Here is a 57,065-nt window from a genome sequence, read left to right as displayed (position 1 = left end):
CTCAATCCGTGCCGCGGAAGGGTTGGACGTATTGCAGCGCCATGTCCCAGGGGAAGAAGATCCAGGTGTCCTGGCTGACCTCGGTCACATAGGTATCGACCTGCGGCTTGCCATGGGGTTTGGCATAGACGGTGGCGAAATGGGCCTTTGGGTAGAGGCGGCGGACCAGTTCCAGCGTTTTGCCGCTGTCGACGAGGTCGTCGACGATCAGGATGCCGGTGCCATCGCCCATCAGGTCTTCTTGCGGGGCCTTGGTGACGCGGGCCTCGGTCTGGGATTGGTGGTTGTAGGATTTGACGCTGATCGTATCGACGACGCGGATGTCCAGTTCGCGCGAGACGATCATCGCGGGGACGAGGCCGCCGCGTGTGATGCCGACCACGGCCTTCCAGGCACCGCCTTCGCCCGGACCTTTGCCATCCATCCGCCATGCGAGCGCGCGGGCGTCGCGGTGGATCTGGTCCCAGCTGACGTGGAAGCCTTTTTCATGCGGGAGGCGTTCGGCGGCCATGGGGCAACTCCTGTGTTCAGGTGGCGGCGATCTTGACCCCGAGAAGCGCGAGAAGGCCCCCGAAGCTGCGGTCGATGACGGTTTTCAGGCTGATGTAGCGGGCGCGGGTGCTGTCGAGCGAGAAGATGCGCGCGACGAGGGTATTCCAGAGGGTCTCAGACGTGAAAATAACGGCGAGAAGCGCGAGATAGACCCAAAGCGGCGTGCCCTGCGGCACGGTGCCGAGGAAGATGGCGGAAAACATGACTGCCGGTTTCGGGTTGGCCAGTTGCGTGAAGAGGCCAAGGCGGAAGGCCGACAGCGCCGAGCGCGGCACGGGGCGCGTGTCATCGGTGACGAGCGGGGTCTTGGCGTCGCGCCAGAGGTGGATGGCCATCCAGATGAGGTAAAGCCCGCCGCCGATCTTCAGCGCCCAGAGCAGGGCCGGGGCGGCGGCGAACAGGAGGTTGAGCCCGAACATCGCGGCAGAGGCCCAGACGACCGCGCCCGCGCCGATACCCATGGCAAGCATCAGTCCGGTGCGGAAGCCTTCGGTCAGGCCGGTGCGGGCCGACATCAGCACGGCGGGGCCGGGCGAGATGGCGGCGAAAATTACCAAACCGACAAAGGCCAGGAAGGCGGCGATGGTCATTCCTTGCCGTTCCGCCCGGTCACCGCGTCGATATCTGGGGCATCTACGGCCTTCATCCCCACGACATGATAGCCCGCATCGACATGCAGGTTTTCGCCCGTGGTGCCGGAGCCGAGATCGGAGAGCAGGTAAAGCGCGGCCTTGCCCACCTCTTCTTGCGTGACGTTGCGGCGGAGGGGGGAGTTCAGTTCGTTCCACTTCATGATGTAGCGGAAATCACCGATGCCGGAAGCGGCCAGCGTCTTGATCGGGCCAGCCGAGATGGCGTTGACGCGGATGCCGTCCTTGCCGAGGTCTTCGGCGATGTATTTCACCGATGCCTCCAGCGCGGCCTTGGCCAGACCCATCACGTTGTAATGCGGCATGACCTTTTCCGCACCGTAATAGGTGAGCGTCAGGAGCGACCCGCCGGGGGCCATGATGGCGGCCGCGCGCTGGCAGACGGCGGTGAAGGAATAGACGGAGATATCCATCGTCATCAGAAAGTTGGCGCGCGACGTGTCGACGTAGCGGCCGCGCAATTCGTTCTTGTCGGAGAATCCGATGGCATGAACGAGGAAATCGATCTGGCCCCATTCGGCCTTCAGGCCCGCGAAAAGCGCGTCCATCGACTCTTCTGACGCAACGTCACATTCGAAGAGAAGCGGGGTGCCAATCGAGGCGGCAAGCGGTTCGACGCGCTTTTTCAGCGCCTCTCCCTGATATGAGAAGGCCATTTCCGCGCCGTGATCGGCAAGGGTCTTTGCAATGCCCCAGGCGATGGATTTGTCATTTGCAAGACCCATGATGAGCCCGCGCTTTCCTGCCATAAGTCCGGTTGACATTGCCTGTCCCTCACCCACCCTAAGTAACGTCGTAGACGTGTAGGCGATCCGACAGGCTGCATCAAGGGTGGCCGGTCGACCTGCAACACAGGATGATCGGGCGGGAAAAGCATGGACAGAAGCGGAATTTTTGCGGGCGATGACCCCTTTGCCATCGCGCGGGCCTGGTTGGCCGAGGCGGAACCGGTGGAGCCGAACGACCCCAACGCCATTGCCCTGGCGACTGTGGACAGCGCGGGGATGCCCAATGTGCGCATGGTTTTGCTGAAGGAAATCGAGGCGGATGCCTTTGTGTTCTACACCAATTATACCTCGCGCAAGGGGCAGGAGATTGCGGCGAGCGGCACGGCGGCCTTTGTTTTGCATTGGAAATCCCTGCGCCGCCAGATCCGGGTGCGGGGGGTGACGGAACGTGAAGAGGGGCCGAAGGCGGATGAGTATTACGCCAGCCGCAGCCTGAAAAGCCGGTTGGGGGCCTGGGCTTCGGCGCAGTCGCAGCCGTTGGCATCGCGCACGGCGCTGATGGCCGAGGTGGCGAAGGTGACGATGGAGCAGGGGCCGATGCCTAAACGCCCGCCCTTCTGGGGCGGCATCCGCATCCGGCCGGTGGAAATCGAGTTCTGGGCGGATGGCCCGTTCCGCCTGCATGACCGGTTCCGCTGGACGCGGGCCGAGGGCGGAACAGCCGGGGGGATGCCGTGGGAGATTTCCCGGTTGAACCCGTGAAATTCGCGCTTCGCGAATGAATGCCTTCAAACAAGTTAACACTTTGCGCTTGAATCACCCTCAGCATTGGAGTCATGTCTTGCAGGAGCTTTGGCTGGGGAAATGGCCTCTGACATGATTGATGAAGATAAGGACGTGCACGTCGTGCATGGCCGGGTGAAGTGGTTCGATCCCGGCAAGGGATTTGGTTTCATTGTTGCAGATGAAGGGGGAGCTGATATCCTTCTTCACGCCAATGTCCTGCGCAACTACGGGCAGAACTCGGTGGCGGATGGTGCAGTGATTTCGGTGAAGGTTCAGATGACGCAGCGTGGCGTTCAGGCAGTTGAAGTGCTTGAGATCGAGCCTCCGCAAGGCGTCAGCTTTCCGCTGGGGGATGAAAGTGCCCCGGTCGATGCCGATGAGATCGCCCGACTGCCCCTGGAACCCGCACGTGTGAAGTGGTTCGACAAGGCGAAGGGATTCGGCTTTGCCAACGTCTTTGGCCGGTCCGAGGACGTGTTCATCCATATCGAGGTGCTGCGCGTTTCGGGCTTTGCCGATTTGCAGGCGGGCGAGGCGGTCTGTCTGCGGATCGTTGACGGCAAGCGCGGACGTATGGCGGTACAGGTGGTGTCATGGGAAGCAGCAACGCGGCAGTTTGGCTGATCGCGGGGCTGGCGGCCCTGATGCCAGTGGCATCCTGGGCGGCCTGTTCGGTGGAAACGGTCGATGTGCGTGGCCCGGCGGGGCAGCAGCGGTTCACGGTTGAGCTTGCCGATGACGGGGCCGAGCGGGCGCAGGGCCTGATGTTCCGCGAAAGCATGCCGATGTCGGCCGGGATGCTGTTCGTCTATGAGGAACCGCGCCGCGCGTCGTTCTGGATGAAGAACACACTGATTCCCTTGGATATGATCTTTGCCGATGCGCGGGGCGTGGTGACGCGCGTGCATGCCAATGCCGTGCCGGGGGATCTGACCCCGGTCGATGGCGGCGACGGGGTGCAATTCACGCTGGAAATCAACGGCGGGCTGGCCGCGCGTATGGGTATTGTGGAGGGGGCCGAACTGCGCCACCCGGCCATCGCGCAAGACACCGCCGCCTGGCCCTGCGAGTGACGCGGGCGCTGCGTTCGGTGCTTTGGAACCTACGCGCGATCGCGTGAAACATGCCGGATCGGGGCGCTGCGCTGGTTGATGGCGTGGCGGTTCCGGAAGGGGTGGATCGCGCAGCGAATACCAGTTTAATTCCTACTTTCATGGCCTTGCCTTTTGGATCGGTTGCCGGTTCGCAACTGAGGGCCTGAGTGCAATCGGCATTGCGGCGCTGCGCTAATTTGCCTATACGGCAGGCAGTCGGGGTGTAGCGCAGTCTGGTAGCGCGCCTGCTTTGGGTGCAGGATGTCAGGAGTTCGAATCCCCTCACCCCGACCACTTCCTGCGCGAATGCCAAACCAGAGGCGATGCAGGCCCGAATATGCCCGTTGCGGCGCGTGGAACCTACCTCCAAAGCATAGATGATTTTTTGGCGTTTATGGCATAAGGAAGAACAGCGGTTCATGGGGCAAGGGGTCTGATTGCAGATGCGTTGGTCGCTGGGAATTGCCTTTGTCGGTGCCGTGCTTGTGGGTACGGCGGCCGTGGCCGAACATTTGCCTGTGCCACAGGGGCCGGTCATCCTGACGGTGACGGGCGATATTTCCAACGCGAACAGCCCTGAAGGCGCGCAGTTCGATCTGGCCATGCTGGATGCGCTGGGAACGGTGGAGTTCGAGACGACGACGATCTGGACCGATGGGCCGCAGGTGTTTCGCGGCGTGTCGTTGCAGCGGCTGGTCGAGATTCTGGGCGCTGAGGGATCGGTGGTCGCGGCGTCGGCGCTGAACGATTACATGGTGGAAATTCCCCTGACCGACGCAGTCGAAGGCGGGCCTATGCTGGCCTTTGAGCAAAACGGGCAGGTCCTTGCGGTGCGCGACAAGGGGCCGCTGTGGTTGGTCTATCCCTATGATTCCGAGTCGGCCTATCAGTCCGAGGTGATCTATGCCCGGTCGATCTGGCAGGTGAAGCAGATGGAGTTCCGCTGACAGCGTGATGTGGTGCGGGTTGCTCCCGGCGCCGCTGCCGCCCATATTCCCTGGGCCAATCCGGCGCTTGAGGAAGCCATGACCTTTGCCTTTGACAATTCCTGGGTCCGCGATCTGCCCGGTACGTTTCTTTCTGCTAGTCCGGCCCCGGCGCCCGCGCCGCGGCTGTTGATGCTGAACCGAGAATTGGCGGCGTCGCTGGGGCTTGATGCAGACTGGCTGGAGGCGGGGGCGGCAGAGATGCTGTCGGGCAATCGCCTGCCTGCGGGTGCGGAGCCGGTGGCGCAGGCCTATGCCGGGCATCAGTTCGGGGGATTTTCGCCGCAGCTGGGTGACGGGCGGGCGCTGCTGTTGGGCGAGGTGCTGGATGGGGCCGGGCGGCGCTGGGACATCCAGTTGAAAGGGTCGGGGCGGACGCCGTTTTCGCGGGGCGGTGATGGCAAGGCGGCGGTGGGGCCGATGCTGCGCGAATATGTGATGGGCGAGGCGATGGCGGCGCTGGGCATCCCCACGACGCGGGCTTTGGCGGTGGTGGCAACGGGCGCGCCCGTGCTGCGCGAGGTGGAGTTGCCCGGTGCCGTGCTGGCGCGGGTGGCGGCGAGCCATATCCGGGTGGGGACGTTCCAGTTTTTCGCCGCGCGCGGGGATCAGGCGCAGGTGAAGGCCTTGGCCGATTACACCATTGCGCGGCATTTCCCCGAGGTGGCGGGGGCGGATAACCCCTATGTCGCGCTGTTCGATGCCGTGGTCGCGCGGCAGGCGCGGCTGATCGCGCAATGGATGGGGGTGGGGTTCATCCATGGGGTGATGAACACAGACAACATGGCGCTGTCGGGTGAGACCATCGATTACGGCCCTTGCGCCTTTATGGAAGGCTATGCGCCGGGGACGGTGTTTTCGTCGATCGACCATACCGGGCGGTATGCCTATGCCAACCAGCCGCTAATCCTGGGGTGGAATCTGGCGCGGCTGGCCGAGGCGTTGCTGCCGCTGTTCGATGCGGATCAGGACCGGGCCGTTGACAAGGCCAATGTCGCGCTGGAGGCGATCGCGGGGCGGTACCGCGCCGAATGGGTGGCGGTGATGCGGGCCAAGCTGGGGCTGGCCGGGGCTGAGGCAGGGGATGGCGATCTGGCCGATGCGCTGCTGGCGGCGATGGAGGGGCAGGATGCAGACTGGACGCTGACCTTTCGCCGCTTGGCGGGGGCGGTGGGGGGCGATGCCACGGGCATCGCGCCGTTGTTTGCCGATGCGACGGCGCTGCACGACTGGCTGCCGCGCTGGCAAGCACGGCTGGCCCCGGATGCGGCGGATCGGATCAGGGCGGCCAATCCGGCGGTGATCCCGCGCAATCACAAGGTGGAAGAGGCATTGGCGGCGGCGACGGGCGGCGACATGGCCCCGTTCGAGGCGCTGGTGGCGGCGGTGTCAGAGCCGTTCGTGGAGCGGGAGGCCTTTATGCTGCCCGCGCCGCAGGGCTTTGGCCGCCATGTCACCTTTTGCGGCACCTAAGGCGCGTTGACCTTCGCAGCCGCGCGGGCCACCATCGCGCGCATGAACATCCGATCCGACATCCATGACCGGTTGGCTGCCAGCTTGCGCGAGGCGCGCAAGGCGCGTGGCCTGTCGCTGGATGCGGTGGCGAAGCTGTCGGGCGTGTCCAGGTCGATGGTCAGCCAGATCGAGCGGGGGGAATCGAGCCCGACCGTCGCCACGCTGTGGAACCTGACGCAGGCCTTGCAGGTGGATTTCGCCGGGCTGCTGGAAGGCAAGCCCGCGCCGGGGATCGAGGTGACGCGGGCAAGTGCCGCCCCGGTGATCGCGCGCAGTTCCGGCGTGCGCATCCGCATCCTTTCCCCAGCCGAGACGGTGGGGGAGCATGAGGTTTATGATCTGGCCTTTGAGGCGGGGGCGGCGCTGGTATCAGACCCGCACAGTGCGGGCTGCCGGGAACATCTGACGGTGATCGAAGGGGACATGACCGTGACCTCGGGCGAGGATGTCGAAGACCTTGGCCCCGGCGATACGGCCCGCTACGCCGCCGACCGCCCGCATGCGATCCGCGCCAAGGGGAAGGCGCGGGCGATTCTGATCGTGCAGGGGAGCTGACGACCGTCGCCCTTTCGGTGCGGGCGGATGTGGGTATTTGGGCCAAGATGAAGCGGCATTCCGTTTTGACGGACGATATTCCGCGATATTGACGAAAGCCCAAAGCTGTGCCAGTTATCCACCAAAACGGAGGACATTCCGCCATGACGGATAAAGCTGCCTTTCTCGACCATCTTGGTACTGTGTTGGCGGGTATTGAACGCGACGGGCTGTTCAAACGGGAACGACTGATCGGCGGGGCGCAGGGCGCGCATGTGCAGATGGGCGGGCGCGGGATGCTGAACCTGTGCGCCAACAATTACCTTGGCCTTGCCGATGATCCGCGTCTGGTGGCAGCGGCCGAGGACGCGATGCGCGACCATGGGTATGGGATGGCCAGTGTCCGCTTTATCTGCGGGACGCAGGATATTCACCGCGCGCTGGAAAAGCGGCTGGCGCAGTATCTGGGCAAGGAGGACTCCATCCTGTTCGCGGCCTGTTTCGATGCCAATGGTGGGCTGTTCGAGCCGCTGCTGGGGCCGGAGGATGCGGTGATTTCCGATGCGCTGAACCATGCCAGCATCATTGACGGCATTCGTCTGTGCAAGGCCAAGCGCTATCGCTACGCCAATTCCGACATGGCCGATCTGGAGGCGCAGTTGCAGGCGGCGCGGGCGGATGGCGCGCGGTTCATCCTGATTGCCACGGATGGCGTGTTTTCGATGGATGGCTATCTGGCGAAGCTACCCGAGATCACGGCGCTTGCCGCGCAATATGGCGCGCTGGTGATGGTGGATGATTGCCATGCGACGGGCTTCATGGGGCCGGGGGGGCGGGGCACGCCTGCGCATTTCGGGGTGGAGGTCGATATCCTGACCGGCACGCTGGGCAAGGCGCTGGGCGGTGCGCTGGGCGGATATATCGCCGGGCCGCAGGCGGTGATCGACCTGCTGCGTCAGCGCGCGCGGCCTTACCTGTTTTCCAATGCGCTGCCGCCGGCGGTGGTGGGCGCGGGGCTGGCTGCGCTGGATATCGTTGAGGCGGCGGATGATTTGCGGGCGACGTTGTTCGACAATGCCCGCTACTGGCGCGCGGGGCTGGCGGCGGCAGGGTTCCGGCTGCTGCCGGGGGAGCATCCGATCATCCCGGTGATGCTGGGCGAGGCGAAGCTTGCGCAGGCCATGGCGGCGGAACTGGGGCAGCGGGGCGTGCATGTGGCGGGGTTCTTCTTCCCCGTGGTGCCGCAGGGGCAGGCGCGCATCCGCACGCAGATGAATGCGCGGCTGACGCGGGAGGATCTGGATTTCGGGCTGGAGGCGTTCACCGCCGCGGGCCGCGCTCTTGGTGTGATTGGGGGGTGATCTGACATGACGAACGAGATGAAGGCGCTTGTGAAAGCCCGCCCCGAGCCGGGCCTGTGGATGGAAACCCGCCCGGTGCCGGAGATTGGCCCCGATGACGTGCTGATCCGCATCCGCAAGACCGGGATTTGCGGCACGGATATCCATATCTGGAACTGGGATGACTGGGCCGCGCGGACGGTGCCGGTGCCGTTGGTCACGGGCCATGAATTCGCGGGCGAGATCGTGGAGCTGGGCCGCAATGTCGAAGGGCTGCATATCGGGCAGCGCTGTTCGGGCGAGGGGCATCTGATCGGGCGGCAATCGCGGCAATCGCGGGCGGGCAAGTTCCATCTGGACCCGGCCACGCGGGGGATTGGCGTCAACGAGCAGGGGGCCTTTGCGCAATACCTGCGCCTGCCTGCATTCAATGTGGTGCCGCTGCCGGATGCGATTGATGATGAGATCGGCGCGATCCTCGACCCCTTGGGCAATGCCGTGCATACGGCGCTGAGTTTCGATCTGGTGGGTGAGGATGTGCTGATCACAGGGGCAGGCCCCATCGGCATCATGGCCGCCGCGGTGGCCCGCCATGTGGGCGCGCGGCATGTGGTGATCACCGATGTGAACCCCGCGCGATTGGAACTGGCCGCTGCGGTGGCTGATGTGACCCCGGTGGATGTGACACGCGAGAACCTGTCGGATGTGAAGGCGCGGTTGAAGATGACCGAGGGCTTTGACGTCGGCATGGAGATGAGCGGCAATCAGGCCGCATTGGACCAGATGGTCGAGGCGATGGTCATGGGCGGGCGGATTGCCATGTTGGGGATCCCGCCGGGGAAAAGCCCGGTGGACTGGAGCCGGATCGTCTTTAAGGCCATCACGATCAAGGGCGTCTACGGGCGCGAGATTTTCGAGACCTGGTACAAGATGATTGCCATGCTGGAAAACGGGCTGGACGTGCGCAAGGTGATCACCCACCGCTTCGCCGTGGATGAGTTCGAGGCGGGGTTCACGGCGATGAAATCGGGGCAGTCGGGCAAGGTGGTGCTGGACTGGGGCTGAGGCGCGGCGCCTTTAGGGAAGGGCGAGAGGCTGCGCCTGCCCGGTATCGACGTCATAGAGCACCGCGCCGCCTGATGGCACGGTTTGCCCGGTGATTGCCGTGATGACGACCTGATGGGTTACCATCACGGTGATGCCCTCTGGCAGGGCTGCGAGGGCCTGATGTAGCCGATCCAACGTTGGGGTGCGGGCATCGGGATTGCCGAAGAAGGAGTTCAGACCGGGTTCTTCGACCGGGGGGACAAGCGCCAGCAGATCGGCCGTTTCGCGGGCGCGGCACCATTGGGAGGTGAGCACCTGTGCGACTGGCAGGTTCGCGGCGCGGATCGCATCGCCAAGGCTGCGCGCCTGTGCACGGCCCTCGTCGCTGAGGTTGCGCTGGGTGCTGCAATCGCCAAGGCGAAAATTGGCAGGATCGCCGGTGCCGGGGGCAAGCGCGTGGCGCAGGAACAGGACATCCGCGCCTATACGTTCAACCAGCGCGGCCGGATCGGCGCTGGCGGCCGATGCGAGCGAGAGGGAGAGCAGGGTAAGGGCGGCCTTGAGCATGGCTTTGATCCTGTGCTGGGACACCAAAGATAGCGGGGCGGTGGCAAGGGAAAGCCCGGGCCAATCACAAGACTGCCAGCCGCAGGGCAGGGCCTGCGCGGATTTTCCCGTCGCGCGGTCTTGCGCGCCGGGTTCGGGTCGTATAGGTCAACCGTGCTCTCGGCGGGTTGGCGGAGAGGTTACGCAGCGGATTGCAAATCCGTGAAGACCGGTTCGATTCCGGTACCCGCCTCCAGAGCACTTTCTGTTCCTTGTAGAGCCGACTTTCACCGCTGACGCGGTGTGTTGCGAACATGGGCGCTTTGCGCGGGATGTGTATGCCGTTTTTCCGTGACCACGCGGTCACGGAAGGTGGCATCCACCAAATCGCCTGAATTCAACGCCTTGTCGCAGGGTGCTGTCAGACGGGCAGCGCAAGAGCCTGTTGGGCGGCGGAGTCTTCGGCCCTGTCGAGCAGGGTTTGAAGGCGCGCGGCGCGGGCGAAATCGGGGATCGCAGAGCCTTCGCCCCGGATCGCCGCGATGAACCGGTCATAGACCGTGGGAACGGGCGGGCAGGGGATTTCCGTCCATTCTGCCGTTTCCAGATCTGGGGGAAGGCAGGCGGACAGTCGGCTGATGCCGCGTTCGAAGCTGACCTCGATCCCGCCCGCATCGCCATAGAGCCGCAGGCGCAGGTCGTTCAGGTGGCCGGTGGCAAAGCGGGTGGCGGCGATGGTGCCAAGCGCGCCGTTGGCCAGGCGCAGCTGCATCGTGGCGCTGTCATTGGCATCCAGCACATATTCGCCGACCCGGCCATCGGGGGCCTTGTCGAAGGTGACCAGCCGGCAGGAGATTTCCGCCACATCCAGCCCGGCGACAAAGGTGGCGAAGTCGAGGATGTGGATGCCCACATCGCCCAGCACGCCCTTGGACCCATGCGCCGTGGACAGCCGCCAGAGCCATTGCGGCTGTTCCTGCCATGGCCCCCAGGCGGATTGCGTCAGCCAGCTTTGGAGATAGGACGCCTCAAAATGCCGGATGGTGCCAATGGCCCCGGCGGCCACCAGTTCGGCGGCCTTTTGCAGGGCGGGGACGTTGCGATAGCTGAGGTTGACCATGGCGGTCACGCCCGCGCGGGCGGCGGCATCGGCCATCTCGGCCGCATGGGCGGCGTTGGTGGCCAGCGGCTTTTCACACAGCACATGTTTTCCGGCGGCAAGCAGGGGCAGGGTGGTGGCGTGATGCGCGGCATCGGGGGTGACGTTGGTCACGGCATCGAACTGCCCCCAAGCCAGCGCGGCATCAAGGCTGGTAAAGCGGTTCGGGATGGCGAAGCGGTCGCAGAAGGCGGCGAGCGGGTCGGGGCGGGTATCGACGCCGGCGACAAGCTCTACCCCCGGGATCTTTCCGAAATGTTCCACGTGGTTGGCGGCCATTCCCCCGGTGCCGAGGATGAGAAGGCGGATCGGGCGGGCCATCAGCGCAACCCCTCTTCGCCGGCCTGATGCAGGCGCGGGCCGCGTTCGGTGATGGGTTCGGGCGCGACATCGACCGGGACATTCGGCGCGGCGTTGGGATCTGCGATGCGAGCGGCGGGGTTGTGGGCCCATTTCACCGCATTCTGGATCACACGCTGGACATTCGCATCGTGATAGGTGGGATAGGTTTCATGGCCGGGGCGGAAGTAGAAAACGTTGCCCGCACCGCGTTTGTAGGTCAGCCCCGAGCGGAACACCTCACCCCCCTGGAACCACGAGACGAACACGGTTTCCAGCGGTTCGGGCACGCCGAAGGGTTCGCCGTACATCTCTTCGTGTTCCAGTTCGAAACTGTCGGGCAGGCCGGCGGCGATGGGATGGTTGCGGGAGGTGAGCCAAAGCCGTTCACGTTCGCCCGCCTCGCGCCAAGTGAGGTTGCAGGGGCTGCCCATCAGGCGTTTGAACGGTTTGGAGAAATGGGCCGAATGCAGGAAGATCACGCCCATGCCGGACCAGACGGCATCGCAGACGCGGTCAACCACGGCATCGGTGACATCGCCATGGGCGGCGTGGCCCCACCAGACTAGCACATCGGTCTGTGCCAGCCGCGCGGGCGTCAGGCCATGGTCGGGCTCTTGCAATGTGGCGGTGGTGGCGGTGATGCCGGGATCGCGGTTCAGCGCGGCGGCGATGGTGGCATGCATCCCGCCGGGATAGAGGTCTGCCACGATGCGGTTGGTCTGTTCGTGGACGTTTTCGCCCCAGACAGTGACGCGGATTGCCATGGCTTTCCCCCCGGATTTGCCTTCGAAACGCTTTGGAAGGGCTATCCCTTGCATCCTGCGCGGTCAAGTCTTGGGGCGGTCGGATCGTTCAAATCGGTTTGAAGGGATGGGCCGCCCCACTGTGACGGGCGGCCCAAAGCCGGTTCAGCGCGGATCGGTCAGCGCATCGGGATTGCGGCGGTTCCAACGGATGGAGGACCACAGCGACAGCCCGATCAACGCCGCACCGCCCAGCCCCGTGATCACCTCGGGGATATGCACCAGCGTCTGCGTGAACATGATCACCGACAGGATCAGGATGGCATAGAACGCCCCGTGTTCCAGGAAGCGGTACTGCGCCAGCGTGCCCTTTTCGACCAGCATAATGGTCATGGAGCGCACATACATCGCCCCGATGCCAAGGCCGATGGCGATGACGAAGAGGTTGTTCGACAAGGCAAAAGCGCCGATCACGCCGTCAAAGCTGAAGGACGCGTCCAGCACTTCGAGATAGAGGAAGGCGCCCAAACCGCCCTTGGCGGCAGCGGACATGGTTTCCTGGCTTTTATCCAGCAGACCCCCCAGCGTTTCGACGGCAAGAAAGGTGACAAGGCCATAGATCGCCGAAGACACGAACGCGGTGCTTTCCGCCCCTTCGAGGAATTTCGAGAAGATCAGAATGAGGATCAGCACGAGACCCACTTCGATGCCACGGATGGTGGCGGAGGAGGCCACTTTCTCTTCCAGCCAATGCACCCAGTGGACGTCTTTTTCGGCATCGAAGAAATAGGTCAGGCCAACCATCATCAGGAAGGCCCCGCCAAAGGCTGCGATGGGCAGGTGGGCCTCATACATGATGCGGCTGTATTCCTCGGGCTGGGTCGAGGCCAGCACGACAGCCTGCCAGGGGCCGATATTGGCCGCGATGACAACGATCAGCAGCGGGAACACGATCCGCATGCCGAACACGGCGATCAGGATGCCCCAGGTCAGAAAGGCGCGCTGCCATTCCGGGCGCATGTCCTTGAGTTTGTTGGCATTCACGATGGCGTTGTCGAAGGACAGCGAAATCTCCAGCACGGCGAGGACGCAGCAGATGAAGAAGATCGACATCATGCCAGAGAGGGTGCCGGTGCTTTGCCAGCCCAGCCAAGCGCCAAGGGCGAGGCCGAGGGCCGTGACGATGAATGCCCAGGTGAAATACTGAAGCGTGGGTTTTGGTGCGGTGGTGGTGGTCATGGGGCGATGCCTTGCCTGAGGCGGGCCGATGGCAGACAGGCGGACGCGCGGCGCATGAGGCGTCGTGGAGGTCGGTCGGTCGGTCAGGTCCGTGCGACTATTGCTTTCCGCGGTGCCGACATCACGAGAGCGTCGCAAAACTCTCGTCAGAGGGGCCCGGTCACCAGGGTTTTACCGAACCCCGCAATTGGGGGCAGGCCCGTTTGTTCATAGGGGCTCTGCCCTGAATTGCAACTGTTCCCTGCGTTCAACCGCACTCGGCGGCGGTAACCTGTGCCTGCGGCCGGTTGCGACGGTTTGTCTGGCCTTATCGGCATCATGGCTCTGGCCCTATCGACGCGGGCGGGGGTGGAGGATGATGCATCATCAGCCCTGCGATTTGCGGGGCAACCGGCATTTCTGGAAAGGACGCGCCCATGGAAGGGTTGGATCGTTTCAACGACATCAGCGAAGTGGTCGAGGCCGACCGCGCCCATGTCTGGCATCACCTGAGCCAGCACAAGCAATATGACACCGGCGTCGATCCGCGCGTGATCGTCGAAGGTAAGGGGATGAAGGTCTGGGATGCCAAGGGGAAAGAGCATCTTGATGCCGTCTCGGGCGGGGTCTGGACCGTCAACGTCGGCTATGGCCGCGAAAGCATCGCCAATGCGGTGCGCGACCAGCTGATCAAGATGAACTATTTTGCAGGCGCCGCCGGGTCGGTGCCGGGCGCGATCTTTGCCCAGCGGTTGATCGAAAAGATGCCGGGGATGACGCGGGTCTACTATTCCAACTCGGGTTCGGAAGCGAACGAGAAGGTCTACAAGATGGTGCGCCAGATCGCGCACAAGCATCACGGCGGGAAGAAGTGGAAGATCCTTTACCGTGACCGCGATTATCACGGCACCACGATTGCCGCCCTTGCGACCAGCGGGCAGGACCAGCGCGCGATGCAATACGGCCCCTATCCGGATGGGTTCGTGCGGGTGCCGCATTGCCTTGAATACCGCAAGCAGTGGGATGTGGAGAATTACGGCGAGCGCGCGGCGGAGGCCATCGAAGAGGTGATCCTGCGCGAAGGCCCGGATACCGTGGGCTGCCTGATCTTGGAACCCGTCACTGCGGGTGGCGGCGTGATCGTGCCGCCGCAGGGGTATTGGGAGAAGGTGCAGGCGATCTGCAAGAAATACGATATCCTGCTGGCGATTGACGAGGTGGTCTGCGGCGTGGGCCGGACCGGCACCTGGTTTGGTTATCAGCATTACGGCATCCAGCCCGATTTCGTGACCATGGCCAAGGGCGTGGCCTCGGGCTATGCCGCCATCTCCTGCACCGTGACGACTGAGCGGGTGTTCGAGATGTTCAAGGACGACCCGACTGACACGATGAGCTATTTCCGCGACATTTCCACCTTTGGCGGCTGCACGGCGGGGCCGGCGGCGGCGCTGGAGAATATGCGGATCATCGAGGCGGAAGGGTTGCTGGAGAACACCGCCAAGATGGGCGACTATTGCCTGTCGAACCTGCAAGGGTTGATGGAGAAGCACAAGATCATCGGCGATGTGCGCGGCAAGGGGCTGTTCCTTGGTGCGGAACTGGTGGCGGACCGGGCCACCAAGGAAGCGGCGGATGAAAAGAAGGTGCAGGCGGTGGTGGCCGATTGCATGGCGCAGGGCGTGATCATCGGGGCGACCAACCGGTCGCTGCCGGGGCTGAACAACACGCTGTGTCTGAGCCCGGCGCTGATCGCGACGAAGGATGATATCGACCACATCACCCATGCCATCGACGGCGCGCTGACCCGCGTCTTTGGCTGAATCCTTCAGACGTTGATCTGATTGTGCGCGGCCCCCGAAGAGGGGGCCGCGCCTGTCTTTTGTCTCGCCCGCGCGCGTGCCGCGCTCGGCTCGGTTGATGGGGGTTCCCCCCAAACCCCCAGGGTATTTGATGCCAAGATGAAGCCTATCCCATTCTTCTCTGAGGAAAATATCCTCGGGGGGTGGGGCGCGCAGCGGCCCGTGGGGGGCAGACAGCCCCCCTGCGACGGGCGGGGCGGGCTTGACGCCGGAGGATGGCGCGCGCCTTATATCCAGATCAGGTGGGGATAAGGCCAGATGGCGATACCGGTCGAAAGCTTCTTCCTGCCCGAAGGCGGCAGCGGGACGTTGCAGCAGCGCATCCGGCAGATGGTGGCAGAGGGCATTCTGGCCGGGCGGTTCCGGGCGGGGGACCGGATGCCGTCGTCACGGGGGTTGGCGGATCATCTGGGGGTGAGCCGGATCACCGTGACGCTGGCCTATACGGAATTGGTTTCATCGGATTACCTGACCGCGCGGGGGCGGTCGGGGTATTTCGTGAGCGAGGGCGTGCCGGTGCAGCCTGCTTTCCGCCCGGTGCCACGGGCCATTGGCACGGTGGATTGGGAGACGCGTGCGGGGCGGCGGTTTTCCGGGATGGAGCGGGTGGCGCGGCCCGAGGATTGGCGGGCCTATCCCTATCCGTTCATCTATGGGCAGGCGGACCCTACGCTGTTTGACCATCAGAACTGGCGGCTTTGCGCGTTGCAGGCGCTGGGGCGGCGGGAGTTCGAGACGCTGACGGCGGATCGCTATGAGCGGGATGATCCGATGCTGATCGAATATCTGCTGCGCAACATCTTGCCCCGCCGGGGGATCGACGCACGACCTGATGAGGTGCTGGTCACGATGGGGGCGCAGAATGCGTTGTGGCTGGCGGCGCAGGTGCTGCTCAGGCCCGGTGGGCATGCGGTGGTGGAGAACCCCGGCTATCCCGGCTTTCGTGCCATGGTGGCGCAGGCGGGGGCGCGGGTGACGCCGGTGGCGGTGGATGAGGGCGGGTTGCCGGTGGAAGCGCTGCCTGCGGATGTGGATGTGGTGTTCACCACGGCGAGCCATCAGAGCCCGACCAATGCCACCATGCCGATGGCGCGGCGGCAGGCGCTTTTGAAGGCGGCGGAGGAGCGGGATTTCCTTGTGATTGAAGATGATTACGAGTTCGAGATGAGTTTTCTGAAACCCGTTTCGCCATCGCTCAAGAGCCTCGATTCCGGGGGGCGGGTGGTGCATGCGGGATCGTTTTCCAAATCGCTGTTTCCGGGGTTGCGGCTGGGTTGGCTGGTGGGGCCTGCGCCGTTCATTCGTGAGGCGCGGGCGCTGCGGGCGCAGGTGTTGCGCCATCCACCCGGCCATGTGCAGCGGACGGCGGCCTATTTCCTGAGCCTGGGGCATTATGATGCGCTGGTGAACCGGATGAAGGCGGCGTTCCGCAAGCGGCGGCAGGCGATGGAGGAGGCGATTTCCCAACATGATCTGATGGTTGCGGGGCAGGGCGGGTTTGGCGGATCGTCCTTCTGGATGGAGGCGCGGGGCGAGGTGGATACCGAGGCGCTGGCGCTACGACTGCGGGGCGAGGGCGTGCTGATCGAACCCGGGCGGGTGTTTTTTGAGCCGGGGACAGAGCGGCGGAATTTCTATCGGCTGGCCTATTCGTCGATCCCGGTGGCGAAGATTCCGGAGGGGATCGCGCTGGTGGCGCGGGCGATGCGGGAAGCGTGATTGGGCGCGCCCCTTTCGCCTGCAAGTGGTTGCGGACGCTGGGTTTATTTTCGGCCTTTGGGCAAATTGGCGGTGCCGCTGCCGGTGCAGCGCCCTGTGCAGACGGCTGTGCATACGCGCGGTGCCGGAAGGGGGCGTTAACCATGGAGGGGCGGGCGAGGCGCCGTCGTCAACTGGACCTAAGTGGCCCGGTTTTCTGGCCCTAAGCCGGGGGGCGGGTGCGGGGGTATCAAGGGGCAAAGCGCCCGGCCGGGGTGCGATGGATTTAGCGGGAGACGACCGATGCGGATGACCACGGAAGAAGCGTTTGTGAAGGTGTTGCAGATGCATGGCATCGACAATGCCTTTGGCATCATCGGATCGGCCTTCATGCCGATTTCAGACCTGTTTCCCAAGGCAGGGATCACCTTCTGGGACTGCGCGCATGAGGGATCGGGCGGGATGATGGCGGACGGGTTCACCCGTGCCTCGGGCCGGATGAGCATGATGATCGCGCAGAACGGGCCGGGCATCACAAATTTCGTCACGGCGGTGAAGACCGCCTATTGGAACCACACGCCGCTGTTGCTGGTGACGCCGCAGGCGGCGAACCGGACGATCGGGCAGGGCGGGTTCCAAGAGGTGGAGCAGATGGCCTTGTTCAAGGACATGGTCTGCTATCAAGAGGAGGTGCGCGATCCCAACCGCGTGGCCGAGGTGCTGAACCGGGTCATCCTGAACGCGCGGCGGCATTCGGCCCCGGCGCAGATCAATATGCCGCGTGATTACTTTACGCAGGTGATCGACATCGACCTGCCCGCGGTGGTGGAGTTCGAGCGGCCCTCGGGTGGGGAAGCGGCGATGGCCGAGGCGGCGGCGCTGCTGTCATCTGCGAAATTCCCGGTGATCCTGAACGGGGCGGGGGTGGTGATCGGCGGGGCCATTCCGGCGAGCATGGCGCTGGCGGAGCGGCTGAGTGCCCCGGTTTGCGTGGGCTATCAGCACAATGATGCCTTCCCCGGCAGCCATCCGCTGTTTGCGGGGCCCTTGGGGTATAACGGGTCTAAGGCGGGGATGGAGTTGATCGCGCAGGGCGATGTGGTGCTGGCGCTGGGGACGCGGCTTAATCCGTTTTCCACCCTGCCGGGATATGGGCTGGATTACTGGCCCAAGGGGGCCAAGATCATTCAGGTGGATATCAACCCGGCGCGGATCGGGCTGACGAAGCGGGTGGCGGTGGGCATCGTGGGCGATGCCAAGAAGGTGGCCGAGGGGATTTTGGCGCGGCTGTCGGCCAGTGCCGGGGACGCGGGGCGGAAGGATCGGGAGAACCTGATTTCCACCACCAAGAGCCGTTGGGCGCAGCAATTGGCCTCTATGGATCATGAGGATGATGATCCGGGGACCAGCTGGAATGAGCGTGCGCGGGCGGACAAGCCCGATTGGATGAGCCCGCGCATGGCGTGGCGTGCGATCCAGAGCGCGTTGCCGAAAGAGGCGATCATTTCCAGCGATATCGGGAATAACTGCGCCATCGGGAATGCCTATCCGACGTTCGAGGCGGGGCGGAAGTATCTGGCACCCGGCCTGTTCGGGCCTTGTGGCTATGGCCTGCCGTCCATCGTGGGAGCCAAGATCGGCTGCCCGGATGTGCCGGTGGTGGGCTTTGCAGGCGACGGGGCGTTCGGCATCGCGGTGACGGAGTTGACGGCCATCGGACGGCCGGAATGGCCTGCGGTGACGATGGTGGTGTTCCGCAATTACCAATGGGGTGCGGAGAAGCGCAATTCGACCCTGTGGTATGACGACAATTTCGTGGGGACCGAGCTGGATACGCAGGTGTCTTATGCCGGGATCGCGCGGGCCTGCGGGTTGCAGGGCGTGCAGGCCAAGACGATGGAGGAGTTGCGCGACGCTTTGGCCAATGCGGTGACGGATCAGATGGAGCATGGCAAGACCACGCTGATCGAGGCGCTGATCAATCAGGAACTGGGCGAGCCGTTCCGCCGTGATGCGATGAAGAAACCCGTTGCAGTGGCGGGGATCAGCAAGGCGGACATGCGCCCGCAGGTGGTTTGATGCCCTTTGACCTGTCCCTTCTGGGGACAGTCTGGATGGCGGTGGCGATCGTGATTGCCGCCTTCATCCGGGGCTATTCGGGCTTTGGCTATTCCGCGATGGTGATAGCGGCGTCATCTTTGGTGATGAACCCGCTGAACATGGTGGCGGTGGTGGTCATTCTGGAGACCGCCATGTCCTTGCAGGCAGCGCGGGGGATCGCGCGGGACGTGGATTGGCGGCGGGTCTGGCTTTTGTTGGCGGGGGCGGCGGTGGGATTGCCGCTGGGGCTGTGGGCTCTGACGGGGATTTCCGAGGATGCGGCGCGGGCGGTGATCTCTGCTTATGTGCTGGTGATGTGTCTGGTGCTGTTTGCGGGGTGGCGGCTGGCGGCGGAGGCGCGGGGCATGTCGAACCTGGGGATGGGGTTGATTTCCGGGCTGGCCAATGCGCCGGGGATGGGGGGGCTGCCGATTGCGGCCTTTTTCGCCGCGCAGCCGATGCGGGCGGCGGTGTTCCGGGCGACGTTGATCGCGTATTTCCCGATCCTCGACCTCTATTCCGCGCCTTTGTACTGGTATGCGGGGTTGGTGAGTTGGGACACGCTGTGGGCATCGCTGATTGCGCTGCCTTTGACGTTCTTGGGCAATTGGCTGGGCGGGCGGCATTTCCTGAACACGGATCCGCAGGAGTTCCGGCGTTTTGCCATTCTGCTGTTGGCGGGGCTGGCGGGGATGGGGCTGGTAAAGGCGGTGCTGTGGTGAGCGTGCTGGTGGTGAATGCCGGGTCATCGAGCCTGAAAGTGGCGGTGTTCGATGATGGCTTGCGCGAGGTGCTGGCGGGACGGGTGACCGAGATCGGCAGCTATGGCGCGCGGGTGGAGGCGGGGCCTTTGGTGGGCGTGCGGCCTGTGGTGGACCATGCGGCGGCGCTGGCCTTGATCCTTGAGGCGATGGAAGAGGCGGGGATCGCGGTGAGCGGCCTGACGGCTGCGGCGCATCGGGTGGTGCATGGCGGGGCGGGGCTGGTGGCGCCCTGCCGGGTGACGGAGGCGGTGGTGGCCGAGGTGGAGGCCTGCGTGCCGCTGGCGCCGTTGCACAATCCGGCGAACCTGACGGCGATCCGCGCGCTGGCGGCGCTGGTGCCGGACCTGCCACAATATGCGAGTTTCGACACGGCCTTTCATGCGACCAATCCGGACGTGGCGCGGCGTTACGCGCTGCCGCCGGAGGCAGAGGCGCTGGGGTTGCGGCGGTATGGGTTTCACGGGATCAGCTACGCATCAATTGTTCGAAAAGTGCAAGAAATGGGGGATGGGCCGCTGCCAGAGCGGCTGCTTGCGTTTCATTTAGGCAATGGCGCTTCGGCCTGTGCGATCGTGAACGGGCGGTCGGTGGCCAGTACGATGGGCTATTCGCCGCTGGATGGGCTGACCATGGGGACGCGGGCCGGGGCGATTGACGGCAATGCCGTACTGCGGTTGGCCGAGGTGCATGGGGTGGAAGGCGCGGGGCGCATCCTGAACCGGGAGAGCGGTTTGCTGGGGTTGGGCGGGGCGTCGGACATGCGCAGCCTGCATCGGGCCGGGACGGTGGAGGCGCGGTTCGCCGTGGCGCATTTCTGCTATTGGTCGGTGCGCCATGCGGGCAGTCTGATCGCCGCGATGGGGGGGCTGGACGCGGTGGCCTTTACCGGGGGGATTGGCGAGAATGATCGGATGGTGCGGGGCGAAATCCTTACCGGTTTGCGCTGGGCGGGGGTAGAGTTCGATGAGGCCGCCAATGCCGAAGGCGCGGCAGTGCTGCATCCCGACGGCGCAAGGGTCGCGATCTGGACAGTTCCGGCCGAGGAAGAGCGCCAGATTGCGATGGAGGCCATGGCCGTAATGGCAGGGGAGGCGTGATGGGACAGCCGCGGGTCGATACGTCGCCGAAGGTGTCGGATGAGGTGCGCAAGACCACCTGCTACATGTGCGCCTGCCGCTGCGGGATCAATGTGCATATGACCAGCGGGAAGGTCACCTATATCGAGGGCAACCGCGACCATCCGGTGAACAAGGGGGTGCTGTGTGCCAAGGGGGCGAGCGGCATCATGCAGGTGACCGCGCCAAGCCGTCTGCGCGCGCCACTGCGGCGGGTGGGGCCGCGCGGATCGGGGGCGTTCGAGGAGATTTCCTGGGAAGAGGCGCTGGAGACGGCGGTATCCTGGATGAAGCCGCTGCGGGAGGAAGCACCCGAGAAGCTGGCGTTCTTCACGGGGCGGGATCAGTCGCAGTCTTTCACGGGGTGGTGGGCGCAGCAGTTTGGCACGCCCAACTATGCCGCGCATGGCGGGTTCTGTTCCGTCAACATGGCGGCGGCGGGGATCTACACCATTGGCGGGGCGTTCTGGGAGTTCGGGCAACCGGACTGGGCCTATACGAAGCTGTTCGTGCTGTTTGGCGTGGCCGAGGACCATGACAGCAATCCGATCAAGATCGGGATCGGCAAGCTGAAGGAGCGCGGCGCGCGGGTGGTGGGGGTGAACCCGGTGCGCACGGGCTATAACGCCGTGGCAGATGAGTGGTTCGGGATCACGCCCGGCACGGATGGGCTGCTGATCCTGTCGCTGATCCATTGCCTGCTGACGGCGGGGAAGATTGATCTGGACTATCTGGCGCGTTGGACCAATGCGCCCTTGCTGGTGAATGAGGCGGAGGGGCCTGAAAAGGGCCTGATCCTGAAAAATGCCGAAAGCCAGCCCTTTGTGATTGATCGCCGCACGGGGATGCCTGCGCCTTGGGAAGGGGCGGGGGTGCAGCCGGACCTTGGCGCGGTGTGGCAGGGGCACCGGACGGTGTTCCAGCATATGGCGGAGCGTTATCTGGGCGAGGAGTTTGCGCCCGAGGCCGTGGCGGATCGGGTGGGGATTGACGCGGCGCGCATCCGGGGGCTGGCGGCGGAGCTGGCGCGGGTGGCGTTCGATGAGGCCTTTGAGCTGCCGATCGCCTGGACGGATTTTCGCGGGGACCGCCACGAGGTGATGCAGGGGCGGCCTGTGTCTTTCCATGCGATGCGGGGGATTTCGGCGCATTCCAACGGGTTCCAGACCGCGCGGGCGCTGCATCTGTTGCAGATATTGCTGGGCACGGTGGAGGTTCCCGGCGGGTATCGGCTGAAGCCGCCCTATCCCAAGCCCGTGGAGGCGCATCCCACCCCGCATTTCGTAGCGGCACCGGGCAAGCCCTTGAGCGGGCCGCATTTGGGTTATGTGCGGGGGCCGGAGAACCTTGCGCTGAAAGAGGACGGCACGCCCTGGCGGATCGACAAGGCGTTTACCTGGGAGAACCCGTTCAGCGCGCATGGGTTGATGCATATGGTCATCCCCAACGCCCATGCGGGCGATCCTTACAAGGTGGATGTGCTGTTCCTGTATATGGCCAACATGGCGTGGAATTCATCGATGAATTCGGCGCGCGTGATGGAGATGCTGACGGATAAAGATGCGAGCGGGGAATATGTCATCCCGCGCATCATCTATAGCGATGCCTATGCGTCCGAGATGGTGGCCTATGCCGATCTGATCCTGCCGGATACGACCTATCTTGAGCGGCATGACTGTATTTCACTGCTGGACCGCCCAATTTCCGAGCCGGATGCGGCGGGGGATGCGATCCGCTGGCCGGTGGTGGAGGCGGACCGGGATGTGCGGGGGTTCCAGTCAGTGCTGCTGGACCTTGGGGCGCGGTTGGGCCTGCCGGGGATGGTGACGGAAGATGGCAGCCCGAAATTCAAGGATTATGCCGATTACATCGTGAACCATATCCGCAGGCCCGGCGTGGGGCCGCTGATGGGGTTTCGCGGGGCGGATGGGAACGCCGAGGGGCGGGGCGAGGCGAACCCGGAACAACTGGCGCGCTATATCGAGAATGGTGGATTCTATCAGGCGCATGTGCCGGAGGGCGCGCAGTATTACAAACCGTGGAATGCGGCCTATCAGGATTGGGCGGTGGCGACATCCTTCTTTGAATCGCCGCAGCCCTATCTGTTTTCTATCTGGTCGGAGCCCATGCGGAAGTTCCAGCTGGCCGCCGAGGGGCAGGGGTTCATTCAACCGCCGGATCATCTGCGCGAGCGGTTGAAGCTGGCGATGGACCCTTTGCCGGTCTGGTATCCGCCGTTTGGGGATGAGGCCGGGGCGGAGTTCCCGGTACATGCGATCACCCAGCGGCCGATGGCGATGTATCATAGCTGGGGGTCGCAGAATGCGTGGCTGCGGCAGATTCATGGGAAGAACTACCTCTACCTGCCGACCAAGATCTGGGAGGCGGAGGGGTTTGTGGAAGGCGACTATGCGCGGGTGACATCGCCCACGGGCGAGATTGTGGTGCCGGTGGCGCATATGGCGGCGCTGAACCCCGATACCGTGTGGACCTGGAATGCGATTGGCAAGCGCAAGGGGGCCTGGGCCCTGGATCAGGGCGCGCCGGAGGCGGTGGAGGGGTTCTTGTTGAACCACCTGATTTCCGAGGTTCTGCCGGGGGCGGGACGGGTTTCGAATTCCGACCCGGTGACGGGGCAGGCGGCGTGGTTCGATCTGCGCGTGCGGGTGGCGCGTGTGGGCGCGCGGGAACGGGCGGAGCCGGAGTTTGACGTGCTGCCGCGCGTGGTGCCGAAGGGGAGGGCGCGGGCATGAGGGGGGCGAAAACTGACGCAGTTTTCGCGTCGAATTCTGACACAGAATTCGGGGAGCGGACCATGGGTCCGCTTTCGGAATTTGCGTCAAATTCCGCGCCGTTTTCTGCGTCAGAAAACGGGGGCTGGGCATGACGGCGCTTCCGGGAGCGACGGAGAAGACGCTGGGGTTGGTGATCGACCTTGATACCTGCGTGGGCTGTCATGCCTGCGTGACGGCCTGCAAGGGGTGGAATGATCAGGGCTATGGCGCGCCTTTGTCGGATCAGGAGCCTTATGGTGCGCATCCGTCGGGGACGTTCTTGAACCGGGTTCACAGCTATTCGGTGCAACCTGTTGATAGCGCGGCGCAAATCGTGAACTTTCCGCGATCCTGCCTGCATTGCGCAGATGCGCCCTGTGTGACGGTCTGCCCGACGGGGGCGAGTTACAAGCGGGCCGAGGATGGGATTGTTCTGGTCAATGAGGATGCCTGCATCGGCTGTGGCCTCTGTGCCTGGGCCTGCCCCTATGGGGCGCGGGAGATGGATGCCGCGGCGGGGGTGATGAAGAAATGCACGCTGTGTGTGGACCGCATCTATAACGAGAACCTGCCCGAAGAGGACCGCGAACCTGCCTGTGTGCGGACCTGCCCAACGGGCGCGCGGCATTTCGGGGAGCTGTCCGATCCGGACAGTGATGTGAGCCGTTTGGTGGCCGAGCGGGAGGGGTTTGCGCTGATGCCCGAGATGGGGACGAAGCCCGTCAACCGCTATCTGCCGCCACGCAAGAAGGACCGGCCGCAGGAGGCGAGTTTGCTGGCGCCGCTTTTGGATATTCAGGCCACCGGCTTTGCCGGGTGGCTGGATCGTGTGCTGGGGAAGATGTGAATGAATCCGGCACCTTCCGTTATTGTCTTTACTGTGTTGTCGGGGATGGGGTTCGGGTTTCTGGCGCTGCTGGGGATTTTTGGCGCGTCGGGGGCGGCGGCGTTCTTCCTGTGGGGGATCGGCTATGGGCTGGCGGTGGCGGGGCTGGTGGCATCTGCCTTTCACCTTGGCAATCCGCAGCGGGCGCTATTGGCGTTTACGCAGTGGCGGACAAGCTGGCTGTCGCGGGAGGCCTGGGCGTCGGTGGTGACGCTGCTGCTGTTTGCGCCGCAGGCTTTGGCAGATCTGCTGGGGTTTGACTGGGGCCGCGCGTTCGGGATTGCTGGGGCGGTGGGGGCCGGGGTGACGGTTCTGTGCACGTCGATGATCTATGCGCAGATCCGGGCGGTGCCGCGTTGGCATCACTGGACGGTGCCTTTGGTGTTCATGGCCTATGCGGTGGCGGGCGGGCTGGTGCTGGGGGGGATCCGGCATCTGGCGCTGGTGATGCTGTGCCTGTTGGGGGTGGCGATGGCGCTGCATTGGCATTTCGGGGCGCGGGCCTTTGCGCGGGTGGGCGCGACGATGGAAAGCGCGACGGGGTTGGGCGGGATCGGCGCGGTATCGGTGTTCGAGCAGCCGCATACGGGCGGAAATTACCTGCTGCGCGAGATGATCTACGTGGTGGGCCGGAAACATGCAGACCGGGTGCGGATGATCGCCATGGTGTTTTCCGTGCTGCTGCCCGCGATGGCGCTGGCCTATCTGCCGGGGATGATGGCGGTGGGTGTGGCGGTGGCGACGCATCTGCTGGGCGCGCTGGCGCAGCGCTGGCTGTTCTTTGCCGAGGCCGAGCATGTGGTCGGGCTGTATTACGGCAAGCGATAGGGGTGGTATCCGGCGGGCGTTGGCCTAGTTTGGCGTGCGGAGGCCCGTGCTTGTGTTCATCCTGACCCCTGAGACGATCTGGAATCCCCATGTGCTGGAGATGCGGCAGGTGCCGCGGCGTGTCTTTGGGCGGGTAATGATCTTTCCGCGCCGCGAGGCGGGGATGGGCCTGTGGCTGCGGCTGATATTCGAGATGGAGGTGCTGCGCTATCTGTTGGCGCTGGTGCCGTTCCTGCTGGGGTCGGTGATGTTTCCGCGCTATGCGCTGGCGATTGCACAGGCGCCGTTGCCGATGCTGATTGTCATTTATTTCTTTGAATCCAAGGTGCTGCGGTTGTCGCGGGCGGGGGCGAAGGCGCTGGCCACGACGGCAGAGGTGGAGCGGGGCATGGATCTGCTGCGCGTGCGGGCGGTGGCGATCTTGTCAAAGATCGCGGCGGCGCGAGGGTTGGCCGAGGGGCGGCTGCATCTGGTGGTGGAGCAATCGGAACTGTGGCGGATGCCGCCCCTCACGCTGGTTTCCGTACAGAGCGAGGCGGGGCCAAAATCGGGGCCGGAGGTGCTGCGCCTGTCAGAGGCGGAGCGGGGTATGCTGGCGGGGCTGTTCGATGCCGAGTTTTCCGAGCGGGACATGTTGCGGATCAATTTGGCGTCGAATGACTGTTTGCGGGACGTTGCCTTTGATGTGCGGGGCGTGTCGGCCCATGCGCGATTGGCGGCGCTGATCGGGTAGCGTTTGGTTAGGCGGAGAGGTCGAGCAGTGTTCCCCATGCGGGTTGCGGGGCGTTGCGGGCATCTGGGACGGCCCAGATCACCGGGAATCGCGGGGGCGGGGGCAGCGGTGCCTCAAGGTCCGTCAGGACAATCAGGATCGAAGGGTGAAGTTGCGCCGCTGCCGTGAAAGCGGGGGCGAAGTCCGTGCCGCCCCCGCGTGGAGGGGCGAGGGCGCGAAGTTGCGCGGCCCATGATGCGGGGTCAAGCCGCAGGGGCGGGGCGGGAGTATCGTCGAAAGGGATGAGGTGAAGCTCGGCGCGGGTGCGGCGGGCGATCCCGGTGACTTCGGCCATCAGGAGCGACAGGGCGTCGTCGGTGATGGAGGATGAGGTATCCAGTGCGATCACAACGCGGGGGGCCGGGCTGTGGCGGGCCATGGCGGGCTGGAAGGCGGGTTCCGGGCGGTTGTCCATCTGCGCCTGCGCCATGGTGGCGATCCATGCGCGGGCCGGGCGGCGGTGGGTGGGTTGGGGCCGTTCCAGCGTGGCGCGGGTGAGAAGGCGGCGCAGGATCACCTCCCACGGTGTGTGCGGGGTGGGGATGTCGGCAAGGCGCAGGCCTGCTGCGCCGATGCCACGGCCTGCGAGGCGGCCTGCTTCCAGCGCGCGGGAGAGGTGGCGGTGCCAGTCGGCGGCGGTGGGGGTGTCGGGGGCATCAGAGGGGCCTGTATCGGGTTTGAGGTCGGGGCCGTGGTTCTGGGCGCGGGCATGGGCATGGGCGCGGTCGGACGCGCCGCCATTGCCGCTGCCATCGCGCAGGCGATGATAAAGGCGGTCCACGTCCCATTGGGCGAGGGCCTGTTGGGGGGACAGCGCGGTATCGAGGGCGGCGGAAAGAAGGCCCGTGAGGGTGAGCGCGGGGCGCGGCAGGGCGTAGCCTGCGGCAAGCAGGGTTTCGTTGACGATGGCGTCAGCGGCGATTTGCCAAAGGGTGGGATCGAAGCGGTCGCCCATGCGGGCCTGCATGTCGCCCAGACGGGGGGAGTGGCGCAGGGCCACGTGCAGGATGTGATGGGCGGCAGTGCCGATCTGTTCGTGGCGGGGGAGGGTGTCAAACTCGGGGCCGTAATGGATGGTTTGCCCTGTGGTTTCCGCCGCGGGGCCGTGGTCGCGGTCGCGGTGATCGCACCAGAGCGCGAGGGCGGCCATGGCGGGGTCTTGTTCGTTGAGCGCGCGGAGCGCGGTGGTGGCGCGGGCGCTGTGGCGGGTCATTCCAAGCCCTGCGCCTGCCGCTCGGCGCGGTATTCGGCATAGGCGGCGGAGGTGCGGAAGGCATCGGTCAGGTTTTGGGTGAGGGCCTTTTGAATGAGGAGTTCAAAGCCGTGAGTGGTGAGTTCTGCCAGTGGAAGGCGGGCGAAGGGGGCGTCAGGGCGCAGGCGGGCGAGGTGGCGGAGGTCTGCCATCACCTCGATCACGCGTGGCATCGTTTCGGCATTGGCCGCGCCGATCAGGCCGTAGGTCAGTGCGGTGAGGCCGGTCATGGTGGTGGGGTAGAGGTCGGGGCGTTTGGTGCGGGGCGCTTCGAGCAGGGCGTCCACTTGCACGGTGGCGGCGATTTCTTCGGCCAGCAGAAGAAACTCGGCTGCGGCGGCATCGCCGATGGTGCCTGCGATCATCGGGTCGCGGAGGCGGCGGTCGGGGATGGCCTGCATGATCTGCGATACCCGCGCCCAAGAGCGGGGGGTGCAGGCGATGGTGAGGCCACGACGGATGCTGTCTTCGGTCGTTTCCAGCAGGTCGGGGCGGGTGCGGATGAAGGTGATGACGGCGGGGTGGAGGTTTTGCGGGACGGCGTAGCGGGTGAGCCAATCGGTCGCCTCGGCCCGGATTTGCAGATGGATGAGCCGGTCGGACAGTGCGGTGCCCATGTCATAGGCGATGGCGCCATCGTCGATGCCGTTGCCGGCGGCGATGATGAAGCAGCTGTCGGGCAGGCGGTGGCGACCGACGCGGCGTTCCTGCAAGAGGCCGTAGACGGTGGGTTGCAGGGTGGGGGCGGCGGCGGTGAGTTCGTCCAGGAACAGGATCGCGGGGCGGGCAGGATCATCGGGCAGGTCTTCGGGGCGATACCAGACGGTTCGTTGGGTGGCGTGGTCATAGAAGGGCAGGCCGCGCAGATCCTGCGGCTCGATCGTGGTGAGGCGCAGGTCGAAGAGTTGTGCGCCGGTTTCTGCCGCGAGTTGGGTGACGATGTCGGTTTTGCCGATGCCGGGGCGGCCGTGGAGCATCCATGAGGCGGTGAGCGTGCCTGCGGCCTGCGCGGCATGGGCGGCGCGGAGGAGGGCGAGCGCCTCGCCCGCCGAGACGGGGCTGGTGTTCACGGTCATGGGCGGTGCGATCCTGTGCTGTGCTGTTCATCCTAGCCTAGGCCCTTGTGCGCATTCGGCAAGTCGGGGGCGGTTGTCCTTGGGTGGGGTGCGGCCTAAGACGGGACGCGGGTGGCCGGGGCCGCCTGAAATGACGGGAAGGCAGACGATGGGCGAGATGGAAGTGGCAACGCTGGTGCCGGTGATCGTGGCGCTGATCGTGGCGGGGGCGGCGATCGGGCTGCTGGCGGGGCTGTTCGGGATTGGCGGCGGGGCGATTTCGGTGCCGGTGTTCTTTGAGCTGTTCCGGGTGTTGGATTACCCGGAGGCGGTGCAGATGCCGATGGCGGTGGGCACGTCGCTGGCGGTGATCATTCCCACGTCGCTGAATTCCGCGCGGGGGCATTATCTGCGCGGGACGGTGGATATGGAGCTGATCAAGCTATGGGCGGTGCCTGTGGTGCTGGGGGTGTTGGCGGGATCGGTGATCGCGCGCCATGCCGATCCGGTGGTGTTTCAGCTGGTGTTCATCGCGGTGGCGGTGGTGAATGCGGCGAAGCTGCTGTTGGGCGGTGCGGGCTGGCGGCTGGCCGAGGGGTTGCCGGGGCGGGGCGTTTTGCGCGTTTATGGCGGGGTGATCGGGGTATTGTCTGCGCTTATGGGTATTGGCGGGGGGGCGATCACCAATCTGGTGCTGACGCTGCATGGCTATGACATTCGGCGCGCGATTTCGACGGCATCGGCGGTGGGTATCCTGATCGCGTTGCCGGGGGCGATTGGCTATGTGGCGGCGGGGTGGGGCAAGCCGGGGCTGCCTGCGGATGCGCTGGGCTATGTGAGCCTGCTGACATTTGCGCTGACGATCCCGACGACGCTGCTGACGACGCGGCTGGGGGTACGGTTGGCGCATTCGCTGCCGAAGAAGGCGCTGGAGACGGGGTTCGGGCTGTTTCTGTTGACGGTCTGTGCGCGGTTCGTTTGGGATATTCTGGCGTAAGGGTAGGGGGACGCGATGACACTTGCGGTGGTGACGGCCGGGACATCGGCCATCGGGCGGCATCTGGTGGTGGCGCTGGCGGGGGCCGGGCATGATGTGGCGCTGACCCATCTGGGTAGCGCCGATCTGGCCGCACAGGTGGCGACTGAGGTGGCGGCGCTGGGGCGGCGGTGCCTGAGCGTGGAGGCGGATGCGGGGGATGAGGCGGTGGTGACGGCGTTTCATGCGCAGGCGGCGGATTGGGCGGGTTGCGCGCCATCGGTGCTGGTGAACAATGCCGGGATACAGACCTGGGCCGGGCTGCTGGATTTGCGGGCGGATCAATGGGACGCGGTGATGCGGACCAATCTGCGCGGCACCTTCCTGAACACGCAGGCGGCGGCGCGGTTGATGATCGCGGGCGGGGTGCGCGGGTCGGTGATCAATCTGGGGTCGGGCTGCAACAAGGTGGCGTTTCCGAAACTGGTTGACTACACGGCGTCGAAAGGTGGGATCGAGCAGTTTACCAAGGCGGCAGCTTGCGAGTTGGGGCCGCATGGCATCCGGGTGAATTGCGTGGCGCCGGGGGCGATTGCGACCGAGCGGACGGCGGCAGAGGCGGGTGATTATGCGGGGACGTGGAGCCCGATCACGCCCTTGCGGCGGGTAGGGACGCCCGCCGATATTGCCGGGCCGGTGCTGTTCTTCTGCTCACCCGCCGCGGATTTCGTGACCGGGCAGACGCTATGGGTGGATGGGGGCGTGTTTTCGCAGGCCCCGTGGCCCTATCCGACCTAGTTCGCGGCGTTTGCAGTGGGGGTTTTGTCACCACCCAAGTGGCGGGTCAGAAGGGCGCGCAGGGTGGCGGGTGAGATCGGCTTGACGATGTATTCCGACATGCCGGCATCCAGCGCCACTTCGCGTTCCGTATCGCGTGCATTGCCAGTAAGGCCGATGATCGGGACGATGGATTTGGCGGTGGGCAGGGCGCGGATGCGGCGGGTGGCCTCGATCCCGTCCATCACGGGCATCTGGCTGTCGATCAGGATCAGGTCGAAATCCTGATCAAGAAGGGCCTGCAATGCCTCGGCCCCGTTGGTGGCGGTGGCGGTGGCGATGCCCTGATTGGCCAGCATGGCGACGGTCAGTTCCACGTTGAGCGGGTTGTCATCCACCACAAGGGCGCTGCGTCCAGCATGGGCGGGCGCGATGCGGGGGGCGGGTTGCGGGGCGGGGGCCGGGTGCAGCGTGCCGGGGGATTGGAACAGGGCTGTCAGCCGGGCGATGAGCAGATCGGGTTCGGCGGGTTTGATGACCAGATCGCGGAAGCCTTCGGCATGGGCCTGATCAACGATGTCCTGCCCGCCCTTATGCGCGAGCAGCAGTAGCGGCGGGGTGGACGGGCCGTGACGTTCGCGCAAGGTGCCTGCGGTCGCGAAGCCGTCGGTTTCCGGCATGCGGCTGTCGATCAGGATGGCGTCAAAGCGGTCGGTTGCGATGTCGGCGGCGGAGGTGGTGCAGATGACGCTGGCCCCGGCGGCGCGCAGGTGGATGGCGACAGCCTCGGCCGCGGCGGGGACATCGTCGATCACCAGCAGGCTACGGTCTGCGAGCGGGGGCGCGGCGTGGCGCGGAGCTTCTGGCAGGGGCTGAAGCGGCAGGTTGACCCAGAAGGTGCTGCCTTCGCCCGGGGTGCTTTGGACGCCCACCTCACCCTGCATGAGATCGGCAAGCTGGCGGCAGATGGCGAGGCCAAGGCCGCTGCCGCCATAGAGGCGGGCGGTGGAATCCTCGGCCTGCGAGAAGCGTTCGAACAGACGGCCGATGTGATCGGGCGCGATGCCGATGCCGGTATCGGTGATGGCGAAGTGCAGGCCGCCCTGCGGGAGGGGTTGGATGGCGAGGGTGATGGCGCCCTGCTGGGTGAATTTCAGCGCGTTGGTGAGCAGGTTCATCAGGATCTGCGTGATCCGCAGCGGATCGCCAATGTATTGGCGGGGAAGGGCGGGGTCGGTCTGGACGATGAGTTCGATGCCCTTTTCGGCGGTGGCGGCGGCGATGGTATCAATGGCGGCCTTGACCACCGCGCCGAGCCGGAATTCCGTCTGTTCGATGTGGAGTTTGCCTGCCTCGACCTTGGAGAGGTCAAGGACATCGTTCACGATCATCAGGAGGTGGCGGCCAGAGGCCTGTACCTTGCCAAGATAATCGCGCTGATGATCGGTGAGCGGGGTGCCCAGCAGCAGTTCGGCAAAGCCGAGGACGGCGTTGATGGGCGAGCGCAACTCATGGCTCATATGCGCGAGGAATTCGGATTTCAGCTGCGCGGCCTGTTCGGCCATGTCGCGGGCGGCGGCAAGCTGGCGGCTGGCGAGATAGGCGTTGGAGATGTCATCAATCACCAGAACGGCCCCGGCATCGGGATTGCGCGGGTCGATGGCATTGGCGCGGATGGCGACCCAAAGCGTGCTGCCATCGCCGCGCAGGATTTCGCTGTTGATGCTATAGATGCCGCCGCGCGCCATTTCGGCGCGGGCCTGATCGCGGAAATCGGTCCATTCAGCCGCATCGCGGAAGATCGGGGCGAGGGGGCTGCCGACCAAGACGTCCTGCGGGATGAGGAGGAGTTGGGACAGGGACGGGTTGCAGCTGCGGATCAGGCCGTCTTGCAGGAGGGCGATGCCGCTGGCGGCGGTGGCGAGCAAGGTGCCAAGTTCTTCGTTCAGGCGGGAAAGTTCATCGGTGCGCAGGGCGACCTGGGCCTCGAGCGTGCGCTGATGGGCGGCGAGGGCGGCTTCGGCGCGGCGTTTCACGGTGATGTCGTTCCAGAGGGTGTAGATTTCCATCTGGTCGCCATCGGAGACGGCGGACAGAAGCACCTCGAACAGGATGGGCGAGCCATCGGCGCGGATGTGTTCCCAATCGAATTTCAGGGTGCCGTTTTGCAGCACGGCGCGGGTCAGGCGGGCGGCCTTTTCGACGGACAACTCGCCGTCGGGTTGGCGTTCGGGAGAGATGTCTTCGGGGGTGAGGCCCACGAAGGTGGACCCTTCGGGGTAGCCAAGCAGGGCGAGGGCGGCGGCGTTCGCCTCGGCGAAGCGGCCCTTGCGGATGACGGCGGTGGCTTGCGCAGAATGGTGGAAGGTGCGGCGGAAGCGTTCCTCGCTGAGTGCGAGGCGCGCGGTGGCGCGGGCGGCTTCGGCGCGGGCGGTGATGCGAGCGGCGGCGCGGGTGAGCAGCGCGTGATCATTCTGGGACAGCGGTTGCGCAGCCCCGCGCGCGAGGTGGAGGGCGACGATTTCCCCCTGCGCGCGGCCATCGACGAGCAGCGGGAGGGTGAAGATGGGAACCTGGCCGTGTGCAAGGCCGGCGGGGATATCGTCATGCAGCGCGCCAAACAGGCGCAGGCGAAAACGGGTCTGGCCCTCGGTGCCGATGCCGGTGGCCAGCGCATCGGCCAGATCGGCGAGGATGTCGGGCAGGGGGCGGCCCATGTCTTCGGTGGCCTGTGCGACGCGGTTGAGGCAATCCTGTTCCGTCAGGCGGCGGCGCAGCGCATCGGCGATTTCGGCGCGGGTGGCGAGGGCGCGGTCCAGCCTGCGGCGCAGCAAGACCGTGGTGGCCAGCGCCACGCTGATGGCGAGGATCAGGGCGCCCAGAAAGAGGGGCAGCTTGTCACCGCCAATGCCGAGGAAGGTGAAATCGCGGCTGCCGATCCAGCTGTCTTCGATTGCGCGGATCCGGTCGGGCGGGATTTGCGCAAATCCATCAAGGACGGTGGCATAAAGGGCCGGGTTGCCTTCGGCCACGGCCCAATGGGCGGCGATATCGAGGATGGGGGCGCTGTGGGTGTAGCTGGTTTGCAGGCCGGCGCGGGCAAAGAGCGTATTTCCCATTGGTATGGGCAGGCAGAACACCCGCAGCGTGCCGTCGCGGGCGGCTTTGGTCATGGCGTCGCCAGAGGGGAAGCTGCGGACCTGCGCCCCGTTGGCGGCAAGGGTTGCGGCGCAGGGGCTTTCGGCGCGGGTGCCGATGATGTGGCCTGTCACGGAAGAGAGCGCCGGGATGTCGGGCGTGGTGGTGCGGTCACGGGCGGGTTGGAAGATGGCGTAGGACAGATCGAGATAGGACGGGCTGTAGGCGAGCCAGTCGCCGCGGTCGGGGGTGAATTGCGCCATGTCGATCACATCGGCGGTGCCGTCGGTGATCTGTTGGCGCAGGTTGGGCCAGGCCGCCTGTTTCAGGATCACGGGGATACCGGTGACCTTGGACCACTCCGCCCAGAGATCGGCGCGGATGCCGGTGACGCCGCCGTTGTTGTCGAGGATCACATAGGGCGGGAGGCGATCAGGGAAGACCACGGTAAGGGGCTGGCTGTCCTGCGCCGAAGCCGGGGCGAGGGCGAGCAGGAGGCAAAGCAGCGGGGCGAGTGGACGAGAAAGGGCAAGGCCGAGGGATATGACGAGACGATATAAACGGGAAATGGCGGGCGGCGCGCTGACTTGTGGCCTCCTCTGCCATTGTTTGGTCATTCCCGAACCTCTGTCCCTGTCTGTTGTGTTTTCCCGCAGGTGGTGCTGCCGGAACTGAATACATCGTTAACTTGTAATAACAGTGTCGCGCGAAAAGGACATTGCGCCGGAGCAATCCAACTCAAGGTTGTGGCCTTTTTGCGTCGCACACTTGGCGAAGCTGTTCATTCACGCATCGTGATTGGGAAACGGTTTGTTTTCGAGGGGATGGACGTGCCGCCGGGCCGTGTTTTTGGGGGGCGGATTCGCGCGAGAGTTGCGGCATGCGGGGGCCGTGAAAAATTCTTTCGCGGTTTGTCGAAATCGCGGGGGGCCGGGTGTCACTGTTGTATCCGGCGCGTGCCGGAGAGACACACAGGAGGGTGACATGACGGATCAATGGAGCGCAGGGGCGCGGGGCAGGGCTGGGATCTGGCTGCCAGTGGCGGCAGTAGCGGGGCTGGGGTGGAACCTGTTCGGGTTGTGGCAGTTCGCCGGATCCTTGCGGCAGACAGGCGAGAGCCTGATGGCGGCGGGGATGACGGCGGAGCAGGCGGAAATCTATCTGGCGCTGCCGGGATGGATGACGGTGGTGTTCGCGGTTGGGGTGATCGGCGGGACGGTGGGGTCTGTGCTGCTGCTGTTGCGGCGGGTGGCGGCGGTGCCAGTTTTTGCGTTGTCTCTGGCGGGGTATATTGCCCTGTTCACGGGCGATCTGGCCTATGGGGTCTTTGCCGGATTGCCGGAGCAGTTGGTGATCATCACCACGGTTGTTTTGATTGCGGGGGCGCTGTTTGCGCTGTCCCTTTTCGCGCGCAAGCGTGGCATGCTGCGCTGAAGGATGGAGAGAGTGATGCAATACATGTTGATGCTGAACGAGACCGAAGCCGAATTCGCGCGGCGGACCGATCCTGCCGAGACCGCCGAGTATTGGGGCGGGTGGAACGCCTTTATTGGTGCGATGGCGGCGGCGGGGGTGATCGTGAAGGGGGACGGATTGCAGGGGCCGATGCTGGCCACCACCGTGCGGGTGGTGGATGGCAAGCGCCATGTGCAGGACGGCCCGTTTGCGGACACGAAAGAGCAGTTGGGCGGGTATTTCGTGATTGAGGTGCCCGATCTGGACAGCGCGCTGGATTGGGCGGCGCGGGCGCCTTGTGCGGTGACCGGGTCGGTTGAAGTGCGGCCCGTGTTGCCGCCGATGGCACCCCCCGGGGCCTGACCATGGTTGCCGCGCCGTCCGCTGCTGCGGGGGAGGCTGCCGAGCGGGCGGCGCGGCTGTCTTATGGGCGGCTGCTGGCGATCCTTGCGGCGCGGACGCGGGATGTGGCCTTGGCCGAGGAGGCGCTGGCCGGGGCCTTTGCGCGTGCGCTGGAGGTTTGGCCTGTGCAGGGCGTGCCCGGCAATCCGGAGGGGTGGCTGGTGACGGTGGCGCGCAACGGGTTGGCGAATGCCTATCGGCATGACCGGATGCGGGCGGCGGCGGTTGCGGATGTGATCCTTGTGGCCGAAGAGCGGGAGGCGGCGGCATCCGGGCCGGGGGATGCGCGGCTGGCGCTGATGTTTGTCTGCGCGCATCCGGCGATTGATGCTGCGGCGCGGGCGCCATTGATGCTGCAAACGGTGCTGGGGCTGGATGCAGCGCGGATTGCGGCGGCCTTTCTGGTACCTGCGGCCACGATGGGGCAGCGGCTGGTGCGCGCCAAGGCGCGCATCCGCGAGACAGGGTTGCGCTTTGCCGTGCCGGAGACGGAGGAGATGCCAGCGCGGTTGGAGGATGTGCTGGAGGCAATCTATGCCGCGTTCGGCACCGGGTGGGAGGCGGGGCCTGCTTCGGATGCGGGCCTGCCGGAGGAGGCGATTCATCTGGCGCGGGTGCTGCTGGGATTGATGCCCGAGGAGCCGGAGGTGAAGGGGTTGTTGGCGCTGATGCTGCATGCCCATGCGCGGCGGCGCGCGCGGCGGGATGGGGCGGGGCAGTTCGTGCCGCTGTCAGACCAGAACCCCGCGCTGTGGGACCGTGACATGATCGTCGAGGCGGAGGGGGTGCTGGTGGCGGCGGCGCGGGCGGGCCGGTTCGGGCGGTTTCAATGCGAGGCGGCGATCCAGTCGGTGCATGCGCAGCGGGGGATCACGGGGCGGTTGAACATCGCGGCGCTGGACACGCTGTATGGCATGCTGGCGCGGTTTCACCCCACGGTTGGGGGCGCGGTGGCCCATGCCGCGATCCGGCGCGAGGCGGGGGATGTGGCGGGGGCGCTGGCGCTGCTGGACGGGCTGCCTGTGGCGGCGCGGGAGGGGTATCAGGCGGCGCTGGTGGTGCGGGCGCATTGCCTTTTGGATATGGGGGACCGGGTGGGGGCCGAGGCGGCCGTGCGGCGGGCGCTGGAGGTGACGCCGGACGCGGCGGTGCGGACGCATCTGGGGCGGGTGTTCGGGTTGGCCTAGGCCTTGGCGCGGCCTGAGGCGCCGGTGCTGCGGATGACATCGCGGGCGGCGGCGGCGATGGGGGCTTCGGTTTCGCGCAGGATCTCGATCCGGTCGAAACGGTCAGGATGGGCGGCAAGGGTGGCGCGGAGGGATTGGCCGAAGACCTGCCGCAGTTCGGTGCCGATGTTGAACTTGCAGATATGGGTGCGGGCGGCGAGGTCGGCGCGCTGGGCCGGGGGCACGCCGGAGCCACCATGGATGACGAGGGGGGTGGTGGTGAGGGATTGGATGGCCGTTAGGCGGGCAAGGTCGAGGCCCGCGCAGTGGTTTGTCTGGAGATGGACGTTGCCGACTGAGATGGCCATGGCGTCGACGCGGGTTTCACGGGCGAAGCGGGCGGCTTGATCCGGGTCTGTGCCTTGGGAGGCTTCGCCTGAGGCATAGCCGACGAAGCCGATTTCGCCTTCGCAGGACATGCCCGCGGCATGGGCGAGCGCGGCGACGGCGGCGGTTTGCGCGATGTTTTCATCAAGCGGCAGGCGGGAGCCATCGAACATCACGGAGGTGAAGCCCGCATCAAGCGCGGCTTTGCATTCGTCGATGGAATGGGCGTGGTCGAGATGGGCGACGATGGGGATATCGACGCTGGCGGCCAGATGCCGGAACATCGCGCCAAGGATGGGCAGGGGCGTATGGGCGCGGCAGCCGGGGCCGGCCTGAAGGATAAGGGGGGACTGTTCGGCCTGTGCGGCAGTGACGTAGGCGCGCATATCCTCCCAGCCGAGGCACACGAGGCCAGGGACGGCGTAGCCTTGGTGCAGCGCGGGTTGGAGGACCTGGGCGAGGGTGACAAGCGTCATTTGAACTTGGCCACCATATCCATGATGCCGGGGATGGTGTGAAGCTGGGCGGCGTGGGTGGGTTGGAAGAACTGCTTCAGGCTGCGCTGGCTTTGGCCGCCGAGGATGGTGAAATAATACATCTCATACCCCGGCAGGACGGAGCAGGGGTGATAGCCCTTGTCGATCAGGACCGTGGAGCGGTTCATGATGTGATAGGCGTCGCCGGGTTCGTTGTCCACGCGTTGCAGCATTTGCAGGCCGGAACCGTAATCGGGGCGGAAGCGGAAGTTGTAGCATTCGTCATGGCGGGTTTCGATGAGGTCCCCGGTGGTGGGATCGCGGCGGTCGGTGTCGTGCTTGTGGCTGGGAAAGCCGGACCAGCCGCCTTGGCCGACGGTGTATAGCTCAGACACCAGCAGGCGACCGACGCGGTCATGGTAGGCGGCGCCGAGGATGTGCTTGATCTTGCGGTGGGTTTTGGTGTCATCCGAGCCGTATTGCACCTTGTCGATATCTGCGGCGCGGACGGCGAAGGGGCGCAGGGTTTCCGCGAAGCGCGCGCCAGCGATGAAGGTTTCCGTATCGGTGCGGGCGGTGATGCGGGTGGCGGCATTGGTGGGGATATAGACGCCTTCGGGTTCGCCATCCCAGACATCGGTGCCGCGATGGCCGATATCGGCAAAGGTCTGGCCCATGGTTTCCACGGTCACGGTTCCGGTGGCGGGGACGATGCAGGTCTCGTATCCCGGCGTCTGGTAATCGAAGGTTTCGCCCGCCTTCAGGCGCAGGATGTTGAAATAGACCAGCGGGACCAGCGGATCATCGCGGTCCACGATGGGGCGGTTGGCATTGTCATGCGGGGCGATGTGCATGGGGGTTCCTTTCAGCCTGTCGTTGGGCCGGGATGGTGGGTGAGGAAATCGTCAAGCTCGGCCGTGGTGGGCATGGCCGGGGCGCAGCCGACGCGGGCGACGACCATGGCGGCAGCGGCAGAGCCGCGCAGGACGGATTGGTGCAGTGGTTGGCCTGCGGCGAGGGCGGCGATGAGGGCGGCGAGGAAGCTGTCGCCCGCGCCGGTGGGTTTGAGGGCGGCGGTGGGGTAGATGCCGGTGGCAAACTCGCCATCAGGAGTGAGGGTGATCGCGCCCTTTTCGCCCATCTTGTAGATGACGATCTGCGCGCCTTGGGTGATGAGGCTGCGGGCTTTTGCGAGGCCATTTGCAGGGTCGCCCGCCATGAAGCCAAACTCCACGTCATTGCCGATGATGACGTCACAGAGGGCGGCGGCGCGGGAATACACCTCGGACGCGACGGCGGCGGAGGGCCAGGAATAGGGGCGGTAGTCCACATCGAAGATCAACGGCAGGCCAGCGGTGCGGGCGAGGGCGAAGGCGCGGAAGGTGGCGCTGCGCGAGGGTTCCGCCGCGAGGACGGTGCCGGTGGTGATGAGGGCGGAATAGGATGCGTAGTCAATGGGTTCGACATCGGCATCTGTCATGGCGAAATCGGCGGCGTTGTTGCGGTAGATGACGGATTGGCAGTTTTCCAGCCGGGTTTCGACGACGGCCAGCGAATTGCGCGCCTCACCCGCCACGGCGCGAACATGGGTGTGATCGACGCCGTAGCGGGTGAGTTCGTTGCGGCAGAAGCGGCCTACGGCATCATCGGAGATGCAGGTCAGGAGCGCAGCTTTGCAGCCCTGTTTGACCAGACCCACGGCGATATTGGCCGAAGAACCGCCGAGGGCGGTGGTGAAGCGGGTGGCGTCTTCTATCGGCGTGCCGGGCGGATCGGCGTAGAGATCCATCCCGGCGCGGCCGATGATGAGGAAGTTTCTATCTGCAAGGCGGGTGAGGGCGGCCATCAGATGCCCGGCCTTTGGGCGGCGCGGCCTGTTTCGACTTCGTTGTGCTTGTCGAGGACGGAGGCGGTGGGGGAGACCTCTGCTGTGCCGATTTCCCACCAGGCGTGGCCTTGGGTTGTCCAACCCTCATAGGGATCGACCTGCATGACGATGACGGTGGTCTTGGTGGCGGCCTTGGCGCGGAGGAAGGCTTCGGCCAGTTCCACCGGGTTGGCGGCGGTTTCCGTCAGCGCGCCCATGGCGCGGGCATGGGCGGCGAAATCGACGAGGAAGGGATCGGGGACAGTGGGGCAATCGGCGATGAGATTGTTGAAGCTGTCTTGCCCGGTGTTGTTTTGCAGTTTGTTGATGACGGCAAAACCGCCGTTGTCCAACAGAAGGATGATGAGCTTTTTCTGTGTGAGAACAGAGGAATAGATGTCAGAGTTCATCAACAGATAGCTGCCGTCGCCCACGAAGACGATGGTATCACGATCGGGCTCTGCTTCAGCCTGCGCGATGCGGGCGCCCCAGCCGCCGGCGATTTCGTATCCCATGCAGGAGAAGCCAAACTCTACATCTACGGTGCCGATGCCAAGGGTGCGCCAGTTGGCGGTGACCTCGGCCGGCAGGCCGCCTGCGGCGGTGACAATCCGGTCTTGCGGGTGGCAGTGCGCGTTCACCACGCCGATGGCTTGGGCATAGGAATTGGGGCGGTTGCCGGGGGCCACGTTGGCGGCGACGTAGGCATCCCAGGTGCGGCGTTCGGTTTGGGCACGGGTGGCCCAGTCGGCCGGGGCACGGTGAGTGGCGAGAGCTTTTGTCAGGGCTTCCAGCCCCAGTTTCGCGTCGCCCACGACGGGAAGCGAGAGGTGTTTGGCGGCATCATGGCGGCCTGCGTTCAGGCCGATGAGGCGCGCATCGGGTGCGAAGACCGTCCAAGAGCCGGTAGTGAAATCCTGAAGCCGGGTACCGACGGCCAGCACCACATCCGCCGCGCCTGCGATGGTGTTGGCGCTGTCGGACCCGGTGACGCCGAGGGGGCCGATGTTGAGCGGGTGGGTGGCGAGCAGATTGGCGCGGCCTGCGATGGTTTCCACCACGGGGATATTGTGCGCCTCGGCGAAGGCCGTCAGTTCGGCGACCGCGCCGGAATACTGCACGCCGCCGCCTGCCACGATGACGGGGCGTTTGGCGGCGCGGAGAAGGGCAGCGGCATCTTGGATTTCGGCCATGTCGGGGGATTGGCGGCGGATGCGGTGAACGCGGCGCGCGAAGAAGGCGGCGGGGTAGTCATAGGCCCAGCCCTGCACATCCTGCGGCAGGCCAAGGAAGGCGGGGCCGCAATCGGCGGGGTCGAGCAGAGTGGCGAGGGCGGCGGGCAGGGATTGCAGGATCTGCGCGGGGTGGGTGATGCGGTCCCAGTAGCGGGAGACCGATTTGAACGCATCGTTCAGGCCGAGGGCGGGGTTGTTGAAATGCTCCAGCTGTTGCAGCACCGGATCGGGCAGGCGGGTGAGGAAGGTATCCCCGCACAAAAGCAGCATCGGCAGGCGGTTGGCATGAGCCAAGGCGGCGGCGGTGAGCAGGTTGGCGGTGCCGGGGCCTGCGCTGGCGGTGCAGAACATGAAGCGGCGACGCAGGTGGTATTTGGCATAGGCCGCTGCGGCGAAGCCCATGCTTTGTTCGTTCTGGCCGCGATAAAGGGGCAGGTCGTCGCGGACGGGATAGAGCGCCTCGCCCAGACAGGGCACGTTGCCATGGCCGAAGATGCCGAAGCCGCCGCCGCAGATGCGGGTTTCCACCCCGTCGATTTCGATGAACTGGTTCATCAGAAAGCGGACGATGGCCTGTGCGACGGTCAGCCGGATGCTGCCCTGTGATGTGGTCATGGTAACCCTCCTCCGGCGATGCCTGTCTGACGCGCGGGCCGCGAAACGGGGCTTGCGCGTTCTTGAGGGGGAGGATACATCTTTTGCAACCGGTTGCAATATGCGTTGCATGTCGGGGCTGTGAGCGGGGAGGCTTGCTGTGAAAGAGATCGGGATCGGGCTGATTGGCGGCGGCTATATGGGCAAGGCCCATGCGGTTGCCTATGCGGCGGTGGGGGCGGTCTTTGGCACGGAATTGCGCCCACGGTTGGAGGTGATCGCGGCGTCCAGCGCGGATTCGGCGGCGCGTTATGCGCTGGCCTATGGGTTTGCGCGCGCGGCGGGCCATTGGCGCGAGGTGGTGGCCGACCCGAAGGTGGGGGCGGTGGTGATCGCCTCGCCGCAATCCACGCATCGGGCGATTGCGGAAGCGGCCTTTGCGGCGGGAAAGCCGGTGTTCTGCGAAAAGCCGTTGGGGGCATCGCTGGAGGATGCGCAGGCGATGGTGGTGGCGGCAGAGGCGTCGGGCCTGCCCAACATGATCGGGTTCAACTATGTGCGCACGCCTGCGACGCAGTTTGTGAAGCAGTTGCTGGACGAGGGCGCGATTGGCCGGGTGACTTGGTTTCGCGGCGAGCATACCGAGGATTTTCTGGCCGACCCGGCGCTGCCTGCGACGTGGCGGACAACGGGGCGCGCAAATGGCACGATGGGCGATCTAGCGCCGCATCCGATCAACTGCCTTTTGGCGCTGATGGGGCCGGTCGAGGCGCTGTCGGCGCGGATCGAGACGGTGCATGCGAGCCGTCCGGGGCCGCGTGGGCCTGTGGTGGTGGACAATGACGATCAGGCGCAGTTGATGCTGCGCTTTGCGTCCGGTGTGATGGGGCATCTGTTTGTCAGCCGCGTGGCGACGGGGCGGAAGATGGGCTATGCCTATGAAATCCATGGGACTAAGGGCGCGATCCGGTTTGATCAGGAAGATCAGAACGCGGTCTGGCTGTACCGGGCCGAGGGGCCGGAGGCGACGCGGGGCTTTACGCGCATCCTGACGGGGCCTGCACATCCCAACTATGCGGCCTTTTGCCAGGGGCCGGGGCATGGCACCGGCTATCAGGACCAGATCATCATCGAGGCGCGGGATTTTCTGGAGGCGGTGGCGACGGGCCGTCCGGTCTGGCCCACCTTCCGCGACGGGTTGGCGGTATCGACGATCATCGACACGGCTTTCAAGGCATCACAGGACGGCCAATGGCACGCCGTTCCGCAGGCATGAGGACAATATGACCATTCGTATCGGAAATGCGCCCTGTTCCTGGGGTGTGGAGTTTGCGGGCGACCCGCGCAATCCGGACTGGCGGCAGGTTTTGCGGGAATGCGCCGAGGCCGGGTATCGCGGCATCGAGCTTGGCCCCATCGGGTTCATGCCCGAGGACCCGGATGTGCTGGGTGCGGCGTTGGAGGAGAATGAGCTGGAGCTGATCGGGGGGGTGGTGTTCCGCCCGTTCCATGACCCGGCCAAATGGGATGAGGTGCTGGATGCGGCGCAGCGCACCTGCAAGGCGCTGGTGGCGCATGGGGCGCGGCATCTGGTGCTGATCGATTCCATCTCGCCGCGGCGCGCGCCGACGGCGGGGCGGGCGGACGCGGCCGAGCAGATGGACGGGGCCGAATGGGCCGCGTTCCGCGACCGGATCGCCACGGTGGCGCGGATGGGGGCCGAGGATTACGGCCTGACCGTGGGTATTCACGCCCATGCGGCGGGGTTCATCGATTTTGAGCCAGAGTTGGAGCGGCTGCTGGATGAGGTGGATGAGAGCATCCTGAAGATCTGTTTCGACACCGGCCATCATTCCTATGCGGGGTTTGATCCCGTGGCGTTCATGCGGCGGCATATCGGGCGGATTTCCTATATGCATTTCAAGGATATAGACCCGGTTGTGAAAGCGACCGCGATTGCCAACAGCACGGGGTTCTATGATGCCTGCGGGCAGGGGATTTTCTGCAATCTGGGCAAGGGCGATGTGGATTTCCCGGCGGTGCGGCAGATCCTGCTGGATGCGGGGTTCGAGGGGTGGTGCACGGTGGAGCAGGATTGCGATCCGACGCTGGACGTGAGCCCCGTAGATGACGCGCGGCTGAACCGGGCGTATCTTTCTTCCATCGGGTTTTGAGGGGCGGATATCATGGCGAAACTGAATTGGGGCATGATCGGCGGCGGTGAGGGCAGCCAGATCGGCCCGGCGCATCGATTGGGCGCACTGGCGGACGGGCATTTCACCTTTGCTGCCGGGGCGCTGGATCACCGGGCGGATGCGGGGCGGGACTATGCGCAGCGGCTGGGCATTGCCGCAGACCGCGCCTATGGCGACTGGCAGGAGATGCTGGCGGGGGAGCGGGGGCGGGCGGACCGGGTGGATCTGGTCACCGTGGCGACGCCAAACTCCACGCATTTCGAGATTACAAAGGCGTTCCTTGAAGCCGGGTTCAACGTGCTGTGCGAAAAGCCGATGACGATGACGGTGGAAGAGGGCGAAGAGATTGTCCGGGTGGCGGCGAAAGCCGGGAAAATCTGCGCGGTGAATTACTGCTATTCCGCCTACCCGATGGTGCGGCAGGCGCGCGCGATGGTGCGGGCGGGCGATATTGGCAAGGTGCGGCTGGTGGTGACGAATTTCAGCCATGGCCATCATGGCGATGCGACGGATGCGGACAATCCGCGCGTGCGCTGGCGCTATGATCCGGCGATGGCCGGGGTGTCGGGGCAGTTTGCCGATTGCGGCATCCATGCGCTGCACATGGCGAGTTTCATCTGTGATGACGAGGTGGAAAAGCTGTCGGCGGATTTCGCATCCACCATTTCCAGCCGCGTGCTGGAGGATGATGCGATGGTCAATTTCCGCATGACCAAGGGGACGGTCGGGCGGTTGTGGACATCCTCGGTCGCCATCGGGCGGCAGCATGGGTTTGACATTCAGGTGTTCGGTGAAACCGGCGGGTTCCGCTGGGCGTCAGAGCAGCCCAACCAGTTGATCTATACCCCCGTGGGTGGGCGGACGCAGATCATGGAGAAGGGCGAGGGCGGGCTTCATGAGGATGCGAAACGCCTGAGCCGGGTGGCGATTGCCCATCCTGAAGGCTTCCCGCTGGCGGTGGCCAATATCTATTGCGATCTGGCGGATGCGATCCGGGGGCAGGTGCGTGACGGGTTGCCGCTGGCGGCCAGTGGCGTGCGGTCGATGGCGGCAGTGCATACCGCTGTGGCCTCGGCCAAGGCCGGGGGGCAATGGATGGATGCGCGCCCGCCGATGTTTCGGTAAGGCGCGGTTGCGCTAGCGCAACGAGCGGCGGTCGATCACCGCGCAGGGAAACAGGCGCACCTCGGCCGGGCGTTCGGGGTGTTCGATGGTGGCGACCACCAGTTCGATGGCGGCGTCGATGATATCGGACACGGGCTGACGGATGGTGGTCAGCCCGATGTTCTGCCAGCGCGACATTTCCATATCGTTCAGGCCGATCAGGCCGATGTCATGGGGGACTTGGAGCCCCGCCTCTTCGATCGCGCTCATGGCGCCGACGGCGAGGAGATCGTCGCCGCAGAAGTAGGCCTGTGCGGGGGACTGGGTGAGCAGGCGCTGCATCTCGGCCCGGCCGGCATCGAAGCTGTAATCGGTGGCAAAGCTGGTGCTGGTGGTGATCTGCGGGTGCGCGGCGAGGGCTTTGAGAAAGCCTGCGGCGCGGTCCTGGGTGGAGGTGGCGGCCTGCGGCCCGCCGAGGAAGGCGACGCTTGTATAGCCGCGGGCGATGAGCGCCTCGGCGGCCATGCGGCCGCAGGCGATATTGTCGATCCCCACGACAGGCACATCGGGCGCGGGCGACGGGCGGCCAAAGGCATGCACGACGGGCAGGCCTGCCTGACGGAAGGCGGCGGCAAAGCTGGGGGGCAGGGTGGAGGAGGCCACGATCACCCCATCGACCGAGTATTGCCGCAGCATCCGGACCGAGGCCGCCGGATCGGTGGCCCCGCTGAGATTGACGAGCAAGGGGCGCAGGCCGCGATCTTGCAGGCCGCGGGTGAAGAGATCGAACACCTCAAGGATCAGGGGGTTGTGGAAGTTGTTGGCGATCAGCCCGATGAGTTTGGTCCGGCCCGTGGTCAGGCTGGAAGCCAGCGCGTTGGGGGCGTAGCCCAGTTCATCGGCGGCCTGTTCCACTTTGGCCCGCGTGCGGGCCGAGACAGAGGCCCCGTCGGTGAAGGTGCGCGACACGGCCGAGCGGGATACGCCTGCGCGTTCTGCCACATCCTTGAGTGTAACCGCCATGACCTGCCTGTAACCGCTATTTTGGGGGCGAGTATACAGATGCGCGGGCAGGAAAGAACCGCAAGAGTGCGGGGACTTGCGTTGCGGTTTCGGCGCGACCGGGTGGTCATGTACCGGGTGGCCATGTGTTACGCGGGCAACAGGGCGGGGAAGGTCGGTCCGTGCCAAGCCTGCACATAGTGGGATCATAATTTGGACAAAATGTTTCGGATAACGGGACAAAGGCGGCCATGACTGCGTGTTGTGGAGGAGTGGCTGCCCAATAAGTCTGTGAGCAGTCAGTGTGGTAACGAGTATGCAACTTTACGCTCTTTCGGGCGCGACACGGGCCATGGGTTCCGTCGCGCAGGTCCTTCGCGCCGTGGGGCGGGTTGGAATTACGCCTGAGCCGCGTTGGCCCTCTGCCTGCGGCGGGGTGTCGAAATGATCGGCTCCTCGGGCAATGATACCCTTAACGGGCTTACCGGTTCTGAAACGCTGACGGGCGGGGCGGGCAACGATTCCATTTCCGGCGGTGCGGGCAATGACGTCATCCATGGTGACAGCGTTGCCGAGGCGCCAGCGCCCGGCACGCTGACAAACGGGACGTTTTCGGATGGTTTGGCGGGGTGGACCGTGCCGTTCGGGCCAAGCCCGGGTGTGCGGGCGATCACGCCCACCAACCCGGCGATTGCCTTCAACGCCTTTAACGCGCCGGCGGCCGGCACGATCCAGCAGTCCGTGGCGACAACAGTTGGGGCAGCCTATACGTTCAACTACACGATCGGCGAGACAGGGACAGGTGCCGGGACCCATACTTTCCGCGTCGATATCCTGGATTCGCAGGGCAATGTAATTGCCACCCGGACGGATACGGTTGCGAACGATTCCACGCAGAACATCATTCTGAACTACACCGCCACGGATTCGAACATGACGATCCGGGTGACGAACACCGCCACCTCGAACACGGTGAGCAGTGACGGTTACATCGACAATCTGGTTCATACCGCGGCAGAGATCGCCCCCAACCAATCTGCCGACACCCTGTCGGGCGGGGTGGGGAATGACACGGTTTATGGCGGTGTCGGGACGGATACAATTGCGGGCGACGATGGCAACGACGTGCTGTTCGGCGGTGCGGGATCGGATTCGGTGCTGGGCGGGGGCGGGGATGACCGCTTTGTCTTTTCCGGCATCGATAACAATGCAGGCCCGGATACATCGACCCCTTATTCGCCGGGGACGATCACGCCGTCGGTTGTGAATACAGGGGTGGCGGGCAACCAGTCGCCGCCGAAGATGATCGTGCTGGCCGATGGCCGGGTGATGTATGTCTGGGCGGATAACGCGACCGCAGACAACGTCACGACGATGGATCTGCAACTGCGGATCTTCAACGCGGATGGCACACCTGCGACGGACCAGATTTCGCTGGGCTCTTGGCCCGCGATCAGCGGCGCAGACGGGTTTGACTGGGACAACCTGGATCTGGATCGGCTGCCGTCGGGTGATGTTGTCATCAGCTATGCGCGCAACCAGGCCGAGACGGGGGGGGTGGAGCCGATCTTTGGCATCATCCGGCCCGGTCCGTCGGGCATCACGACCATCCTGTCGCCCATCGAGACGCAGTCGAACGATGTGACGGGCATCGAGTCGCCGCCGGTGACGACGGTGCTGCCGAACGGCAATATCCTGTTCATCTGGTCGCGCAACGGCACGCTGGACGATTCCCCGACGATGACCTTGCAGGGGCGGATCTACAATCCGACGACGGGGACGTGGAACGGGCCGGAGTTTCAGGTTGGCAACGTGGCGGTGGACGGGTCGGATTCCGATGTTCCGTCGTTGACCGTTACGACGCTGACAGGCGGGAACGTCGTTGTCGGCTGGTGGCGCAACAATGCGGAGACTGGCTTTGCCGAGCCTGTCTTTACCGTTCTGGACCAGAACGGCGCGACCGTGATGGCAACGTCGGAGATTGAAGGGACCGATAACGAAGCGCAATCCACCGTCTGGGAATCTGCGCCGATCATTCAGGCGCTGCCCAATGGCAACTTTGTGGCGCTGTGGGTGAATGACGGGTTCTCGAACGGCTTGACCAGCATGACGCTGGAGGCGCGGCTGTTCGATCCCAACGGCAACGCGCTGAGCGGCGATATCCGCATCGGAACGAGCGCGGTGGACGGCAATGATGGGTTTAACCTGTCGAACGTGACGACCGATATCATGCCGGATGGGCGTCTGATCATCGGCTATGTCGAGACATCGGCGACGGGGGGCAGTGCGATGCCCTTCTTTTCGATCCTCGATACGACGACGGGGCAATTGATCGCGTCTGATGTAAGCATCGCGGTTGCGCCGTCAAGCCAGTTGGCGGGCCCGCCCCTGATCGAGGTGCTGGGCGACAGCGGGTATTTCGTTGCGGTCTATGCCAATGGCAACGGCCAGAACGGCAGTGCGACGGGCCTGAACTTTCGGGTTTTTGACCGGAACGGCAATGCGGTTTCGGGCGAGTTTCCGATCACGTCTGCGGCAGGGGGATCGGCGCTTTCGGGGACCGGGACCTTTGACTGGAGCAGTGTTTCGGTGGTCTATAACGCCGCCAACCAGAGCTTTACGGTTGGTTGGGTTGGCACCAACGATGGCAGCGGGACCGGGGTTTTCACCTCGGGTCCCATCAATGTCAGCTATTTCACCAGCCCGGCTGTTCTGACGCGCGACGAGATCGTCATCGGCGGCGAGACGTCCGAGACGGTGGGGGATGTGCTGGATCTGACGCCGTTCGCGGGCAACGTGACGGTTGTGTTCAGCGGCAGCGAGGCGGGGACCGTGACCGCCAACAGCGGCGGTCAGCGCATCACCTTTTCGCAGATCGAGCGGCTGGAACTGGGCGCGGGCGATGACCTGGTCACGGGCGGGGTGGGGGATGACTCCGTCGATGGTGGGGCCGGGAATGACACGCTGGACGGCGGCGATGGCAACGATGTGTTGCAGGGGGGCGCAGGGGCGGACAGCCTGACGGGCGGGGCGGGGAATGACGTCCTGACGGGCGATGCCGCCGGCGATCTGGTGGGGGCCAATGACTCGCTGTTCGGCGGCGATGGCAATGACACGCTTTCAGGCAATGCCGGGGCGGATTCGCTGTTCGGGGGTGATGGGGACGATTACCTGTATGCAGGATCGTTCAACCAGATGGCGGGCGATCTGTTCGATGGCGGTGCCGGCAATGACACGGTGGATTATTCCGCTGCCGGCGGTGGCGTGAATGTGAACCTTGGCACCGGGATCGGGACCGACAGCAATTCCGCCACGCATACGCTGAGCAGTATCGAGGCGGTGATCGGGTCGATGTTCGCCGACACCCTGTTGGGCGGCGCGGGCGCGGAATCCCTGTCGGGCAATGGCGGGGATGATGTCCTTGAAGGCCGGGGCGGGGCGGACACGCTGGATGGCGGTATCGGCAACGATGTCCTGTCGGGGGATGAGGCGAGCGATACGGTCGGCAGTGCCGATGTCCTGTCAGGCGGGGCTGGCAATGACACGATGACCGGCAATGCCGGGGCGGATACGCTTTACGGTGGCGCGGATAACGACAGTCTGGATGGCGGGGCAGGGGCCGATCTGCTGGACGGCGGGGCGGGGACGGACCGTGTTGACTTTACGCAGTCGGATGCGGCGGTTCAGGTCGATCTGTCGACAGGGCAGGGCACGGGCGGGCATGCGCAGGGGGATACGCTTGCCAGCATAGAAGAGGTTGTCGGTTCGGGGTTCGACGACAGCCTGACAGGCAGCGGCGGGGCGGACAACCTTTCGGGCGGGGCGGGCGGCGATACGCTGCGGGGCGGTCTGGGGGATGACACGCTGACCGGTGGGGCCGGTGACGACCGGTACATCTTGCAAGATGGCGGCGGGGCGGATCGGATCACGGATTTCGACCTGACCCGTCAGGGCCGTTTCGCCAATGATCGGCTGGATGTGTCGGGAATGACCGATGCGCAGGGTGGCCCGGTCTATTGGTCGGATGTGGTGGTGACGGATACGGTGGGGGATGGCAGTGGCGATGCCGTGCTGACCTTCCCCAATGGACAGACCGTGATCTTGCAAGGGGTCAGCCCGGCCCAGGTGACGGGCCGCGCCAATATGCAGGCCATCGGCATTCCCTGTTTCGCGTCAGGCACGCCGATCCGGGTGCCGGGGGGATGGAAGCATGTGGAAGATCTGGTGCCGGGTGATCTGGTCGTCACCCGCGGCGGGGCGGTGGAGCCGGTCATCTGGAGCGGGTCGCGTCTGGTGCGGGCGGGGGAGATCGAGGCGCGGCCCTCACTGCGCCCGGTGAAGATCCGTCCCGGTGCGTTGGGCAATCGTGGCGAGGTGCGGCTGTCGCCGCAGCATGCGGTGCTGATGCTGCTGGATGGTGAAGAGGTGCTTGTGCGCGCGGTACATCTGGCCAAGCACGGCTATCGTGGTTGCCGTATCGCGGAAGGCACGCGGCGGATCGGCTATCACCATATCCTGCTGCCGGACCATGCTGTTCTGGATGCGGATGGGTTGGCGGCGGAAAGCCTGTATCCGGGCCGCAATGCGATGACCCCGCTGGACCGCAAGGCGCAGACAGAGGTTGCGGCGGCGGTGTTGGCGCTGCGCCGGACGGGCAGGGAAGAGGTGATCGGGCTGGCTGATCTGGCGCGTCTGTACGGGCCGACCGCGCGACCGGTGCTTTCGGGGGCGGATGTGGAGCGGGCCATCGCCCGTGAGGCGCTGGTCCCGGTGGCGATGGAGACGGCGCTGGTGGCGGCGACAGCGGTGACGAAGGTGCCCACCCGACACAAGCGCCCGGAACTGCGTCTTGTGAAGGCGGCGGCCTGAGGGCAGTGGTGGCCATATGCGGGTGATGTGACGCAGATCAAGGCGCGGATCGCCCGCTCATGCGCAGATGCGCAAAAGCTGGGGGGTCGCCATGATGCTGTTGGTTCTGTCTGCGTTTGCCGCGCCTGCCTTGCCGGTAGCGGGGCCGGGGCTGCGTGATGGTTCGGGTTACCTTGCCTGCGGGGTGGGGCGTGCGGTTGACGGAAAGCGGATGCCGGCGGGCAGGGGGCGGAGAGCCGATTGGATCGGAGGCCGGCCATGATCGAGTACCGCGTTCAGGCCCGGCGGATTGACGGCCATGGCAGCCTTGCCCGGGCGAAGGAGGCCGAGGTGGTGCTGGACACCGACCTTGCCGGTCGCCGGGATGCGATGAACCCGGTGGAATTGCTGCTGTCGGCGTTGGCGGCCTGCATGCTCAAGGGGATCGAGCGGGTGGTGCCGCTGCTGCATTTCCAGCTGGATGGGGCAGAGGTCAGTCTGGAAGCCATCCGACAGGATGCCCCGCCCAAGCTGACGCTGATCCGCTACCAGATCATCGTGGACAGTGCCGAGAATGATCAAAGGCTGGACCTTCTGCATCGCAACATCCTGAAATACGGCACGATTTCGAACACACTGGCGGGGGCGGTGCCGCTGGAGGGGACACTGATCCGCGTGACGGGGCGCGGCTGAGCGCCGCGCCTTTGCACAGTTGCAAAATCCGGCGTGACGGGTTAGCCAATGTGCCTGAAGGCGCTCGGTCAACGCCAGCCGTTCGTCGCCACCGCGCCGGTCAGCCGGCCCCTGTTTGCAAGCCGAGATGACCGACATTACCGACACTGCTGACAACCGTTCCGCGCGCGAATGGCTTTCCGTTCTTGCGCGCTATCGTGATCCATCAACCGCGCGCAGTTTGTTTGAGCTTGCCGTGACGTTGGTGCCTTTTCTTGCACTTTGGGCGCTGGCATGGGCCGCACTTTCCATCAGCCCCTGGTTGGCGCTGGCGGTGGGGGTTCTGAACGGGGCCTTTCTGGTGCGCATCTTCATTATCCAGCACGATTGCGGGCATGGCGCGTTTCTGCGCAACCGCACCGCACAGGATTGGATCGGGCGCATTCTGGGTGTGCTGACGCTGACACCTTATGCCGTCTGGCGCCGCACCCATGCCATCCACCACGCCCATCACGGGGATCTGGACAAGCGCGGCATCGGCGATGTGACGACCTTGACGGTCGAAGAGTATCGCGCGCGCAGCCCCTTTGGCCGGTTCATGTACAGGCTGTACCGGCACCCGCTGGTGCTGTTCGTGCTGGGGCCAAGCTATCTGTTCATCTTGCAGAACCGGTTGCCGCTGGGGTTGATGAACCAGGGCTGGCGCTATTGGACGTCGGCCATGGGCACCAATGCGATGATCGGCATTTTTCTGGGGCTGATCGTCTGGTTCGGTGGGTTCTGGCCGGTGCTTGTGATTTTCCTGCCGACATCGGTCATTGCGGCGACCATCGGGGTCTGGCTGTTCTATGTGCAGCATCAGTTCGAGGAAACGCACTGGTCAAAGGGGCAGGACTGGGATCTGCACAATGCCGCGTTGGAAGGCAGTTCGCACTATGTGCTGCCGCAACCGCTGCGCTGGCTGTCGGGCAATATCGGCATTCATCATGTGCATCATCTGTACAGCCGCATCCCGTTCTACCGCTTGCCCGAGGTCATCCGTCACCATGCGGAACTGGCCGATGTGCAGCGTCTGACCATCTGCGACAGTCTGCGCACGGTCGGCCTGCATCTGTGGGATGAGGCAGAAGGAAAGCTGATTTCCATCAAGGACGCGAAGCAGCGTTACCTCACCGCCTGATCGCGCCATGCGGCGTTGGTTGATGGGGTGCCGGTGAGCAAGTCGCCTGCGCGGCCCTGCGCTGTTGGCAACCCCCTTTAGGTGCGGGTTGGCGGCGGATGTTTTGATATCCTTGACCATATTGCTGCGTGTAACGCCGATGCCGGGCGAGGCGATCCACTTTGGAACGCGGCTGGTGAGGCGCCGGGCGGCGGCCAGCTTTCCCTTGGCGAGAGGCGGGGAAATGACAGCCGCTCACGAAAGCGTTTTTTGATGTGAAGTCCGATCCTGAAACTCCGATCTGCACGCCGCGTAATTTCGGCATCTAGCCAATCCGGCAGAGACCAAATTCGGAGAAGATCATGAAGAAAGTTATCCTCGCTGCAATTGCAACGCTGTCCATTGCCCAGTCGGTTCACGCTTCGCCCGGCGCCGATATGCAGGCTGCCATCATGGGCCTGCCGGCAGGGGAATACACCCTGTCCGAACTGCTCGTCATTCAGGAAGCCCGTCGTGAGAGCGATGTCGGGACCGAGCAGTTCTACATCAAGAAGCTGAACCGCGTTCCGGTCAGCGAAGAAGCCCGCGACCTTGCGCGTGAGGTGGCAGAGAACACGTCGGACAACGACATGATGATGATGGACATGGGCGCCTCCAACGGCGGCATGATGAACGATATGGGGATGTAATCCCTCACGCGATGCTACCGCCGGGTTTTTGATGCGCTTGTGGTCTGCCGATGGCAGACACCCATGCTGTCAATCGCGCGGTAGCATCTTAAGGCCACGAGCTTTTGGCGTCCCGATCACCTAATGCCACACGGCCCACGGGTCGTGTTGGCAGATCGGGCGCAGCTCGGCGGTGGATAACAGGAGTGTGGAACCTTCCGCAGGATATGCGCGGATGCATTTTCGTGGCTGCGGTCAGTTCGCGGCGTCAGAGTTCGTGGTCCGCGTCGGCGCTGCGGTGCCATTGTTCGCACTCCATCGGCAATATGTGTGCGCCCCGCGCGGCAATCCTTTAGTTGCTGCTTGCGCCGCCCATTGCGTGCCGGTCGAGGATCGCCTTCGCCATATACAAGTCTTGCAGCGAGAGGCCCGAGCTGTCGAATACCGTGATCTCGGTTTCGTCGCGGCGGGTCCGTGCATGGCCGGTCAGGACAGATCCGATGGCAATGGGTTTGGCGTCCGGGCCTGCGTGCTGAAATTCCCCGATGCGCAGTGACTGTTCTGGCAGGTCGCAGAAGAGGGTGGCGGATCGCAAGATTTCGACCGGCAGTTCCTGTTTGCCAAGGGCATCCGAACCCATGGAGGAAATGTGCGTTCCCGGCTGGACCCAGGCCGCCTTGAACAGTGGCGCGGTGGCTGTTGTTGCTGTGACGATGATATGGGCGGCACGAACCGCGGGTTCCGCCGCTGCGGTCTCTGCGGGCAAACCGGCGCTGCGCAGTTTTGCGACGAAAGCCGTTGTGCGGATGGGATCCCGGCCGACGACCAGCACGCGCGAGAGTTTTCGGACAGCGGCAATCGCCTCTGCCTCGTAGGCGGCTTGGTGTCCTGTTCCGAACAGGGTCAGCACTTCGGCATCTGGGCGCGCGAGGGCATCGGTCGCCACTGCATCCGCTGCGGCGGTGCGATAGCAGTTCAGCGCAGACCCCTCGATCAGCGCGCCGATGCGCCCTGTGGTCTGATCTATCAGAAGAATCGTCGAGGCGTGCCGTGGCAGGCCGCGCGCATCGTTGGTGGGGAAGTAGGCCCCCACCTTCAGCCCGGCCAGTTCCGCACCCGCCGCCGACTTGATGGTGAAGCGGTTCTGCGGGTCACTTCCATGCGCGATGACCACTGGAAAGGTCGCGGCCCCCGGAGCGACCGCGGCGATGAGGGCCTCGCGCACCGCCGTGAAGGCGAGTTCGGGCGTGATGATGGCGGCGGACTCGGATTCTGTGATCAGGATCATGTCCTTCGCCCTACCAGCCACCGAAGCGGTGCCAGGTCTGCAGGGGGCCGCCGTTCAGTGGCAGCACGTTGTAACGATCATGCTGCGCGGCGGTCGCGCAGGCGTGGTTGGGCAAGATCCGCAAGCGTGTTCCTGCGGGCAGGTCCGGTATCGGACCGTCGGCGCCGGGGCGAAGCGAGACGATCCCGTGCTCTTGATTGGCGCCGCTTACGATGAGGCCGGGGATGAGGTGGCCGTCTTCGTCGCAGACCAGACCATAGCCCTGATCCACATCCTGCGCCGCAGTCCCGCGATCCCGCGACAGTGCCATCCATCCGGCGTCGATCAACGTCCAACCCTTGGAGTGTTGGTGACCTATCACGGTTGTCAGAACGCTGAGCGCGATGTCATCGACCGTGCAGACATCAATCCCTGCCATCACAAGATCGAAGAACATGTAGACCCCGGCGCGCAGTTCTGTGACTCCGGTCAGGTCGCGTGCGGCGTGGGCGGTTGGGGTCGATCCGACGCTTACCATGGGGCAGGGCAAACCTGCGCTGCGCAGGGCCTCTGCCGCGGAGACTGCGGCGCTGCGTTCCTGTTCGGCGAAGGCGGCGTGGGCCGCCGCGCCGCGCACCGTGTAGCTTTCGCCTGCATGGGTCATGACACCGCGCAGGCATCCGCTTTGGTGCAGGATGCGCCCGGTCCTGATCAATGCCGGGTCGTTAGGGTGAAGCCCGCCGCGGTGGCCGTCACTGTCGATTTCTATCAGCGCGGGGACGTTTGCCTGCGCCACAGCCTGCGCCTGCGCCTCATTGTCGAGGATCACCGTGAGGTCGCAGCCTTTGGCCCGCAATGCTTGGACGCGCGGCAGCTTCTGTGGGGCGATGCCGACGGCGTAGAGGATATCGGTGTATCCTGCTGCGTAGAATGCTTCGGCCTCGGCGAGCGTTGAGACGGTGATGGGACCGGGCGTCCCGCCGGTCAGGCGGCGCGCGGCTTCGATGGATTTGGCCGTTTTCAAATGGGGGCGCAGGGTGACGCCAAGCCCGTCTGCGCGTGCGGCCAGCCGTTCGATGTTTCGCATCATCTTTGCCTCGTCCAGCAGCAGGGTCGGTGTGGGCAGGGCATCGTGGCGCAATGAGTCTGGTTCTAACATCGGGTCATCCTCCAGCATTTCCTGAGGTCTACCAACCGAGGTATTCAGTGCATATTCACATGATTTGAAACCTGCATTAAGCTTTGCCTTAATGTTGGATGTATCCGATCTTCGCTTTCTGACGGCCATTTCCGCAGCGCCGAGCCTTGCGGCGGCGGCGCGCGATCTTGGTGTGACGCCGCCTGCGGTTTCGCAAAGGCTGGCGCTGCTGGAGGATCGTCTGCGTTTACGCCTTGTCGAGCGCGGACGGGGCCCGCTGAGGCTGACGTCCGAAGGGGCGTATCTGGTGGAACGGGCGCGGGATATTCTGGGCAATGTGGAAAGCCTTGCGGAGGAGATGTCTGCCCGCGCGGGTCGCATTGCGGGGCCGCTGCACGTTATTGCGCCTTTTGGTTTTGGGCGGTTGCGCGTTGCGCCGGTTCTTGCGCGTTTCTGTGGTGAAAACCCGGAACTGCGGCCGGTGCTCAGCCTGAGCGAAGATCCCATGGGTGCGATGAATGATGGGCTTTGGGATGTTCTGGTTCATGTCGGACGATTGCCGCACCTGCGGATCACGCAGCGCAAACTTGCGCCGAACCGCCGCCTGCTGGTGGCATCTGCCGATTATGCCAGACGGTTTGGCCTGCCGCAGCGACCGGAGGAGGTCGCGGGTCATAGGGTTGGCGTGGTTCGTGAAAACCGGGCCGACGCTTCGCTTTGGCCGCTGATTGGCCCGGGAGGTTTGGAGATGAACCTTCGTGTGCAGCCGGTCTATGCCTGCAACGATGGGGAAGTCCTGCGGTCCTGGGCGCTGGATGGCTTTGGGATCGTGGAACGGTCCGAATGGAGCGTTTCCGCCGATCTGCGCACTGGCAGACTGGTGCGCGTGTTGCCGGACTGGTCCCTTCCGGATGCCGACATCGTGGCGTTGCTGAACCCGCGCGCCGTGCGCTCGCTTCGGATAGAGAGGTTTGTCGATCGGTTGGCGTCGGAGATCAACGCAGCGCCGATGGGTTGATTGCTTTTTGCGCGTGATCAGCAGCCACCAATAACCCCGCAAAGCGCACTCTGATCCGGCCGTCTCTGGCTTAGAGGTGGGCGTTCTATCCCGGCTTAATGTGAAAGCAGAACTGGGAGTCGAAGGTCCGAGAACACGCCCTTTGTCGCCCCGCCCAGAATGAAATCGCGCAGGCGGGAGTGGCCGAAGCCGCCCATTGCCAAGAGGTGCGCGCCTTCTGACAGGGCGGTCTTTTGCAGCGCCGTTGCTATCGGGCGGTTATCAAGGGTGATGTTGACTGCCTTTGCCGCATATCCGCGCCGTTCAAGCGCGGCAGTCAGGGTTTGCGCGATGCCGGAAGCACCCAGCGCTTTTTCATCCTGCACCGTGATGACCGAAACGCGCCCACCCGCAGAGAGCAGCGGAAGCGCGTCACACAGCGCCCGTGCGGCAACCCTGCCTCCATCCCAGGCGATGGCGATATGATCGACGGACGCGGCAATTGCCGACGGCGGCACAAGGATCACCGGCACGCCAGCCCCGAAGACAAGCGACTGTGCCATGTCCTGCGCTGAAAGCGTATCGGAGGACCAAGGCAACACCGCGAGATCATAGCTTCGCGCCTCGGTCGTGGCGGCTTCAAGGGCAGCGCCCATCATCACCGTTTGGTTCGTGATGGACAGGTTGAGTTCTGGCTGCGCCGCCCCCTTGATGAGGGTGTGCAGGCGTGCGCATTCTGCCTTGCTGCGGTCTTCGGCGGCGCGCGCCATGCCCTCGACGTTGATGAGAAAGCCGCCGATGGGGGAAGCCGTCGGCGGGACGTCCACTGCAAAGGTTGAGACGTGCAATCCGCATCTTAGCGATGCCGCAAAGCCCACCGCTGCCAGGATAGCCGGATCCGGCGCTGCTTCCGGATAGGTGTTGACCGGCAGATAGGCGATGCGGTTGGGCATGGGGTTTGTCCCTCTCCTAGAATGGCGCAGGCCAGCCAACCGGACGCACAAAAGCCATTTGCGCGCCAATGTGGCTGCTTGTGCCAACCTGCCCGATCAGGGCGTGCCGATCCTTGATCCAAGTCAATCAAACGCGAGGATAAGTCGGTATTCTGAACCGTAAGCGCGGGGAGGGAAGCGATGCCGCAGGACCGATATCAGACGGTGCAGGACGTTGCCGACAGGTTGGGAGTGGCTGAGGCCACC

The 57,065-nt window shown here is 64.9% G+C and carries 49 protein-coding genes and 2 tRNA genes (1 of these 51 cut by a window edge); 33 read left to right on the top strand and 18 right to left on the bottom strand.

Features of this window, described 5'->3' with window-relative positions:
- Window position 1: 1 nt before the first annotated feature.
- Genes gpt through fabI form a run of 3 tightly spaced genes read right to left on the bottom strand, consistent with a single transcriptional unit; the run spans window position 2 to window position 1,966 of the window.
- On the bottom strand, window positions 2-511 hold the full coding sequence (gpt, locus tag RSE12_14920; protein ID WRH61651.1) for a xanthine phosphoribosyltransferase: 510 nt from the start codon (window positions 509-511) through the stop codon (window positions 2-4).
- A 16-nt stretch (window positions 512-527) separates the two neighbouring features.
- Complete coding sequence (locus RSE12_14915) at window positions 528-1,142, bottom strand: LysE family translocator (GenBank protein ID WRH61650.1); 615 nt, start codon at window positions 1,140-1,142, stop codon at window positions 528-530.
- On the bottom strand, window positions 1,139-1,966 hold the full coding sequence (fabI, locus tag RSE12_14910) for an enoyl-ACP reductase FabI (GenBank protein ID WRH61649.1): 828 nt from the start codon (window positions 1,964-1,966) through the stop codon (window positions 1,139-1,141). The genes RSE12_14915 and fabI overlap by 4 nt, the downstream gene beginning before the upstream one ends.
- Before the next feature lie 111 nt (window positions 1,967-2,077).
- On the opposite strand from fabI, the gene pdxH reads away from it, so the two are divergent.
- From pdxH to tdh, 9 genes are all read left to right on the top strand, one after another.
- Window positions 2,078-2,692: a pyridoxamine 5'-phosphate oxidase gene (gene pdxH, locus RSE12_14905; GenBank protein ID WRH61648.1), complete on the top strand. Its 615-nt coding sequence runs from the start codon at window positions 2,078-2,080 to the stop codon at window positions 2,690-2,692.
- 114 nt (window positions 2,693-2,806) lie between these two features.
- Window positions 2,807-3,340, top strand: coding sequence for a cold shock domain-containing protein (locus RSE12_14900; GenBank protein WRH61647.1), 534 nt, complete (start codon window positions 2,807-2,809; stop codon window positions 3,338-3,340).
- Window positions 3,310-3,789 carry a DUF192 domain-containing protein gene (locus RSE12_14895; GenBank protein WRH61646.1) on the top strand — a complete coding sequence of 160 codons (480 nt, stop codon included), beginning with the start codon at window positions 3,310-3,312 and terminating at the stop codon, window positions 3,787-3,789. The genes RSE12_14900 and RSE12_14895 overlap by 31 nt, the downstream gene beginning before the upstream one ends.
- 238 nt (window positions 3,790-4,027) lie before the next feature.
- A tRNA-Pro gene (locus tag RSE12_14890) sits at window positions 4,028-4,104 on the top strand.
- A gap of 149 nt (window positions 4,105-4,253) precedes the next feature.
- Window positions 4,254-4,757 (top strand): oxidoreductase, encoded by a 504-nt coding sequence (locus tag RSE12_14885; protein ID WRH61645.1) that lies wholly within the window; start codon window positions 4,254-4,256, stop codon window positions 4,755-4,757.
- Between the two features lie 78 nt (window positions 4,758-4,835).
- Window positions 4,836-6,269, top strand: coding sequence for a YdiU family protein (locus RSE12_14880; protein WRH61644.1), 1,434 nt, complete (start codon window positions 4,836-4,838; stop codon window positions 6,267-6,269).
- A 42-nt stretch (window positions 6,270-6,311) separates the two neighbouring features.
- Window positions 6,312-6,866, top strand: coding sequence for a helix-turn-helix domain-containing protein (locus tag RSE12_14875; GenBank protein WRH64836.1), 555 nt, complete (start codon window positions 6,312-6,314; stop codon window positions 6,864-6,866).
- Between the two features lie 143 nt (window positions 6,867-7,009).
- The gene (gene kbl, locus RSE12_14870) at window positions 7,010-8,206 is read left to right on the top strand and encodes a glycine C-acetyltransferase (GenBank protein ID WRH61643.1); all 1,197 of its coding nucleotides are present in this window, start codon (window positions 7,010-7,012) and stop codon (window positions 8,204-8,206) included.
- Between the two features lie 18 nt (window positions 8,207-8,224).
- Window positions 8,225-9,250: an L-threonine 3-dehydrogenase gene (tdh, locus tag RSE12_14865; GenBank protein WRH64835.1), complete on the top strand. Its 1,026-nt coding sequence runs from the start codon at window positions 8,225-8,227 to the stop codon at window positions 9,248-9,250.
- Between the two features lie 12 nt (window positions 9,251-9,262).
- Here tdh and RSE12_14860 read toward each other — a convergent pair whose 3' ends face one another.
- Window positions 9,263-9,799 carry a histidine phosphatase family protein gene (locus tag RSE12_14860; GenBank protein ID WRH61642.1) on the bottom strand — a complete coding sequence of 179 codons (537 nt, stop codon included), beginning with the start codon at window positions 9,797-9,799 and terminating at the stop codon, window positions 9,263-9,265.
- A gap of 161 nt (window positions 9,800-9,960) precedes the next feature.
- Between RSE12_14860 and RSE12_14855 the strand changes: the two genes are divergently transcribed.
- Window positions 9,961-10,034: transfer RNA gene (locus RSE12_14855), tRNA-Cys, on the top strand.
- 165 nt (window positions 10,035-10,199) lie between these two features.
- On the opposite strand, the gene RSE12_14850 is transcribed toward RSE12_14855, so the two are convergent.
- The 3 genes from RSE12_14850 to RSE12_14840 form a co-directional block, all read right to left on the bottom strand.
- Entirely contained in the window at window positions 10,200-11,258 is a 1,059-nt protein-coding gene (locus RSE12_14850) for a Gfo/Idh/MocA family oxidoreductase (protein WRH61641.1), read from the bottom strand.
- Window positions 11,258-12,043, bottom strand: a complete 786-nt coding sequence (locus RSE12_14845) for a ThuA domain-containing protein (protein WRH61640.1) — start codon at window positions 12,041-12,043, stop codon at window positions 11,258-11,260. The genes RSE12_14850 and RSE12_14845 overlap by 1 nt, the downstream gene beginning before the upstream one ends.
- 144 nt (window positions 12,044-12,187) lie before the next feature.
- On the bottom strand, window positions 12,188-13,261 hold the full coding sequence (locus tag RSE12_14840; protein WRH61639.1) for a DUF475 domain-containing protein: 1,074 nt from the start codon (window positions 13,259-13,261) through the stop codon (window positions 12,188-12,190).
- A 416-nt stretch (window positions 13,262-13,677) separates the two neighbouring features.
- Between RSE12_14840 and tpa the strand changes: the two genes are divergently transcribed.
- The 9 genes from tpa to RSE12_14795 all read left to right on the top strand — a co-directional run bounded on the left by tpa (window position 13,678) and on the right by RSE12_14795 (window position 25,997).
- Window positions 13,678-15,060, top strand: a complete 1,383-nt coding sequence (gene tpa / locus RSE12_14835) for a hypotaurine--pyruvate aminotransferase Tpa (GenBank protein WRH61638.1) — start codon at window positions 13,678-13,680, stop codon at window positions 15,058-15,060.
- A gap of 297 nt (window positions 15,061-15,357) precedes the next feature.
- A complete protein-coding gene (locus tag RSE12_14830) occupies window positions 15,358-16,818 on the top strand; it encodes a PLP-dependent aminotransferase family protein (protein ID WRH61637.1) in 1,461 nt (486 codons plus the stop codon).
- Between the two features lie 282 nt (window positions 16,819-17,100).
- Window positions 17,101-18,876, top strand: coding sequence for a sulfoacetaldehyde acetyltransferase (xsc, locus tag RSE12_14825; GenBank protein ID WRH61636.1), 1,776 nt, complete (start codon window positions 17,101-17,103; stop codon window positions 18,874-18,876).
- Window positions 18,876-19,619: a sulfite exporter TauE/SafE family protein gene (locus RSE12_14820; protein WRH61635.1), complete on the top strand. Its 744-nt coding sequence runs from the start codon at window positions 18,876-18,878 to the stop codon at window positions 19,617-19,619. Before xsc ends, RSE12_14820 begins: the two co-directional genes overlap by 1 nt.
- Window positions 19,616-20,758, top strand: a complete 1,143-nt coding sequence (locus RSE12_14815; GenBank protein WRH61634.1) for an acetate kinase — start codon at window positions 19,616-19,618, stop codon at window positions 20,756-20,758. Before RSE12_14820 ends, RSE12_14815 begins: the two co-directional genes overlap by 4 nt.
- Window positions 20,758-23,529: a molybdopterin-dependent oxidoreductase gene (locus tag RSE12_14810; protein ID WRH61633.1), complete on the top strand. Its 2,772-nt coding sequence runs from the start codon at window positions 20,758-20,760 to the stop codon at window positions 23,527-23,529. The genes RSE12_14815 and RSE12_14810 overlap by 1 nt, the downstream gene beginning before the upstream one ends.
- Before the next feature lie 130 nt (window positions 23,530-23,659).
- Complete coding sequence (locus RSE12_14805) at window positions 23,660-24,397, top strand: 4Fe-4S dicluster domain-containing protein (GenBank protein WRH61632.1); 738 nt, start codon at window positions 23,660-23,662, stop codon at window positions 24,395-24,397.
- Entirely contained in the window at window positions 24,398-25,264 is an 867-nt protein-coding gene (locus RSE12_14800) for a DmsC/YnfH family molybdoenzyme membrane anchor subunit (protein ID WRH61631.1), read from the top strand.
- A 46-nt stretch (window positions 25,265-25,310) separates the two neighbouring features.
- A complete protein-coding gene (locus tag RSE12_14795; GenBank protein WRH61630.1) occupies window positions 25,311-25,997 on the top strand; it encodes a hypothetical protein in 687 nt (228 codons plus the stop codon).
- Window positions 25,998-26,004: 7 nt separating this feature from the next.
- On the opposite strand, the gene RSE12_14790 is transcribed toward RSE12_14795, so the two are convergent.
- Together RSE12_14790 and RSE12_14785 are read right to left on the bottom strand one after the other, a co-directional pair.
- Entirely contained in the window at window positions 26,005-27,249 is a 1,245-nt protein-coding gene (locus tag RSE12_14790; GenBank protein WRH61629.1) for a VWA-like domain-containing protein, read from the bottom strand.
- Complete coding sequence (locus RSE12_14785; GenBank protein ID WRH61628.1) at window positions 27,246-28,364, bottom strand: AAA family ATPase; 1,119 nt, start codon at window positions 28,362-28,364, stop codon at window positions 27,246-27,248. Before RSE12_14785 ends, RSE12_14790 begins: the two co-directional genes overlap by 4 nt.
- 130 nt (window positions 28,365-28,494) lie before the next feature.
- Between RSE12_14785 and RSE12_14780 the strand changes: the two genes are divergently transcribed.
- The gene (locus tag RSE12_14780; protein WRH61627.1) at window positions 28,495-29,340 is read left to right on the top strand and encodes a sulfite exporter TauE/SafE family protein; all 846 of its coding nucleotides are present in this window, start codon (window positions 28,495-28,497) and stop codon (window positions 29,338-29,340) included.
- Window positions 29,341-29,355: 15 nt separating this feature from the next.
- Window positions 29,356-30,117 carry an SDR family NAD(P)-dependent oxidoreductase gene (locus RSE12_14775; protein WRH61626.1) on the top strand — a complete coding sequence of 254 codons (762 nt, stop codon included), beginning with the start codon at window positions 29,356-29,358 and terminating at the stop codon, window positions 30,115-30,117.
- Here the strand turns inward: RSE12_14775 and RSE12_14770 are convergent.
- A complete protein-coding gene (locus RSE12_14770; GenBank protein WRH61625.1) occupies window positions 30,114-33,851 on the bottom strand; it encodes a response regulator in 3,738 nt (1,245 codons plus the stop codon). The genes RSE12_14775 and RSE12_14770 overlap by 4 nt on opposite strands.
- 367 nt (window positions 33,852-34,218) lie before the next feature.
- On the opposite strand from RSE12_14770, the gene RSE12_14765 reads away from it, so the two are divergent.
- From RSE12_14765 to RSE12_14755, 3 genes are read left to right on the top strand one after another with little or no spacing between them, the layout of a single operon-like run.
- Complete coding sequence (locus RSE12_14765; GenBank protein WRH61624.1) at window positions 34,219-34,668, top strand: hypothetical protein; 450 nt, start codon at window positions 34,219-34,221, stop codon at window positions 34,666-34,668.
- Between the two features lie 15 nt (window positions 34,669-34,683).
- Window positions 34,684-35,052: a YciI family protein gene (locus RSE12_14760; GenBank protein WRH61623.1), complete on the top strand. Its 369-nt coding sequence runs from the start codon at window positions 34,684-34,686 to the stop codon at window positions 35,050-35,052.
- Between the two features lie 2 nt (window positions 35,053-35,054).
- Entirely contained in the window at window positions 35,055-36,278 is a 1,224-nt protein-coding gene (locus tag RSE12_14755; protein ID WRH61622.1) for a DUF6596 domain-containing protein, read from the top strand.
- On the opposite strand, the gene RSE12_14750 is transcribed toward RSE12_14755, so the two are convergent.
- From RSE12_14750 to iolD, 4 genes are read right to left on the bottom strand one after another with little or no spacing between them, the layout of a single operon-like run.
- On the bottom strand, window positions 36,275-37,120 hold the full coding sequence (locus RSE12_14750) for a class II fructose-bisphosphate aldolase (GenBank protein ID WRH61621.1): 846 nt from the start codon (window positions 37,118-37,120) through the stop codon (window positions 36,275-36,277). The two genes, RSE12_14755 and RSE12_14750, sit on opposite strands and share 4 nt — an antisense overlap.
- Complete coding sequence (locus RSE12_14745; protein ID WRH61620.1) at window positions 37,117-37,974, bottom strand: 5-deoxy-glucuronate isomerase; 858 nt, start codon at window positions 37,972-37,974, stop codon at window positions 37,117-37,119. Before RSE12_14745 ends, RSE12_14750 begins: the two co-directional genes overlap by 4 nt.
- An 11-nt stretch (window positions 37,975-37,985) precedes the next feature.
- Window positions 37,986-38,966 (bottom strand): 5-dehydro-2-deoxygluconokinase, encoded by a 981-nt coding sequence (gene iolC / locus RSE12_14740; GenBank protein WRH61619.1) that lies wholly within the window; start codon window positions 38,964-38,966, stop codon window positions 37,986-37,988.
- Window positions 38,966-40,837 carry a 3D-(3,5/4)-trihydroxycyclohexane-1,2-dione acylhydrolase (decyclizing) gene (gene iolD, locus RSE12_14735; protein ID WRH61618.1) on the bottom strand — a complete coding sequence of 624 codons (1,872 nt, stop codon included), beginning with the start codon at window positions 40,835-40,837 and terminating at the stop codon, window positions 38,966-38,968. The genes iolC and iolD overlap by 1 nt, the downstream gene beginning before the upstream one ends.
- 139 nt (window positions 40,838-40,976) lie before the next feature.
- Between iolD and RSE12_14730 the strand changes: the two genes are divergently transcribed.
- The 3 genes from RSE12_14730 to RSE12_14720 are packed head-to-tail and all read left to right on the top strand — an operon-like array spanning window position 40,977 to window position 44,136.
- Window positions 40,977-42,092 carry a Gfo/Idh/MocA family oxidoreductase gene (locus tag RSE12_14730; protein WRH61617.1) on the top strand — a complete coding sequence of 372 codons (1,116 nt, stop codon included), beginning with the start codon at window positions 40,977-40,979 and terminating at the stop codon, window positions 42,090-42,092.
- Between the two features lie 7 nt (window positions 42,093-42,099).
- Window positions 42,100-42,990 (top strand): TIM barrel protein, encoded by an 891-nt coding sequence (locus RSE12_14725; protein WRH61616.1) that lies wholly within the window; start codon window positions 42,100-42,102, stop codon window positions 42,988-42,990.
- Between the two features lie 12 nt (window positions 42,991-43,002).
- Window positions 43,003-44,136 carry a Gfo/Idh/MocA family oxidoreductase gene (locus RSE12_14720; protein ID WRH61615.1) on the top strand — a complete coding sequence of 378 codons (1,134 nt, stop codon included), beginning with the start codon at window positions 43,003-43,005 and terminating at the stop codon, window positions 44,134-44,136.
- 12 nt (window positions 44,137-44,148) lie between these two features.
- Here the strand turns inward: RSE12_14720 and RSE12_14715 are convergent, their stop codons facing one another.
- The gene (locus RSE12_14715; GenBank protein ID WRH61614.1) at window positions 44,149-45,138 is read right to left on the bottom strand and encodes a LacI family DNA-binding transcriptional regulator; all 990 of its coding nucleotides are present in this window, start codon (window positions 45,136-45,138) and stop codon (window positions 44,149-44,151) included.
- A 423-nt stretch (window positions 45,139-45,561) separates the two neighbouring features.
- On the opposite strand from RSE12_14715, the gene RSE12_14710 reads away from it, so the two are divergent.
- The 4 genes from RSE12_14710 to RSE12_14695 all read left to right on the top strand — a co-directional run bounded on the left by RSE12_14710 (window position 45,562) and on the right by RSE12_14695 (window position 52,485).
- Window positions 45,562-49,986 (top strand): Hint domain-containing protein, encoded by a 4,425-nt coding sequence (locus RSE12_14710; protein WRH61613.1) that lies wholly within the window; start codon window positions 45,562-45,564, stop codon window positions 49,984-49,986.
- A 258-nt stretch (window positions 49,987-50,244) separates the two neighbouring features.
- Window positions 50,245-50,658 (top strand): OsmC family protein, encoded by a 414-nt coding sequence (locus RSE12_14705; protein WRH61612.1) that lies wholly within the window; start codon window positions 50,245-50,247, stop codon window positions 50,656-50,658.
- 127 nt (window positions 50,659-50,785) lie between these two features.
- On the top strand, window positions 50,786-51,817 hold the full coding sequence (locus RSE12_14700) for a fatty acid desaturase (GenBank protein ID WRH61611.1): 1,032 nt from the start codon (window positions 50,786-50,788) through the stop codon (window positions 51,815-51,817).
- Window positions 51,818-52,158: 341 nt separating this feature from the next.
- Complete coding sequence (locus tag RSE12_14695; protein WRH61610.1) at window positions 52,159-52,485, top strand: hypothetical protein; 327 nt, start codon at window positions 52,159-52,161, stop codon at window positions 52,483-52,485.
- A gap of 331 nt (window positions 52,486-52,816) precedes the next feature.
- Here RSE12_14695 and RSE12_14690 read toward each other — a convergent pair whose 3' ends face one another.
- Window positions 52,817-53,752 carry an ornithine cyclodeaminase family protein gene (locus tag RSE12_14690; protein ID WRH61609.1) on the bottom strand — a complete coding sequence of 312 codons (936 nt, stop codon included), beginning with the start codon at window positions 53,750-53,752 and terminating at the stop codon, window positions 52,817-52,819.
- 10 nt (window positions 53,753-53,762) lie between these two features.
- Window positions 53,763-54,890 (bottom strand): DSD1 family PLP-dependent enzyme, encoded by a 1,128-nt coding sequence (locus RSE12_14685; protein ID WRH61608.1) that lies wholly within the window; start codon window positions 54,888-54,890, stop codon window positions 53,763-53,765.
- Between the two features lie 91 nt (window positions 54,891-54,981).
- On the opposite strand from RSE12_14685, the gene RSE12_14680 reads away from it, so the two are divergent.
- A complete protein-coding gene (locus tag RSE12_14680; protein ID WRH61607.1) occupies window positions 54,982-55,887 on the top strand; it encodes a LysR substrate-binding domain-containing protein in 906 nt (301 codons plus the stop codon).
- A 95-nt stretch (window positions 55,888-55,982) separates the two neighbouring features.
- Here the strand turns inward: RSE12_14680 and RSE12_14675 are convergent, their stop codons facing one another.
- Window positions 55,983-56,819: a universal stress protein gene (locus RSE12_14675; protein WRH61606.1), complete on the bottom strand. Its 837-nt coding sequence runs from the start codon at window positions 56,817-56,819 to the stop codon at window positions 55,983-55,985.
- 180 nt (window positions 56,820-56,999) lie between these two features.
- Between RSE12_14675 and RSE12_14670 the strand changes: the two genes are divergently transcribed.
- On the top strand, window positions 57,000-57,065 hold the 5' end (the start) of the coding sequence (locus RSE12_14670) for a helix-turn-helix domain-containing protein (GenBank protein ID WRH61605.1). Its footprint extends 153 nt past the window's final position; the window shows 66 of its 219 coding nt (coding positions 1-66); the start codon lies at window positions 57,000-57,002; the stop codon falls past the right edge of the window.

The organism is Fuscovulum sp., assembly GCA_035192965.1.
GTDB lineage: Bacteria > Pseudomonadota > Alphaproteobacteria > Rhodobacterales > Rhodobacteraceae > Paragemmobacter.
Note: the sequence above shows the minus strand (reverse complement) of the source record. Positions and strands in the feature narration are given on the sequence as shown.

Excerpts from the sequence above, each read along its gene's own strand:
- RSE12_14820 (WRH61635.1), top strand. The coding sequence starts at position 18,876 with ATGCCCTTTGACCTGTCCCTTCTGGGGACAGTCTGGATGGCGGTGGCG.
- RSE12_14770 (WRH61625.1), bottom strand. The coding sequence starts at position 33,851 with ATGACCAAACAATGGCAGAGGAGGCCACAAGTCAGCGCGCCGCCCGCC.
- RSE12_14745 (WRH61620.1), bottom strand. The coding sequence starts at position 37,974 with ATGCACATCGCCCCGCATGACAATGCCAACCGCCCCATCGTGGACCGC.
- pdxH (WRH61648.1), top strand. The coding sequence starts at position 2,078 with ATGGACAGAAGCGGAATTTTTGCGGGCGATGACCCCTTTGCCATCGCG.
- RSE12_14900 (WRH61647.1), top strand. The coding sequence starts at position 2,807 with ATGATTGATGAAGATAAGGACGTGCACGTCGTGCATGGCCGGGTGAAG.
- RSE12_14850 (WRH61641.1), bottom strand. The coding sequence starts at position 11,258 with ATGGCCCGCCCGATCCGCCTTCTCATCCTCGGCACCGGGGGAATGGCC.
- RSE12_14725 (WRH61616.1), top strand. The coding sequence starts at position 42,100 with ATGACCATTCGTATCGGAAATGCGCCCTGTTCCTGGGGTGTGGAGTTT.
- iolD (WRH61618.1), bottom strand. The coding sequence starts at position 40,837 with ATGACCACATCACAGGGCAGCATCCGGCTGACCGTCGCACAGGCCATC.
- RSE12_14765 (WRH61624.1), top strand. The coding sequence starts at position 34,219 with ATGACGGATCAATGGAGCGCAGGGGCGCGGGGCAGGGCTGGGATCTGG.
- RSE12_14800 (WRH61631.1), top strand. The coding sequence starts at position 24,398 with ATGAATCCGGCACCTTCCGTTATTGTCTTTACTGTGTTGTCGGGGATG.
- RSE12_14750 (WRH61621.1), bottom strand. The coding sequence starts at position 37,120 with ATGACGCTTGTCACCCTCGCCCAGGTCCTCCAACCCGCGCTGCACCAA.
- RSE12_14860 (WRH61642.1), bottom strand. The coding sequence starts at position 9,799 with ATGCTCAAGGCCGCCCTTACCCTGCTCTCCCTCTCGCTCGCATCGGCC.
- RSE12_14780 (WRH61627.1), top strand. The coding sequence starts at position 28,495 with ATGACGGGAAGGCAGACGATGGGCGAGATGGAAGTGGCAACGCTGGTG.
- RSE12_14810 (WRH61633.1), top strand. The coding sequence starts at position 20,758 with ATGGGACAGCCGCGGGTCGATACGTCGCCGAAGGTGTCGGATGAGGTG.
- RSE12_14840 (WRH61639.1), bottom strand. The coding sequence starts at position 13,261 with ATGACCACCACCACCGCACCAAAACCCACGCTTCAGTATTTCACCTGG.
- RSE12_14775 (WRH61626.1), top strand. The coding sequence starts at position 29,356 with ATGACACTTGCGGTGGTGACGGCCGGGACATCGGCCATCGGGCGGCAT.
- tpa (WRH61638.1), top strand. The coding sequence starts at position 13,678 with ATGGAAGGGTTGGATCGTTTCAACGACATCAGCGAAGTGGTCGAGGCC.
- gpt (WRH61651.1), bottom strand. The coding sequence starts at position 511 with ATGGCCGCCGAACGCCTCCCGCATGAAAAAGGCTTCCACGTCAGCTGG.
- kbl (WRH61643.1), top strand. The coding sequence starts at position 7,010 with ATGACGGATAAAGCTGCCTTTCTCGACCATCTTGGTACTGTGTTGGCG.
- RSE12_14830 (WRH61637.1), top strand. The coding sequence starts at position 15,358 with ATGGCGATACCGGTCGAAAGCTTCTTCCTGCCCGAAGGCGGCAGCGGG.
- RSE12_14705 (WRH61612.1), top strand. The coding sequence starts at position 50,245 with ATGATCGAGTACCGCGTTCAGGCCCGGCGGATTGACGGCCATGGCAGC.
- RSE12_14755 (WRH61622.1), top strand. The coding sequence starts at position 35,055 with ATGGTTGCCGCGCCGTCCGCTGCTGCGGGGGAGGCTGCCGAGCGGGCG.
- RSE12_14915 (WRH61650.1), bottom strand. The coding sequence starts at position 1,142 with ATGACCATCGCCGCCTTCCTGGCCTTTGTCGGTTTGGTAATTTTCGCC.
- RSE12_14790 (WRH61629.1), bottom strand. The coding sequence starts at position 27,249 with ATGACCCGCCACAGCGCCCGCGCCACCACCGCGCTCCGCGCGCTCAAC.
- RSE12_14760 (WRH61623.1), top strand. The coding sequence starts at position 34,684 with ATGCAATACATGTTGATGCTGAACGAGACCGAAGCCGAATTCGCGCGG.
- RSE12_14690 (WRH61609.1), bottom strand. The coding sequence starts at position 53,752 with ATGATCCTGATCACAGAATCCGAGTCCGCCGCCATCATCACGCCCGAA.
- RSE12_14880 (WRH61644.1), top strand. The coding sequence starts at position 4,836 with ATGACCTTTGCCTTTGACAATTCCTGGGTCCGCGATCTGCCCGGTACG.
- iolC (WRH61619.1), bottom strand. The coding sequence starts at position 38,966 with ATGGCCGCCCTCACCCGCCTTGCAGATAGAAACTTCCTCATCATCGGC.
- RSE12_14685 (WRH61608.1), bottom strand. The coding sequence starts at position 54,890 with ATGTTAGAACCAGACTCATTGCGCCACGATGCCCTGCCCACACCGACC.
- tdh (WRH64835.1), top strand. The coding sequence starts at position 8,225 with ATGAAGGCGCTTGTGAAAGCCCGCCCCGAGCCGGGCCTGTGGATGGAA.
- RSE12_14885 (WRH61645.1), top strand. The coding sequence starts at position 4,254 with ATGCGTTGGTCGCTGGGAATTGCCTTTGTCGGTGCCGTGCTTGTGGGT.
- fabI (WRH61649.1), bottom strand. The coding sequence starts at position 1,966 with ATGTCAACCGGACTTATGGCAGGAAAGCGCGGGCTCATCATGGGTCTT.
- RSE12_14805 (WRH61632.1), top strand. The coding sequence starts at position 23,660 with ATGACGGCGCTTCCGGGAGCGACGGAGAAGACGCTGGGGTTGGTGATC.
- RSE12_14695 (WRH61610.1), top strand. The coding sequence starts at position 52,159 with ATGAAGAAAGTTATCCTCGCTGCAATTGCAACGCTGTCCATTGCCCAG.
- RSE12_14875 (WRH64836.1), top strand. The coding sequence starts at position 6,312 with ATGAACATCCGATCCGACATCCATGACCGGTTGGCTGCCAGCTTGCGC.
- RSE12_14680 (WRH61607.1), top strand. The coding sequence starts at position 54,982 with ATGTTGGATGTATCCGATCTTCGCTTTCTGACGGCCATTTCCGCAGCG.
- RSE12_14845 (WRH61640.1), bottom strand. The coding sequence starts at position 12,043 with ATGGCAATCCGCGTCACTGTCTGGGGCGAAAACGTCCACGAACAGACC.
- RSE12_14895 (WRH61646.1), top strand. The coding sequence starts at position 3,310 with ATGGGAAGCAGCAACGCGGCAGTTTGGCTGATCGCGGGGCTGGCGGCC.
- RSE12_14710 (WRH61613.1), top strand. The coding sequence starts at position 45,562 with ATGATCGGCTCCTCGGGCAATGATACCCTTAACGGGCTTACCGGTTCT.
- RSE12_14675 (WRH61606.1), bottom strand. The coding sequence starts at position 56,819 with ATGCCCAACCGCATCGCCTATCTGCCGGTCAACACCTATCCGGAAGCA.
- RSE12_14715 (WRH61614.1), bottom strand. The coding sequence starts at position 45,138 with ATGGCGGTTACACTCAAGGATGTGGCAGAACGCGCAGGCGTATCCCGC.
- xsc (WRH61636.1), top strand. The coding sequence starts at position 17,101 with ATGCGGATGACCACGGAAGAAGCGTTTGTGAAGGTGTTGCAGATGCAT.
- RSE12_14700 (WRH61611.1), top strand. The coding sequence starts at position 50,786 with ATGACCGACATTACCGACACTGCTGACAACCGTTCCGCGCGCGAATGG.
- RSE12_14720 (WRH61615.1), top strand. The coding sequence starts at position 43,003 with ATGGCGAAACTGAATTGGGGCATGATCGGCGGCGGTGAGGGCAGCCAG.
- RSE12_14785 (WRH61628.1), bottom strand. The coding sequence starts at position 28,364 with ATGACCGTGAACACCAGCCCCGTCTCGGCGGGCGAGGCGCTCGCCCTC.